At 45.4% G+C, this 57,671-nt stretch carries 52 protein-coding genes, 2 tRNA genes and 1 riboswitch (2 of these 55 running past the window's edge); of the genes, 22 read left to right on the plus strand and 32 right to left on the minus strand.

From position 1 onward, the window contains the following. Window positions 1-72, plus strand: the final stretch of a protein-coding gene (locus AC1RR2_RS06010; RefSeq protein WP_493221395.1) for a succinylglutamate desuccinylase/aspartoacylase family protein. The gene continues 1,047 nt to the left of window position 1, outside the view; only the last 72 of its 1,119 coding nucleotides appear in the window; its start codon lies off the left edge, out of view; the stop codon is at window positions 70-72. Between the two features lie 45 nt (window positions 73-117). Next, window positions 118-1,509 (plus strand): YfcC family protein, encoded by a 1,392-nt coding sequence (locus AC1RR2_RS06015; RefSeq protein ID WP_493221396.1) that lies wholly within the window; start codon window positions 118-120, stop codon window positions 1,507-1,509. A gap of 62 nt (window positions 1,510-1,571) precedes the next feature. Here AC1RR2_RS06015 and AC1RR2_RS06020 read toward each other — a convergent pair whose 3' ends face one another. From AC1RR2_RS06020 to AC1RR2_RS06050, 7 genes are all read right to left on the minus strand, one after another. Further along, window positions 1,572-2,141 carry a lipocalin family protein gene (locus AC1RR2_RS06020; RefSeq protein WP_493221397.1) on the minus strand — a complete coding sequence of 190 codons (570 nt, stop codon included), beginning with the start codon at window positions 2,139-2,141 and terminating at the stop codon, window positions 1,572-1,574. 132 nt (window positions 2,142-2,273) lie between these two features. Beyond that, complete coding sequence (locus AC1RR2_RS06025) at window positions 2,274-3,110, minus strand: peptidylprolyl isomerase (RefSeq protein WP_493221398.1); 837 nt, start codon at window positions 3,108-3,110, stop codon at window positions 2,274-2,276. Window positions 3,111-3,213: 103 nt separating this feature from the next. Beyond that, on the minus strand, window positions 3,214-4,095 hold the full coding sequence (locus tag AC1RR2_RS06030) for a substrate-binding periplasmic protein (RefSeq protein ID WP_493221399.1): 882 nt from the start codon (window positions 4,093-4,095) through the stop codon (window positions 3,214-3,216). 134 nt (window positions 4,096-4,229) lie between these two features. Continuing rightward, the gene (gene moeA / locus AC1RR2_RS06035) at window positions 4,230-5,543 is read right to left on the minus strand and encodes a molybdopterin molybdotransferase MoeA (protein WP_493221400.1); all 1,314 of its coding nucleotides are present in this window, start codon (window positions 5,541-5,543) and stop codon (window positions 4,230-4,232) included. A gap of 10 nt (window positions 5,544-5,553) precedes the next feature. Beyond that, a complete protein-coding gene (gene mobA / locus AC1RR2_RS06040) occupies window positions 5,554-6,171 on the minus strand; it encodes a molybdenum cofactor guanylyltransferase MobA (RefSeq protein ID WP_493221401.1) in 618 nt (205 codons plus the stop codon). A 27-nt stretch (window positions 6,172-6,198) separates the two neighbouring features. Continuing rightward, window positions 6,199-7,320, minus strand: a complete 1,122-nt coding sequence (gene moaA, locus AC1RR2_RS06045) for a GTP 3',8-cyclase MoaA (protein ID WP_493221402.1) — start codon at window positions 7,318-7,320, stop codon at window positions 6,199-6,201. Window positions 7,321-7,549: 229 nt separating this feature from the next. Beyond that, a complete protein-coding gene (locus AC1RR2_RS06050) occupies window positions 7,550-10,663 on the minus strand; it encodes an Rne/Rng family ribonuclease (RefSeq protein WP_493221403.1) in 3,114 nt (1,037 codons plus the stop codon). A gap of 695 nt (window positions 10,664-11,358) precedes the next feature. Between AC1RR2_RS06050 and AC1RR2_RS06055 the strand changes: the two genes are divergently transcribed. The 6 genes from AC1RR2_RS06055 (at window position 11,359) to ccoS (ending at window position 16,609) form a co-directional block, all read left to right on the plus strand. Beyond that, window positions 11,359-12,366: an RluA family pseudouridine synthase gene (locus AC1RR2_RS06055; protein WP_493221404.1), complete on the plus strand. Its 1,008-nt coding sequence runs from the start codon at window positions 11,359-11,361 to the stop codon at window positions 12,364-12,366. Between the two features lie 58 nt (window positions 12,367-12,424). Continuing rightward, a complete protein-coding gene (locus AC1RR2_RS06060; protein WP_493221405.1) occupies window positions 12,425-13,084 on the plus strand; it encodes an HAD-IA family hydrolase in 660 nt (219 codons plus the stop codon). Window positions 13,085-13,088: 4 nt separating this feature from the next. Next, the gene (locus AC1RR2_RS06065; protein ID WP_493221406.1) at window positions 13,089-13,475 is read left to right on the plus strand and encodes a Rieske (2Fe-2S) protein; all 387 of its coding nucleotides are present in this window, start codon (window positions 13,089-13,091) and stop codon (window positions 13,473-13,475) included. 432 nt (window positions 13,476-13,907) lie between these two features. After that, entirely contained in the window at window positions 13,908-14,168 is a 261-nt protein-coding gene (locus AC1RR2_RS06070) for a heavy metal translocating P-type ATPase metal-binding domain-containing protein (protein ID WP_493221407.1), read from the plus strand. Beyond that, window positions 14,165-16,435, plus strand: a complete 2,271-nt coding sequence (locus AC1RR2_RS06075) for a heavy metal translocating P-type ATPase (RefSeq protein WP_493221408.1) — start codon at window positions 14,165-14,167, stop codon at window positions 16,433-16,435. Before AC1RR2_RS06070 ends, AC1RR2_RS06075 begins: the two co-directional genes overlap by 4 nt. Before the next feature lie 30 nt (window positions 16,436-16,465). Next, window positions 16,466-16,609, plus strand: a complete 144-nt coding sequence (gene ccoS / locus AC1RR2_RS06080; protein WP_493221409.1) for a cbb3-type cytochrome oxidase assembly protein CcoS — start codon at window positions 16,466-16,468, stop codon at window positions 16,607-16,609. A gap of 144 nt (window positions 16,610-16,753) precedes the next feature. Here the strand turns inward: ccoS and mnmH are convergent, their stop codons facing one another. Both mnmH and AC1RR2_RS06090 read right to left on the minus strand, forming a co-directional pair. Continuing rightward, a complete protein-coding gene (mnmH, locus tag AC1RR2_RS06085) occupies window positions 16,754-17,827 on the minus strand; it encodes a tRNA 2-selenouridine(34) synthase MnmH (protein ID WP_493221410.1) in 1,074 nt (357 codons plus the stop codon). Beyond that, window positions 17,827-18,423, minus strand: coding sequence for an arylesterase (locus AC1RR2_RS06090; protein WP_493221411.1), 597 nt, complete (start codon window positions 18,421-18,423; stop codon window positions 17,827-17,829). Before AC1RR2_RS06090 ends, mnmH begins: the two co-directional genes overlap by 1 nt. Before the next feature lie 102 nt (window positions 18,424-18,525). Here AC1RR2_RS06090 and AC1RR2_RS06095 point away from each other — a divergent pair, with 102 nt between their 5' ends. Then, window positions 18,526-19,200, plus strand: a complete 675-nt coding sequence (locus AC1RR2_RS06095) for an ABC transporter ATP-binding protein (protein WP_493221500.1) — start codon at window positions 18,526-18,528, stop codon at window positions 19,198-19,200. A 68-nt stretch (window positions 19,201-19,268) separates the two neighbouring features. Here AC1RR2_RS06095 and AC1RR2_RS06100 read toward each other — a convergent pair whose 3' ends face one another. From AC1RR2_RS06100 to AC1RR2_RS06170, 15 genes are all read right to left on the minus strand, one after another. Beyond that, the gene (locus AC1RR2_RS06100; protein ID WP_493221412.1) at window positions 19,269-20,066 is read right to left on the minus strand and encodes a MipA/OmpV family protein; all 798 of its coding nucleotides are present in this window, start codon (window positions 20,064-20,066) and stop codon (window positions 19,269-19,271) included. Between the two features lie 12 nt (window positions 20,067-20,078). Beyond that, on the minus strand, window positions 20,079-20,648 hold the full coding sequence (locus tag AC1RR2_RS06105; RefSeq protein ID WP_493221413.1) for a DUF4337 domain-containing protein: 570 nt from the start codon (window positions 20,646-20,648) through the stop codon (window positions 20,079-20,081). Window positions 20,649-20,655: 7 nt separating this feature from the next. After that, window positions 20,656-21,150, minus strand: a complete 495-nt coding sequence (locus tag AC1RR2_RS06110) for a dihydrofolate reductase (RefSeq protein WP_493221414.1) — start codon at window positions 21,148-21,150, stop codon at window positions 20,656-20,658. Between the two features lie 15 nt (window positions 21,151-21,165). Further along, the gene (locus AC1RR2_RS06115; protein ID WP_493221415.1) at window positions 21,166-21,960 is read right to left on the minus strand and encodes a thymidylate synthase; all 795 of its coding nucleotides are present in this window, start codon (window positions 21,958-21,960) and stop codon (window positions 21,166-21,168) included. A gap of 177 nt (window positions 21,961-22,137) precedes the next feature. Continuing rightward, window positions 22,138-23,745: a sensor histidine kinase gene (locus tag AC1RR2_RS06120; RefSeq protein ID WP_493221416.1), complete on the minus strand. Its 1,608-nt coding sequence runs from the start codon at window positions 23,743-23,745 to the stop codon at window positions 22,138-22,140. 295 nt (window positions 23,746-24,040) lie between these two features. Further along, window positions 24,041-24,379: an ISC system 2Fe-2S type ferredoxin gene (fdx, locus tag AC1RR2_RS06125; protein ID WP_493221417.1), complete on the minus strand. Its 339-nt coding sequence runs from the start codon at window positions 24,377-24,379 to the stop codon at window positions 24,041-24,043. 20 nt (window positions 24,380-24,399) lie between these two features. Beyond that, a complete protein-coding gene (gene hscA, locus AC1RR2_RS06130) occupies window positions 24,400-26,265 on the minus strand; it encodes a Fe-S protein assembly chaperone HscA (RefSeq protein ID WP_493221418.1) in 1,866 nt (621 codons plus the stop codon). Between the two features lie 103 nt (window positions 26,266-26,368). Continuing rightward, window positions 26,369-26,872: a Fe-S protein assembly co-chaperone HscB gene (hscB, locus tag AC1RR2_RS06135; RefSeq protein WP_493221501.1), complete on the minus strand. Its 504-nt coding sequence runs from the start codon at window positions 26,870-26,872 to the stop codon at window positions 26,369-26,371. 24 nt (window positions 26,873-26,896) lie between these two features. Beyond that, on the minus strand, window positions 26,897-27,220 hold the full coding sequence (gene iscA / locus AC1RR2_RS06140; RefSeq protein ID WP_493221419.1) for an iron-sulfur cluster assembly protein IscA: 324 nt from the start codon (window positions 27,218-27,220) through the stop codon (window positions 26,897-26,899). Between the two features lie 49 nt (window positions 27,221-27,269). Next, window positions 27,270-27,656, minus strand: a complete 387-nt coding sequence (iscU, locus tag AC1RR2_RS06145; protein WP_189346603.1) for a Fe-S cluster assembly scaffold IscU — start codon at window positions 27,654-27,656, stop codon at window positions 27,270-27,272. Window positions 27,657-27,835: 179 nt separating this feature from the next. Then, a complete protein-coding gene (locus tag AC1RR2_RS06150) occupies window positions 27,836-29,104 on the minus strand; it encodes an IscS subfamily cysteine desulfurase (protein ID WP_493221420.1) in 1,269 nt (422 codons plus the stop codon). A 15-nt stretch (window positions 29,105-29,119) separates the two neighbouring features. After that, complete coding sequence (gene iscR, locus AC1RR2_RS06155) at window positions 29,120-29,602, minus strand: Fe-S cluster assembly transcriptional regulator IscR (RefSeq protein WP_186889179.1); 483 nt, start codon at window positions 29,600-29,602, stop codon at window positions 29,120-29,122. A gap of 187 nt (window positions 29,603-29,789) precedes the next feature. Beyond that, a complete protein-coding gene (locus AC1RR2_RS06160) occupies window positions 29,790-31,916 on the minus strand; it encodes a TonB-dependent siderophore receptor (protein ID WP_493221421.1) in 2,127 nt (708 codons plus the stop codon). Between the two features lie 57 nt (window positions 31,917-31,973). After that, window positions 31,974-32,071: riboswitch (TPP riboswitch) on the minus strand. A gap of 112 nt (window positions 32,072-32,183) precedes the next feature. Continuing rightward, window positions 32,184-32,259 (minus strand) — tRNA-Asn (locus AC1RR2_RS06165). Window positions 32,260-32,323: 64 nt separating this feature from the next. Continuing rightward, window positions 32,324-32,399, minus strand: a tRNA-Asn gene (locus AC1RR2_RS06170). 216 nt (window positions 32,400-32,615) lie between these two features. Here AC1RR2_RS06170 and AC1RR2_RS06175 point away from each other — a divergent pair. The 3 genes from AC1RR2_RS06175 to uvrB all read left to right on the plus strand — a co-directional run bounded on the left by AC1RR2_RS06175 (window position 32,616) and on the right by uvrB (window position 36,306). Continuing rightward, window positions 32,616-32,774, plus strand: coding sequence for a DUF3309 domain-containing protein (locus tag AC1RR2_RS06175; RefSeq protein ID WP_493221422.1), 159 nt, complete (start codon window positions 32,616-32,618; stop codon window positions 32,772-32,774). 46 nt (window positions 32,775-32,820) lie between these two features. After that, complete coding sequence (locus tag AC1RR2_RS06180) at window positions 32,821-34,017, plus strand: AI-2E family transporter (protein ID WP_493221423.1); 1,197 nt, start codon at window positions 32,821-32,823, stop codon at window positions 34,015-34,017. A gap of 195 nt (window positions 34,018-34,212) precedes the next feature. Continuing rightward, on the plus strand, window positions 34,213-36,306 hold the full coding sequence (gene uvrB / locus AC1RR2_RS06185) for an excinuclease ABC subunit UvrB (RefSeq protein WP_493221424.1): 2,094 nt from the start codon (window positions 34,213-34,215) through the stop codon (window positions 36,304-36,306). Between the two features lie 74 nt (window positions 36,307-36,380). Here the strand turns inward: uvrB and cphA are convergent, their stop codons facing one another. Further along, window positions 36,381-38,951 (minus strand): cyanophycin synthetase, encoded by a 2,571-nt coding sequence (gene cphA, locus AC1RR2_RS06190; RefSeq protein WP_493221425.1) that lies wholly within the window; start codon window positions 38,949-38,951, stop codon window positions 36,381-36,383. 100 nt (window positions 38,952-39,051) lie between these two features. Further along, window positions 39,052-41,232 (minus strand): cyanophycin synthetase, encoded by a 2,181-nt coding sequence (locus AC1RR2_RS06195; protein WP_493221426.1) that lies wholly within the window; start codon window positions 41,230-41,232, stop codon window positions 39,052-39,054. A 409-nt stretch (window positions 41,233-41,641) separates the two neighbouring features. Between AC1RR2_RS06195 and AC1RR2_RS06200 the strand changes: the two genes are divergently transcribed. Next, window positions 41,642-43,915: a cyanophycin metabolism-associated ABC transporter gene (locus AC1RR2_RS06200; protein ID WP_493221427.1), complete on the plus strand. Its 2,274-nt coding sequence runs from the start codon at window positions 41,642-41,644 to the stop codon at window positions 43,913-43,915. A gap of 1 nt (window position 43,916) precedes the next feature. Further along, window positions 43,917-44,384, plus strand: coding sequence for a cyanophycin metabolism-associated DUF1854 family protein (locus tag AC1RR2_RS06205; protein WP_493221428.1), 468 nt, complete (start codon window positions 43,917-43,919; stop codon window positions 44,382-44,384). 12 nt (window positions 44,385-44,396) lie between these two features. Here AC1RR2_RS06205 and AC1RR2_RS06210 read toward each other — a convergent pair whose 3' ends face one another. Next, window positions 44,397-44,939, minus strand: coding sequence for a GNAT family N-acetyltransferase (locus tag AC1RR2_RS06210; RefSeq protein WP_493221429.1), 543 nt, complete (start codon window positions 44,937-44,939; stop codon window positions 44,397-44,399). Between the two features lie 11 nt (window positions 44,940-44,950). Next, window positions 44,951-46,549 carry a methyl-accepting chemotaxis protein gene (locus AC1RR2_RS06215; protein ID WP_493221430.1) on the minus strand — a complete coding sequence of 533 codons (1,599 nt, stop codon included), beginning with the start codon at window positions 46,547-46,549 and terminating at the stop codon, window positions 44,951-44,953. 258 nt (window positions 46,550-46,807) lie between these two features. On the opposite strand from AC1RR2_RS06215, the gene AC1RR2_RS06220 reads away from it, so the two are divergent. From AC1RR2_RS06220 to AC1RR2_RS06240, 5 genes are all read left to right on the plus strand, one after another. Then, complete coding sequence (locus tag AC1RR2_RS06220) at window positions 46,808-47,797, plus strand: fumarylacetoacetate hydrolase family protein (RefSeq protein WP_493221431.1); 990 nt, start codon at window positions 46,808-46,810, stop codon at window positions 47,795-47,797. Between the two features lie 196 nt (window positions 47,798-47,993). Further along, window positions 47,994-48,935 carry a CysB family HTH-type transcriptional regulator gene (locus AC1RR2_RS06225; RefSeq protein ID WP_493221432.1) on the plus strand — a complete coding sequence of 314 codons (942 nt, stop codon included), beginning with the start codon at window positions 47,994-47,996 and terminating at the stop codon, window positions 48,933-48,935. A gap of 85 nt (window positions 48,936-49,020) precedes the next feature. Next, window positions 49,021-49,674, plus strand: coding sequence for a class I SAM-dependent methyltransferase (locus AC1RR2_RS06230; RefSeq protein WP_493221433.1), 654 nt, complete (start codon window positions 49,021-49,023; stop codon window positions 49,672-49,674). 21 nt (window positions 49,675-49,695) lie between these two features. Beyond that, the gene (locus AC1RR2_RS06235; protein ID WP_493221434.1) at window positions 49,696-49,992 is read left to right on the plus strand and encodes an SCP2 sterol-binding domain-containing protein; all 297 of its coding nucleotides are present in this window, start codon (window positions 49,696-49,698) and stop codon (window positions 49,990-49,992) included. Window positions 49,993-50,027: 35 nt separating this feature from the next. Further along, on the plus strand, window positions 50,028-50,312 hold the full coding sequence (locus tag AC1RR2_RS06240) for a 2Fe-2S iron-sulfur cluster-binding protein (RefSeq protein ID WP_493221435.1): 285 nt from the start codon (window positions 50,028-50,030) through the stop codon (window positions 50,310-50,312). 117 nt (window positions 50,313-50,429) lie between these two features. Here the strand turns inward: AC1RR2_RS06240 and AC1RR2_RS06245 are convergent, their stop codons facing one another. Together AC1RR2_RS06245 and AC1RR2_RS06250 are read right to left on the minus strand one after the other, a co-directional pair. Beyond that, complete coding sequence (locus AC1RR2_RS06245) at window positions 50,430-51,428, minus strand: CapA family protein (protein ID WP_493221436.1); 999 nt, start codon at window positions 51,426-51,428, stop codon at window positions 50,430-50,432. Continuing rightward, entirely contained in the window at window positions 51,425-51,868 is a 444-nt protein-coding gene (locus AC1RR2_RS06250; RefSeq protein ID WP_493221437.1) for a hypothetical protein, read from the minus strand. Before AC1RR2_RS06250 ends, AC1RR2_RS06245 begins: the two co-directional genes overlap by 4 nt. 339 nt (window positions 51,869-52,207) lie before the next feature. Between AC1RR2_RS06250 and AC1RR2_RS06255 the strand changes: the two genes are divergently transcribed. Together AC1RR2_RS06255 and AC1RR2_RS06260 are read left to right on the plus strand one after the other, a co-directional pair. Beyond that, on the plus strand, window positions 52,208-52,411 hold the full coding sequence (locus AC1RR2_RS06255; protein WP_186889194.1) for a cold-shock protein: 204 nt from the start codon (window positions 52,208-52,210) through the stop codon (window positions 52,409-52,411). 273 nt (window positions 52,412-52,684) lie between these two features. Further along, the gene (locus tag AC1RR2_RS06260; RefSeq protein WP_493221438.1) at window positions 52,685-54,403 is read left to right on the plus strand and encodes a methyl-accepting chemotaxis protein; all 1,719 of its coding nucleotides are present in this window, start codon (window positions 52,685-52,687) and stop codon (window positions 54,401-54,403) included. 92 nt (window positions 54,404-54,495) lie between these two features. On the opposite strand, the gene AC1RR2_RS06265 is transcribed toward AC1RR2_RS06260, so the two are convergent. Beyond that, window positions 54,496-55,404, minus strand: a complete 909-nt coding sequence (locus AC1RR2_RS06265) for a LysR family transcriptional regulator (protein ID WP_493221439.1) — start codon at window positions 55,402-55,404, stop codon at window positions 54,496-54,498. Window positions 55,405-55,845: 441 nt separating this feature from the next. Here AC1RR2_RS06265 and aceB point away from each other — a divergent pair, with 441 nt between their 5' ends. Continuing rightward, window positions 55,846-57,432, plus strand: coding sequence for a malate synthase A (gene aceB, locus AC1RR2_RS06270; protein WP_493221440.1), 1,587 nt, complete (start codon window positions 55,846-55,848; stop codon window positions 57,430-57,432). Window positions 57,433-57,616: 184 nt separating this feature from the next. Here aceB and AC1RR2_RS06275 read toward each other — a convergent pair whose 3' ends face one another. Continuing rightward, window positions 57,617-57,671 carry the 3' portion of an oxidative damage protection protein gene (locus tag AC1RR2_RS06275; protein ID WP_493221441.1) on the minus strand. Its footprint extends 218 nt past the window's final position, so the window shows 55 of its 273 coding nt (coding positions 219-273); its start codon lies beyond the right edge, outside the window; its stop codon occupies window positions 57,617-57,619.

Raw genomic sequence — 57,671 nt, forward strand, 5'->3', positions numbered from 1 at the left:
CAGCACGGCATGCGCGTTGCGAAAGTGGCTGGCGCGATTGCTTACCGCAGCGGTAATTTGCTGTCCATGTAAATCGGCGAGACTGACAAAATAAGAGACCAGCTAAGAGAGACTAGTATGTTAAAAAAAATCAGAATGCCGAATACCTTTGTGCTGCTATTTGCCTTATTGGCGATATTGGCAATCTCCACTTGGTTTGTGCCTGGTGGTAAATATGATACCCATCTTGTGAATGGAAAAACTCTGATTGATCCAGCTTCGTTTCATTACGTTGCGAGTAATCCACAAGGTCCCGTTGCACTCATGATGGCACCGATTAAAGGCTTTGTTGAAGCCGCTTTGATTATTGGTTTTGTGTTGATTGTTGGCGGTGCTTTCGCCGTCTTACAAAAAACGGAAGCCATCGATTCCATGATTAAGTCAGTGGCACAGGCACATACCCGTTCTGCCTTTGTGCGGGTCATGATCATTCCCGTTTTTGTCACACTCTTTTCTTTAGGCGGCGCGAGTTTTGGCATGGCGGAGGAGGCGATTCCTTTTGTGATGATCTTTATCCCGTTAGCGCTGGCCTTGGGTTATGACTCGATAGTGGGTGTCGCGATTCCTTTCGTCGGCTCACAAGTCGGATTTGCCGCGGCTTTTTTGAATCCCTTCAATGTCGGTATAGCGCAGGGGATTGCAGGTGTGCCGGTGTTTTCTGGTATAGGTTTTCGCTTAGTAGTTTGGGTGATTGCGACAGCCTGTACCATTGCATTTTTGATGTGGTACGCGGGGCGTATTAAGAAGAATCCGCTGTTAAGCCCGACTTATGCAATTGATCAGGCAAGACGGCAAGAACAAACTGGCGATCATTTATCTGAGTTTGTGGGCATGACAAAGACCCATAAATTAGTGCTGTGGATGTTTGTCGCGACCTTGGGCGTGATGGTGTTTGGTGTGGTGAAATATGAGTGGTTCATCAATGAAATTGCCGCTTTGTTTTTGGTGATGGCCATTGCGGTTGGTGTGGTCGGCAGACTTAGCACCGATGAATTCGTCGATGCTTTTATCCAAGGAGCAAAAGATCTGATTACGACCGCATTGGTCATAGCCTTAGCGCGTGGCACGATGATACTGGCGCGTGATGCCAATATCATCGACACGATGTTGTTTCACTTGATGCCCTTGGTGCAATCCGCTAATCCGGTATTCGCGGCACATAAAATGTTCGTGATTCAATCGGTGATTAATTTCTTCATTCACTCAGGTAGCGGGCAGGCGGCTTTAACTATGCCTATCATGGCGCCCCTATCAGATCTGGTCGGCGTATCACGTCAAACCGCAGTGTTGGCGTTTCAATTTGGCGAATTCACTACACCCATGATTCCGACTTCAGGCATCACCGTGGGTGTATTGGCCTTAGCGCGTATCCCTTGGGTGACGTGGGCGAAATGGATGATTCCACTGCAATTGATTTATTTTGTCTTAGCTTTGTTGATGCTGGCCATCGCTTGTCAGTTTAGTTGGTGAGATGAAAAAACGCCCTGATGTAAAAATTTACTCAGGGCGTTTTAGTTTGCAATGAACACAAATTAGTTGAGTGGATTAATTTGTGGACTAACTTGAAATTGGCTACGTTGATAGCCCAGTGTTTCTGCTTTATCTAAAATTGATTTTTGAATCGCTGGATCAAGCTGTGGTGTACGTGCGAGTATCCAGCCATATTTTCGACCAGGCTCGCCAACCAAAACCCATTGATAATTGGGATCCAAATCGAGCACCCAATAATTGCCATAAAATGGTCGAAAAAAGCTGACCCGGAGTTTGGCGTTATTGCTGTTGTCGACCAGTTTTGCAATGCCATTTGCCTGTTCTATGCTGCCATCCTTGGTACGGCAGCGATTGATAACACGAACATCTTTATCGTCTAGTTGGTATTCAGCCTGAGTGTCCGCGACACACATGGATTGAAAACTATTCGGAATAAACGCGACTTGGTACCATTTTCCCAGATATCGATTCAAGTCGACTTGTTTGACCGTTTCCATGGCTGCGTAATTTTCATTGCAGGCTGTCAGAAAACAGGCAATGACAGCTACGCTCGCAAGTAGGAGGTTTGATCCTGATTGGAAGAATCGTGATGCATTTTTTAGTTTGACCATGTGTATTTTTCTTTCAATGGGTGGCATTCGATTTGCACGGCATACAATTTATCATAGGCTAGCCGTGAAATAAAAAAAGGCTGGCTAAAAAGCCAGCCCGAAGAGGGAGGAGGGAGTGCTAAAAGCAGAAAACTACTTCGTTTGTAGCATGCTATTGATGACGACAGCCGTATCAGGTACGTCTGCCATTCCGCCACGAGTACTGGTTGGAACTACTTTGATTTTATCAACTACGTCTAAGCCACTGAGAACCTTGCCAAAAACGGCGTATCCGCCGGCACTGGCATCCAGGGTAATATTATCGACAACATTGATAAAAAATTGTGATGTTGCTGAGTCTAATACACTGGTACGCGCCATTGCGATGCTGCCGCGTATATTACTTAGACCATTGCCCGCTTCCAATTTGATTGGTGCCTGTGTTGTTGCTTGCACCAAATCAGCAGTAAAGCCACCACCTTGGATCATGAAATCCTTAATGACCCGATGAAATATTTTATTTACATAGAAACCGGATTCCACATAATTGAGGAAATTATCGACTGTAACCGGTGCTTTCGCAGGGTTTAATTCCAATACTACGGTGCCTTGATTTGTCACCATAGTAACTTGCGGCTGAACCGCCAGCGGAATAATAACGTTATTGGCATAGAGTGAGTTACCCGAGCCATCTGTGATTACAACAGGCACTGTACCTGCACCTACTATTTTGCAGCTGAAGACTTTTTGTGTCGCTGTACTGCCTGTCAATTCGGTAATTTTTAAGCAGCCTTGATGGGAGAAATTGATACCCACATCTAAGTTCTGCCCTTTCACCGTAATGGTGCTGATTTTGCGATAGACTAATTGATCCGTAGTTACCTCAGATACACTAGCTTTTTTGACTGGTGTCGTCGTGTCAGAACCTGACCCGCCGCCGCAAGCAGAAAGTAGAATGATGGAACCAGCTAGAATGAGTGGTAGTTTCAAATGGTACTCCAAGCTTAATATCGAAAAGCAGAGTATAGAGATCAAGGGCAGGAAAGATAAGGTTTTCCTGTCCTAATTTTGTAGCAAGTTGTATGTATTTGTATCAGGACTTCGGAGGAGCTAAGTTCTTTTTGCGGGAGTTGGCGTTTTCCATAGCGTGAAATCTTTGCAGAGACTTGTTGATGTTCTTGATGAGAGTGTCGTTTTTGCCTTTTAAGATAGCAAAGCAAATACCGTCTTTTAAGACTGGAATAGGTAAGACACTAAATTGAACGTCGGATGTGGTTTGTAGTTCAGCATCTTTATAAAGTTTTATGCTGTTTACAATTCTTTCTACTTCTTTAGCGTCGGTTAAACCGCTGGCGAAAATCATTGCATCAATACGCTGACTCAAGACTTTTTTCAGACGTGGCGCGTAAGCGTCAATATCATCATCAGTCTTAAATAATTTGTTTTTTTGTGCGTCGAATTCACCGCCATATTTTGAACCACGGACGACGCCTATGGTTTTACCCTTCAAGTCGTCTAATTTATTGAAGGAGAATTGTCTATCGCTACGAGTAACCAACCACAAATACTGGTACATCGCGGGTTCAGAGAAAGTAAAAATTTCTTCCCTTTCCGGCGTGCGACTTAAACCAAAAATGAGTGCATGACCGCTACCTGCTAATTTGACTGCGCGGTTCCACGGATACATTTGCAGATCAAACTTGATTCCCACATCTTTTTCAATCGCCGAAAAAACTTTTGTAAATCGATCGCCTAAAGGAATCAATTCGCCTTTTTCGTTTTTATTTTCACCAAATAAGAGCGGTACCTTGGTTTGAGCGAGTAAGGGCGCGCTGTGCGTCAGCAGCAGGCAGAAACTGAGGCAGAAAAATAAGCAATTCAAGTTAAGCTGTCGTATCACCTGAAGTAAATTGCTCACGCGTAAAGTAGGGTAAGCGCTTGATGGGTGCTTGTTTAGTTGTTCTGGTTGTCCCATTAGACTTGGCTATTCAATTTTGTTTCCGTAGCTCAATTATAGTGGCATCGCTTCCTTAAATGAAAAGCTTATTGCATAAGGATGGCAGCTTACTAAGATTTACTTTAATTTTGTTACAAAAGCTGTGGTTGTTTTCATATTAAACCATCAAAAAGTAATACTTCTACAAAATCACCTGCTGCGATGTCCTTGCAGGCATCGTGCAAGATGATCATACAATTAGCCTCTGACATCGAACGCAAAATACCAGAACCTTGTGAGCCGGTCACTTCAACTTCTAATTGTCCTTGCGCATTCTTTGTCGCCAAGCCACGTTGATATTCCGTTCGACCTTGGCGCTTGCGTATCGCCTTGCTAGAAATGGCGGCTACTGTCATTAAAGGGGATGCAGTCGCTCCCATTAATGTGTGTAAAGCTTGTCGTGCGAAGAAATAGAAAGTCACCATTACGGCAACCGGATTGCCAGGTAAACCGAATAAATAGGCGCTATGCCGATTTGATTGAATCTTGCCGAAAGCCATAGGTCGGCCGGGGCGCATACCTATAGTCCAGAATTCGACTTCGCCCAATTTTGCCATGATTTGTTTAGTGTAGTCCGCTGCGCCAACCGAAACGCCGCCCGAGGTAATAATCGCGTCGGCATGTTCACATGCATATCGCAAAGCCTGTTCCAATTGCTCGGGATTGTCTGCAACTACACCCATATCTAACATCTCGCATCCGAGTCGCTGCAGCATGCCATAAATAGTGTAACGATTACTATCATAAACGCTGCCTGCATCGAGTGATTCGCCTAGCGAACGTATCTCGTCACCAGTTGAAAAATAAGCGACTTTGATTTTTCGTTTGACTTCAACTTGAGCCAAACCCAGCGATGCTAATAAACCGAGGTCGGCGGGCGTGATGCGCTTGCCCTTGCTTAAAGCGACTTTGCCTTTACTTAAGTCTTCACCGCGAAACCGACGGTTGTCCCCCAATTGCACTTTGCTCTTTGGGAAGCGGATTTGATCCTGACCTACACTCTCAGTGAATTCTTGTGGCACGACGGTATTGCAGTTCGTCGGCATGACAGCGCCTGTCATAATGCGTATGCATTCACCTGCGAGTACTTGTCCTCGAAATGGGTGACCAGCAAGCGCATGTCCCACTATTTTCAATTCGAGATCGCCACCCGCTTGCAAAGCTGTACCATCAAAGGCAAATCCATCCATGGCCGAATTATCATGCGCCGGAACGTCAATAGGAGAAGCGATATCGTGTGCTAAGACTCGTTCAAACGCTGAGAATAAATTGACTGCTTCCGTTTCTTGAACTTCATGGACAAATGCTTGAATAATCTGTTGAGCAGCCGTGACGCTTAGTGCATGCGCTTGGTAATCTTGGTGCTGTTGCAGAATTTCCTGGAGCGAAGTTGGCTCTTGATTTGTGGCCTGGTGTGGTGTCAGCATGATGAAGTTTTTAATCGACGAAGGTTTGATTGTAGTGCTGCAATTCAGCCAGCGTATTGATATTCCTAAAGCTTGCTGCGTCCTCAAACGGCACTTCGATAACACGCAAGCTGGCATACCAGGAAGTGATTTTTCGGCCGCCATTTTCTAAGAAGGACTGCAGATGTGATGCCAGCCCACGTTCCATCAAAGAGAACACGGGTTGCGCGCGCATTTGTGCAGGTTCTGATTCGCTATCGAGCGCGGTCACCACGGCAAGTTGAGCCTGATTTTTGATCAGCGCCTGCGCTAAATTTTCTACTAAGTTGTCCGGCAAGAATGGAGAGTCACATGGTGCGCTGACCAGATAAGTGGTCTTGCATTGCAATAAGCCTGCATGCAGACCCGCTAAGGGCCCTGCGTAATCGCTAATTTTATCGTCGACGACGGGATATCCGTACTCGCTATATCGATCGAGGTCTTGATTGGCGTTGATGAGGATATCGCCCACTTGTGGTTGCAGACGACGCAGTACGTGACTGAGCATGGTTTCACCTTTCAGCATTTGCAGGCCTTTTTGGACTTGCCCCATACGTGTAGCGCGCCCGCCAGCGAGAATTAAACCTGTGATTTGTTGTGCGGGGATCATATTTGAACCTGCGAATGTTGAAAGCGATTAACCGCCAATATAAGACATCTCAATCTTTTTTCTTTGCGTAAGATCAGTTTGTTGATGGCGTAATTCTGAATAATGGTCGCTCCTTGATTGCCAGACTTGGGCAATTGCATGACTTAATTTCTGATCGACCTGATCTTCTTGCGGGTCGCGAAGTAGCGCACGTAAATCATGTCCTTCGCTCGCAAACAAGCAAGTGTAAAGTTTGCCTTGTGTCGATAGGCGTGCGCGGCTGCAGCTATGGCAGAATGCCTGACTGACACTAGAGATAAAGCCTATTTCACCTTGCCCATCGCTATGTTGCCAGCGTGCTGCGGTTTCGCTAGCGCTGTGCGATTCGAGCGGAAGTAATGACATACCAGCTCGCTTTAGTTGCTCGATGATCTCGGCGCTCGGTACCACTTCATCAAGCTTCCAGCCATTCGATGCACCGACATCCATATATTCGATAAAACGCAAAATGTGTCCGCTAGATTTGAAATAGCGAGCCATGGGAATGATTTCCTGATTGTTGGTGCCACCCTTTACTACCATATTGATTTTAATGTTTTTAAATCCTGCTATGCTCGCCGCCTGTATGCCTTCTAACACATCGCTGACCGGAAAGTCGACATCGTTCATGCGTTTGAACATCGCATCATCTAAGGCATCAAGCGATACTGTGATGCGGCTTAAACCAGCCTCTTTTAAGGCTTGCGCCTTGCGCGCTAATAAGGCGCCGTTGGTCGTCAGGGTCAGATCGATTGCTTCGCCGTCCACCGTGCGCAGCGCACTGAGCATCGCTACTAAGTCTTCGATATTTTTTCTAAGTAGTGGTTCGCCCCCAGTTAAACGTATTTTACGCACACCATGTGCGACAAATAGCTGTGCAATGCGCAGAATTTCTTCAAAGCTTAACAAGTCGCTGTGCGGCAGATACGGATAATCCTTATTGAAAATTTCCTTAGGCATGCAATAGGTACAGCGGAAATTGCATCTGTCTGTAACTGAAATGCGTAAGTCTTGCAAAGGGCGTTGGCGAGTATCCAGTAAGTTGCCCGTCGCCGCTTGTATCGGTGTCTCGGCAAACCAGTTATGCGAATGTTTTGCTGTTTGAATAATTGGAATAATTTTTTTCGACATCATTCTTTGTTTATTCTGGGTTGAGGCATGTGCGTGGGATGGAGAGCAGATTTGATCCTACTACAAATCGCCACTTCCCGCCCAATACCGCAGATGAATTCGGACTGAATCATAGCCAGTATCAAAAATCATTAGCTGCAAAAAAAAAGCCCAGTGAATTGAATCAATGGGCTCTTCTTTTGATTAGACGCTAAAAATATACTACCGATAGCGTCTTTTTATTTGCCGATTAGTGCTTGGTTTCCACCATGACCAAAGGCTCTTCTACGACAGGCGCAGAAGGCTTACGTTCGCGACCTACCCGTGCGACAGGTGCCACATTGGCAGCCGCTTCTTGAGCCGCTTTCAATTTGGCTGGGTCAGTGCCAGCTAATACTAAACCTGCACTGGCCAAGACTGTCGTTAAGTCTTCAACAGGCAATGTAGGCTTGGTGGTGACTTGGACAGGTGCTGAGGCTGGTACTTCGATAGCTTGTGAAGCAACTTCAACCGCCGGTGTTGCGGCTGGCGCTGGACTCGAGGAGTCCGTGGTTTCAGCTGCTAGTTCCGTCTTCGTAGCCGTGGCCTCTATTTCAGTGCTAACTGGTGCAGTCACTTCCGCAACTGTTGGCGCGACAGTCGTAGCATGTACTTCAGCTACTGACGTGTCTGGTGCAATAACTGGTGCTGTGCTTACTTCAGCTTGCACCGTTTCGGCTACAGCGTCGATTGCCTCTACTTGACTAGCAGACGCAGCAATAACTGTGCTGCCCGTTGTTACTGCATCCGTTGTTGCTGCATCTATAGCTGCGGCTTCAGTTGCAAGCACCGCAGTTATTGGTGCTTCAGGTACGGCTGGTGCTAAGTCAAAGCTGGCTTGTACTGGCGTTATTTCTACCGTTGCGACTGTCGTTGCAGGTTCAGTTGCGGCATTAGTTTCCAACTTAGTTTCAAGCTGAGTTTCAAGCTTAGTTTCAAAATTGGAGGAGGTGACTGTCTCGGCCGTAGCACTATTCAGTAAATCCACTACCGGGATAAACGCGGGAGCCGCTTCCACCTTTGTTTCACCATTGTTTTCGCCGCTGCCAGACGCCGCATCATTATTGTCCGTGCCTGTACGATCGCGACGATTACGATTGCGACCACCACGACGACGACGACGGCTTTCTTCTCCTTGCGCGCCCTGATCATTTTGCTCAGCGCTAAGACCTGCGCTAGCTAAGTTTGCAGTTTCATTCGTCTCTGCAATTTTTGCCTTATTTAATGCTGGCGCCACCGTCGTTGGCATTGGATCGACCGCATTGCTCAATTCCTCTGCTTTTGATTCCTGGTTCGCATTTTCTTTACGATTGTCGCGCTGACGTTGCTGACGTTCACGACGTGGCTCTTGTGCCTCTTTTTCTTCGCGTGGCGGGCGAGCTTGTTTTGCCTGACGTGATTGGGCGCTAGGTTCGTTTGCTACTGGTTTGTTGGTATCTTTCGCAACATTGTTTGCATTTGCTGGACGGTCTTCTGTTTCACCTCCATTTGTGTTGCGACCATTTCGTCCATTTCCATTGCGACCACGATTGCGTTGGCGGTTACGATCGCCTTGTTTGTCACGGCTGTGTTTTGGTTTTTCTTCTGCGACCGGCGTCTTTGTTTCTGCACTGCCAAAAATAGAACTGAAAAACTTCGCAATGCCAGCAAACAAACCACCGCTACTAGTTTCTTTTGCAGCGACGGCAACTGGTGCAGGCTTGCGCTCAACGATAGGTGCGGTTTCTGGTGTGATGCTCTTTACTACAGCTTCTTGACGTGGTTTGACATCATCTTTTTGACGTTTGCTGTAACCAATGTCGGTATCTGCTTGTTCAGCCATGGCATAGCTGACATGCGCTTCTTCCAGACGTGGATCGTCATGCTTTAAGCGATCGAGTTTGTAATGCGGTGTTTCCAAGTGCTTGTTTGGAATCAAAATCGCTGTGACACGATGACGGTTCTCAATTTTCAGGATTTCGCCACGCTTCTCATTCAATAAGAAGGCTGCGACATCGACCGGAACTTGGACGTGGATCGCTGCTGAATTTTCCTTCATTGCTTCTTCTTGGATAATACGCAAGACTTGCAGAGCAGAAGATTCAGTATCGCGGATGTGGCCGGTGCCATTACAACGTGGGCAAGTTACATGACTACCTTCGGACAGAGAAGGGCGCAGACGCTGACGGGATAATTCCATCAAGCCAAAACGGGAGATCTTGCCCATTTGGACGCGAGCGCGATCATAGCGCAATGCGTCTTTCAAGCGAGTTTCCACTTCGCGTTGGTTCTTGGCGTTTTCCATGTCGATAAAATCGATCACGATCAGGCCACCCAAGTCACGCAAACGCAATTGACGCGCAACTTCTTCAGCTGCTTCACAGTTGGTATTGAATGCCGTGGTTTCGATGTCACCACCGCGAGTCGAGCGGGCAGAGTTAACGTCAACAGAAACCAGTGCTTCGGTATGGTCAATCACAATCGCGCCGCCAGATGGCAAAGGCACGGTGCGTGAGTAGGCAGTTTCGATCTGGTGTTCGATTTGGAAGCGTGAGAACAAAGGCACGTCGTCGCTATAGCGTTTTACACGGTGCACCATATCGGGCATCACGTGGCTCATAAACTGTTGTGCCTGTTCGTAGATATCGTCAGTGTCGATCAGAATTTCGCCGATATCTGGTTGGAAATAATCACGGATCGCACGGATCACTAAAGAAGATTCTTGATAAATCAGGAAAGCGCCTTGGGCTGACTTGCCAGCGCCATCAATTGCGCGCCAGAGTTGCATCAGATAGTTCAGATCCCATTGCAATTCGTCAACATTGCGACCTATACCAGCGGTACGAGCAATCACGGACATGCCTTGTGGCAAGTCTAACTTGTCCATGGTTTCGCGCAATTCTTGACGGTCTTCGCCCTCAACACGGCGGGAAACACCACCACCACGCGGGTTGTTTGGCATCAAGACTAAGTAACGGCCAGCCAAAGAAATGAAGGAAGTCAAAGCCGCGCCTTTGTTGCCGCGTTCTTCTTTTTCTACTTGAACGATGATTTCTTGACCTTCGCGCAGAGCATCTTTGATCGATGAATTGCGAACGTCGATACCTTCTTTGAAATAGCTACGAGCGACTTCTTTAAATGGTAAAAAGCCATGACGTTCTTCGCCGTAATTGACGAAACAGGCTTCTAAGGAAGGTTCGATACGGGTGATAACCCCTTTGTAGATATTCGATTTGCGGAGTTCGCGTCCGGTGGTTTCGATATCGATGTCAATCAGTTTTTGCCCATTGACAATCGCTACGCGCAACTCTTCTTGCTGCGTAGCATTAAACAGCATACGTTTCATATTTTTCTCCATGGCATCAAGGCCATATATCACTAGCGCCAGCAATGCTGGGCGATAGTGGCGTGCTTACATTGGATGTATGCGAGAGCGGAGAGTTTGAGGGGGCGGGAAATGCCACTGACACAAAGAAATCTAAAAAATAGTCCCGCGAGCGATCAGCATAGTGCTGGAATCATTCAAAGGTGTTCATTAAATCTCTTGTGCGCTTGGCGCGGATGGTTTTTACCTGGGGCGAGTGCACATGTCTCCAAGAATTCTGGCTTGCATTCCACCGTCCTTTGAGCCTTGGAGGCGAAACAGAGTTACATCAAGCTAATAATTACTCAGGCGATGCGCAACTTACTAAAATAAATAGTGTCAAAGCGTTGGCAGTTCAAATTAACTACTCTACGTATGACGAAATCGACCGGTATTTCTAAAACCATCAACCGGCAAGCCAGCGAATTTATGTCAATTCGCATCTCTTGCCAGACTTATCCTTATATTTCAAACTTTCTGATCCAAATCGCTTTGCATGAGCCCGATTGCCACAATTGGTTGCAACCTTGACCTGCGAAAAACGATGTGCATACACATCTTTTCTATCGAATTTGCAAAATGGCGAGGCCGATAGACACGCCCCTGTGTAGAATAGTCGTCTTTCTTACACATGCTGAAGCTTTGTTAGCTCTAGCCTCAGGGATTATATATTCAAAATGAAGGACTTAGCGATAAATATGGGTGGAATATCTCAAAAACCATCCAAAATAGCTGAAGGGCAGACTGCCTCGCAAACTTTTGCACAGGTGCAACTCATTACTATCACTGAAGAGGATGCAGGTCAGCGAATTGATAACTTTTTGTTGCGTATTTGCAAAGGTGTGCCGAAAAGTCATGTTTATCGGATTTTGCGGTCGGGCGAAGTACGCGTGAATAAAGGGCGCATTGATCAGTTGTATCGCTTAAAAGAGGGTGATGTTGTACGGGTTCCACCGACACGAATTGCTGAAAAAGAGACGACCCATGTCCCGGGAGCGGAATTTGCGATTGTGTTTGAAGATAGTCATTTGTTAATTATTGATAAGCCTGCCGGCGTTGCTGTGCACGGTGGGTCCGGTGTCAGCTTTGGTGTTATCGAGCAATTGCGTGCCTCTCGACCTGAAGCCAAATTTTTAGAATTGGTACATAGATTAGACCGAGAAACTTCAGGAATACTGTTGTTAGCAAAAAAACGTTCGGCTTTAGTCAATTTACATGAACAAATGCGTGATGGCGAAACCGATAAGCGTTATCTGACTTTGGTTGCAGGTGATTGGAAGAATCAACGTCAGCACATCAAACTACCATTACACAAATATACGACGGCAGATGGTGAACGCCGCGTGCGTGTGCAAGCCGATGGGATGGAGTCTCACACGGTTTTTACCTTGAAGAAAAAATATGCCGATTTCGCTTTATTAGAAGCGGAACTAAAAACCGGTCGCACCCATCAGATCCGCGTACATTTATCATCCAGTGGCTTTGCGATTGCAGGGGATGATAAATATGGTGACTTTGCCTTAAATCGTGCTTTGTTAAAAGCGACGGATCGCCGTGGAGCCTTAAAACGCATGTTTTTGCATGCGCATCAAATCACGTTTACCCATCCAGAAAGCGGTAAGCAAATGACTTTGAATGCACCTTTGCCAAAAGAATGTGAGAAATTTTTGCAAACTCTGAGCTGATTTGAGCCAAAAGTTCGACTAAACCTCTTGAGTTTGTTTTAGAAAAAATTAGGGAAATATGGCAAAAAAATTATTTGATTTCATTGTGTTTGATTGGGATGGCACTCTAATGGATAGCACGACCACGATTGTGAAGTGTATCCAGGCTGCAGCAAAAGATCTTTCCTTGCCCATCCCGGATGCAGGTGCAGCAGCCCATGTAATCGGTTTGTCCTTAGGCGATGCTATGCAAGCCGTTATGCCGGATGTTGATCCTAAGTATTATCCTAAGATGGCAGAGCGTTATCGCTATCATTATTTATTGCGTGATCATGAATTGCCTTTGTTTCCAGGGGTGCGTGACATGCTCACCGATCTGGCGCAGCAAGGATATTTCTTGGCGGTGGCGACTGGCAAGGGGCGGGTAGGACTGAATCGGGCAATGAATAGTGCAAATGTTCTCGCCATGTTTGATGCGACTCGCTGTGCTGATGAAACTTTTTCTAAGCCCCATCCTGCCATGTTGCAAGAATTGACCCGAGAATTAGGGCAGGACATGCAGCGTACCTTGATGATAGGCGATACTACTCATGACTTGCTAATGGCAGCCAATGCCGGGGCTGCGTCAGTAGCAGTTGAGTACGGTGCACATGATGCTCGTTCTTTAGCAAGTCTGGCACCTTTGTATTCTGCAAAAAATGTCTTCGAGCTGCATCAGTGGCTCACCGAAAATGCTTGAGGAAATGATGGCTGAAATTTTCATATGTAACTCTGAAGAATTGGAAGAAGGCGGAAAGGGGATTCGCTTTCCCTTGAAAGCCGGTGGCGACGAGGCTACTGGATTTGTTGTTCGTTACGATGGTACTGCTCATGGTTATCTGAACCGTTGCGCTCATGTGCCAGTTGAGTTGGATTGGACCCCAGGTGAGTTCTTCGAAGGCAGCGGTCTGTACATTATGTGCGCGACGCATGGAGCGATTTATGTGCCAGAAACCGGACATTGTACTGGTGGCCCTTGCCGTGGTGGGCGACTACGTAAAATGATAGTGACTGAAGTCGATGGCAAAATTTATTGGCAGCCAGATGATTACTTAGCCGCTCCAGTTGCGAGTGCAGCACTTCCTAGTTGATCTGATAATTTTAATTTTTTTAATCTTCAAAATCGTTTAGATAGTTAAAATTTTCTTTGTAATCGTGAGTGACTAGCCTATATTAGAGTCGTAACTGGTTCAAAAGAGGAGGTCAATATACATAAATATTTTTGTATTTCAGACGAATGGAATTTGAGCTCCGGTGTTTATTCTTTACCGGTTATGTGTGAAGTAGAAAGTCCTTCTAATACGATCAAGCGCGGGGTGAACATACCTCGGTTTAGAGGCTTCTAATAAGCCCCCAAGTGATAAAAACGATGGTTTCGGCCATCGTTTTTCATTTCTGCCTTCGCCTTTATCTTGGTAATGGTGTTTTCTTAAATTTTCTTGCGTGAAATCAAGAAAATTATCCGGATGTCCGCTATCATGTTTTTTTACTTTTCTGATGCTTGCCCTGCGTACGGATTATCCATGCAATTAGCTTTGGCCCATTTTTGTGATGTACATTTTTCCCGCTTGTCTCGTTTCTTTAAACGAGAAAAATGTCTTTGCTTTCACTGTGGGGAAAGTATGCACAAAGAACATGCCCTGATGGCGACATTTCAGCAACAGCAATATCCGGTTTGCTGTCATGGTTGTCTTGCCGTATTACATGCAATCGAGAAGAATAATTTAGTCGAAGATTATTTACGTTCAAAGCGTGATAGTAAAGACGGTAAAGACTTCGCATGAGTCAAAATAGTATTGATTTACAATCACCCGTATTACCTGCGGATATCGATCAGCTGGAAACTGAATTGTTAAGCGTCGCCGGGATCCGTTGTGCTGCTTGCATACAGTTGATTGAATTTCGTGTTTCTCAGCTCAATGGTGTCGAATCCTTTCGTATTAATCCCATTTCTCAAAAAGCGCAATTGCGCTGGTACCCAACACAAATTGAATTGAAAAAAATCTTGCAGGCGATTGTTGATGTGGGCTATGCCGCGTTTCCTGCAAATCAATCATTAAGCGAATTTCAATCGAAAGAAAAAAAACTCGCCTTATGGCGCTTGTTTGTCGCTGGTTTCGCGATGATGCAAGTCATGATGTATGCCTTTCCTGCTTATTTGGTTCCCGTTCCTTCGCTCGACGGCGACTTAACACCCGACTTAGATCGTTTATTAAAGATCGCCAGTTTGATCATTGCATTGCCAGTGGTAGGATTTTCTGCCTTGCCCTTTTTTAAAGGCGCATGGCGTGATTTAGCATATCGCCATATAGGCATGGATGTGCCAGTGGCCTTGGGTATTTTATTGACCTTTGTTGCTAGCTGCTGGGCCACTTTTTGGGGTGGCGCTGTGTATTTCGATTCTGCGATTATGTTCGTTTTCTTGCTACTTGGCGCGCGCTTTATCGAGGAAAACGTTAAGCGAAAAACCTCGGCTGCATTATCTGTATTGATCCAAATCCATCCGACTTTAGGCCGAAAAATTTTGGACTATCCCTCTCGTGAACGCACGCAAGAATGTCGTGCTGATGAAATTGGAATCGGTGATTATTTATTGGTGCCTCCTGGCGAGCAAATTCCTTGCGACGGCATTGTGCTAGAAGGTCTTAGTGCATGTGATGAAGCTTTGATGACCGGTGAAGCTCATCCCGTCAATAAGTCAGCGGGCAGCAAAGTTATAGCGGGCTCGGTGAATTTGCATAGTGCTTTAGTTGTGCAGGCAGAAGGTGTTGGTAGCCAAACCCTATTGGCCAGTTTGATTGCGATGATGGAGTCGGCATCAGTGGAAAAACCACGTCTGGTTCAGTTGGCGGATAAGCATGCTAGTCGATTCTTGTTGGTGATCTTAATTGTTGCATTGGTTTCTGGAATCGTGTGGGCCTACATTGATCCTGATCGTGCATTGTGGATTGCCGTGAGCGTGATCGTTGTGACTTGCCCTTGTGCTTTGTCTTTAGCGACACCGGGCGTGATGTCGGCAGCAATTGGACAGTTAGCAAAATTTGGATTGTTGGTGACGCGCGGTAGTGCCATCGAAAACTTGGCGAATGTGACGCACATCATTTTCGATAAAACAGGAACGCTGACTTTTGGTAAATTGAAAGTGTTGCAAGCAGATTTCCTCGTTGAGCTTAATAGCGAAAAACTCGCAGAATATAAAAAGATAATCAGCGTGATGGCTGCAATGTCACTGCATCCAGTGTCTAAGGCCATTGCAGAGCACTTAGCCGGCGTACAGACGCGGCAGAATGAGTTGCGGATAGATAAACATATTGAGCTCGCTGGTTCAGGTGTCGAGGTGCAATTGGATGGACGAACTTATCGCTTAGGTCAGCTCAAATATGTGCGGGAGTTGAGTGATAGCGATTGGACTATTCCTGTTGCTTATCAAAGTAAAACAGTGACGGTTTTTGGTGACACTGAAAAGCTAATAGCGTGTTTTGTTTTAGAAGATAAATTGCGTGATGAGGCTGTCAATGCGATTGCAGATTTACAAAATCTTGGTAAAGAAATTATTTTACTTTCCGGTGATAGGCAACAGGTGGTCGTTGATATTGCCGAGCAATGTCATATCGCTGAATATCGTGCTGGCTTGAATCCAGCTCAAAAACATGCGTATATCCTCGACTTGCAAAAGCAGGGCGCTGTGGTGGCGATGGTGGGGGATGGAATGAATGATGGACCCGCCTTGTCATTAGCGAACGTATCCGTTGCGATGGGGCAGGGGGCGCCGATATCGCAAACACGTAGTGATTGTTTGCTGATGTCGAACCGTTTGAGTGACTTGTGTTTTGGTATTAAACTGGCGAATCAATCATATCGCTTGATTCGGCAAAATCTGGCCTGGGCATTACTTTATAACCTTGTCGCCGTGCCGGCCGCAGTCTTTGGTTACCTAGAACCATGGCATGCTGCACTCGGTATGTCGTTGAGTTCTTTGTTGGTGGTTTTAAATGGTTTACGATTGTTGACTATGAAGCCGCCAGATTATGATTTGCATCTGCTGGCTTGATTGAAATGGCTGGAATGAAAGTAAAATATTATGGAGATTTTGTATTTATTGGTACCGTTAAGCGTAATTCTGGTTTTTGCTATTGGCGCGATATTTTGGTGGGCTTTGCATCACCGGCAATTTGAAGATCTCGATGAACTTGGTCGTAGCATCATAGATGATAAAGAAGGCTGAACTTAGTTAGGACTTAAGCAAAACAGACGCTTGCCTCGTGCTGTTCGTCTCGCTTTGCAATCGCACGGTTCTCGGCTCCACGCCCCCCGATTCAATCATTCGAGGGCGGGTTCAAGTCAGCGCAATTTTGCGTAAGTCCTATCACTAATTTTTCTCATTTTCATCTAATTGTATGCAACGCGCAAGCTCGCGATAAGTCTCATCACTGCCATTTAAAAGCTGAATTTTTTTAGCGTTTTCGGCCTGACCAAAATTTCGTGTTATGGCGCGGTGGTATGCTGGATCGTAATGTCTCAAAAGTAGTTCTTCTATGAGTTCCGGTATTTTATTTTGTTGACTTAGTTCAGACCAATGTCGGATCTGATCCTTGCCGTGGATACTGATCAGGCAGGCTAGCTGTTCGTTGAGTAATTGGGTATCGTGAACGAAGTGTTGATAGTCTTCAGTTAGTAGTTCTATCCTGTCAGTAAGCGATAGTTCCAATTTAATGCAAGCTGCCTGACGAATACTGTCCATCATGGCATCAGGTACTCTTAAGTTACCTACTTTTTTGCTTTCAGCTTCGACATAAACAGGTTTTCGAAAGTCAAAGTTAGAAAGAGCACGCCAAATCTGCGTTTCAAAAAATTTTTGCGAAGGCTGTCCGTTCGATGGCAACTTACCTAATACGGATCCTCTGTGCTGTGCTAGTTGTTCAAGGTCGATCACTTGCGCACCCTGTGCTTGTAAAGCTTGAATCAGGCGACTTTTTCCAGTGCCTGTCTCACCACAAAGAACGCGCCAATTTGCTCGCGCTGCCAATTCAGGCAAACTTTGATTGACAAAGCGTCGGAAATTTTTATAACCACCATCTAGTTGCTGTGCGTGCCAACCTATTTTCGCTAGTACATGTGTCATAGAACCACTGCGATTGCCACCGCGCCAACAATAAATTAGAGGTTGCCATTCTTTTGGCTTATCTAAAAATAGTTTTTCAATATGAAGTCCGATATTTTTGGCTACTAGCGCAGCGCCGATTTTTTTTGCTTCAAAAGGACCGACTTGTTTGTACAAGGTGCCGACCCGAATTCTTTCCTCATCGTTGAGCACAGGGCAATTAATGGCGCCAGGGATATGATCTTCAGCAAATTCGCCGGGACTACGGACATCGATAATGCAGTCAAAATCGGATAAACGAGAATGGGCTTGTTCAAAGCTGATTAATAGCGAAGGCTTCATTACTTAATTAGTTTCTGTAGTGGTTGCCAGACGTTTTCCATCATGGTCGGATGCGCTTGCGCTGTGAGATGTATGCGATCTGCTTGAAATAGTTCGGTTTTGTCGGCCACACCTTTTAGGAAAAAAGGTACCAGCGCAGAATTGGTTTCTTTAGCTAATTTGGCATACATAGAAAAAAACTTCTCGGTATAGGCTTTTCCATAGTTGGGTGGGATTTGCATCGCCACCAGTAGTGGCTTCGCTTTGCTGTTTTTGACCATCAGCAGCATGTCACGGAAATTTTGTTCTGATGCATTTAAGTCTAAACCACGCAGCGCATCGTTGCCGCCGAGCTCGATAATTACTATGGACGGCTGATGAATTTTGAGTAAGGCGCCTAATCGGGTCTTGCCGCCACTGCTGGTTTCTCCACTAGTACTGGCATTCACCACTTGTAGGGGAATTTTCTTTTCTTGCAGTCGTTTTTCTAACAGCGCAACCCAGCCCGTATTGCGAGCCAGCCCATATTCGGCAGATAAACTATCACCGAGCACGAGTAATGTTTTTGGTGCAGAATGCGCATGGGCAGAAAATAAATTCAGTAAAAATAGAGACATTATTAAACTGAAGACTTTCAGTTTTTTTATAAAATTTAAGCGCATAAATTCAACATGAACCTTTCTAGCAATGACAATATTTCAGCGACAGTTTCCGCAACTATGCCGGTAAGCAAGTTCGCCATACAGGTAAAAAATTTGAGTAAGCGGGTGGCCGATGCAACTGGCGAGCTCACTATTCTACATAATATCGAGTTTACTGCGGAAGCGGGGGAGACCTTAGCAATAGTCGGCGCTTCCGGCTCAGGAAAGTCGACACTGCTGGGTATTCTGGCTGGTCTTGATACCCCGACAGAGGGTACAGTCTTTCTAGGAGGCACTGACATTTTTTCTTTAGATGAAGATGGTCGTGCATTGCTGCGTAAAAATCAGCTGGGATTTGTTTTTCAATCCTTCCAATTATTGATGCATTTAAATGCACTCGAAAATGTGATGTTGCCATTGGAGTTGCGCGGTGACAAAGATGCTAAAACAAAAGCTGAAGAAATGTTAAAAAAAGTCGGCCTTGGTAGCCGACTGAAACATTATCCTAAGTTTCTTTCTGGCGGTGAACAACAAAGGGTGGCGTTAGCCAGGGCGTTTGTGACTGAACCACCTTTGTTATTCGCCGATGAACCGACCGGAAGTCTCGATGCCGCCACTGGCGAGTCTGTAATTCAGTTAATGTTTGAACTGAACCGCGAGCGCGGTTCTACCCTGGTACTGGTGACGCATGATTTATCGATTGCCGCACGTTGCGGACGAACTTTATCTATCGCAGCTGGACGATTGATGTAGCGATTTTTCCTGTTGAACAGGCGTCAATAGATGATAGAAAAATGGCCCAACTTGCTTGGGCCATTTTTTTAGAAGCGATAGGTGATAACCGAGAAGATCGTCACTGGCGTTCTTTGTTGCAGGAAAGGATTCTTGCTGCTATCTCCCAACATATGACGCGCGGATACGCCAGTGGACAAAGACCAACTAGGGTCAATATTCCAATTCCAACTGGTACCCAAACGTAGCTCAGCACGAGGCGAGTAATTTATGAGATTCAAACTATTTGTATTCTGTATGTATTTGCTATCGATCTGATTCCATAAATTACCACCGACATAATTTTGACTGCCCCAGTTAATACTGAAGGCCGTAGTTAAACGGTGTTTTTTATTGAAGATACTGGTCGCTTTTGCGCCTACACTCAATTGTGCTCCACGCTCGTTCCCATTGCTAAAGCTTAGTGATGAAGTCAGGGCGTAGTTGGGAGTAATGCGATAGTTTAAATGAGCACCTGAAGTCAGTGTTGAGCTGGCCAGTTTAGGACTGCTGAAGCTGTCGCGATTGAAATCTTTACGATTCAATTCAAGATAATCTTGCGGATTTTCTATATTGAAATGGACGCCATATTCGAGCTTGTCTGAATTAGAAAAGTTCAGGCTCGTTAAGCTGTTATTGCTAAGTTGCAATCCTCGTTTGTTCTTGCTGGCACCATCAAATAAATTGCTCATGCCGACCGATTTGAGTGTAGTGATACCCACTAATTGTTGAGTGCCATCAACGTTCTTGATCGATGAAAATTGATCGACACCAAAATTTTGCGCAGACACACTCAATGAAGCGCTGAGCGACCCACACAAAATTGTGAAACAAATCATTTTTTTCATAACTGTGACTCTCTAAATATGCATCCAAGCTAAGGCAGCAATACCGAGACCAGCTGTCGCTACTGCATAAGAAGCGTATTGCAGCCATTTTTTCTTGGTCAGTAGTGCTATTGCGGCTAATGATATTGCAATTTGAACTGCAGTCATAGACTGTGCCCAACGATGATGTTGGTGCAAGGCAGCTTCAGACGATGCTTCTAATTCTACTACCTGTTTCTCAAATGCTTCTGCTTCTTTTTTGATTTGTTCTTTTTCTTTTTTGTAACGTTCTATGTCTAATTTGTATTTTTCACCATCAACACCGGGAATAGACAAGGCGAGTTCTGCTAAGTTCTGTTTATTTGATTTTGATTGATAATGACTCCAGCTATTAGCAGCATCGGTTTTTGTGATCGCTGCACTGTTCTTTAACATGGCGGCTTCATTTTGCGTGGCACCGCCTTTGTAGCCGATTAAGGCACCAACCGTGGCCATAATGGCGGTCATAACGGCGATTTTGCTGGAAAAATCATCGTTGCTGTGAGCTGCATGTTCGAGTTCATGATCATGTGGTCCATGAACGTGGAATCCGTGTCCTGACATTTTTATCCTATTTTCTTATGTAAGTAACAATTGCATAGTGTAACTGATTCGATTCGGCGATGAAATACTCGCGCCGCTCTTCTTGCCAGACCGCAGGATCAATTTTTGGAAAGAAGGCATCACATTGATAGGTCTGTTGGATTTCAGTCACAATCAATTGTTGTGCAAAAGCTAAAGCTTGTTGGTAAATTTCTGCACCACCAATCACAAAGGCGGTTTGACCTCTGACCAAGGACAAGGCATCTTGTATAGACGTGACCGTGTCAACGCCGTCATGTACCCAATTCGTATTTCGGGTAATGACGATATTTTGACGTTTTGGAAGTGGCCTGCCGATAGAGTCAAAGGTTTTGCGCCCCATCAAAATAGGATGGCCTGAGGTGGTGCGTTTGAAGTGTGCTAAATCTTCGGGTAAATGCCATGGCAGTTGGTTATTGATTCCTATGCCATGGTTTTTATCAGTCGCAACGATAATGCTTACGTTTGGTACGGAGTCAGACATGGTTAACAATCTTTTTTATACGGCCACTGGTGCTTTGATATGTGGATGAAATTGATAATTTTCAATTTCAAAGTCTTCAAATTTGTAATCAAAAATGGAATCGGGTTTGCGCAAGATTTTCAGACTTGGCAAAGTGAAAGTCTGGCGTGAAAGTTGTTCTTTGACTTGGTCTAAATGATTGCTATATAAGTGACAATCGCCACCCGTCCAGATGAAATCGCCAACTTCTAATCCAGTTTGTTGGGCCACCATGTGGGTCAATAACGCATACGAAGCAATATTGAATGGCACACCTAAGAAAATATCGGCACTACGTTGATATAGCTGACAGGAAAGACGACCATTTGCAACATAAAATTGAAAGAAAGCATGGCAGGGCGGTAATTTCATCTGTGGAATATCGGCTACATTCCAAGCCGACACGATCAATCGGCGAGAATCTGGATTGCTTTTGATTTGCTCCATCAATTGTGCGATTTGGTCGACATGGCCACCGTCGGGCAAAGGCCAACTGCGCCACTGCGAGCCATACACTGGGCCTAGATTGCCGTTTTCATCGGCCCACTCATCCCAGATCGAGACGCCGTTGTCCTTTAAATATTTGGTATTAGTCGAGCCTGCCAAAAACCAGATTAATTCGTGAATAATCGATCTTAAGTGCAGTTTTTTCGTGGTTACTAAGGGAAAGCCCTGACTTAAATCAAAACGCATTTGATAACCAAAGACTGAAAGCGTGCCGGTGCCAGTACGGTCAGTTTTGACATTCCCATGCTGCTGTACGTGACGCATAAAATCGAGATACTGTTGCATTTGTTTAGCTTTAAAATATCGTTGAAATAGTTAAAATAGTTGAAATGCCGCCTAAGAAATTGCTACTTTCTGCATCTTTAAACATGCATTGCAAGAACAAAAAAGCCTTGTCACTCGAAATGGCAAGGCTGGATAATTTCAGAGTTGATGCTTAGTATAACAGCTCAGTGCAGTAGCTTATGCACGCATACTATCGTCGTGACCATCTTGATTGCCTGGAGCGACCAAAGGAATTGTCATTTCAAAGCGTGCGCCTTGATTTGGTTCGCTGGTCACACGGATGTCGCCACCTAATACATTGGTAATGATATTAAAGGTGATGCTAAGACCAAGCCCACTACCACCTTTACCGAACTTCGTCGTGAAAAATGGTTCGAAGATTCGTTTGATGATGCTAGGCGGAATACCTTTACCAGAGTCTTCAAAAACAATTAATACCTGATCACCCTGACGTCGTGCCATACAGCGCATGTAACCTTGGTTCATGCCATCCAAACCATGTACTACGGCATTGTTGACGAGGTTACTAAACACTTGACCTAGTGGCCCGGGATAGCTATCAAGCTCGATATCGTCGGGAATATCCAGTTCAAGATTAAACGGTGTTTTGCGCAGGCTGGAATGAAGCAGAGCTGCCAGTTCCTGGAATACGACGACCAAGGTAAATTTACGACGTTGCGCACTCGATTGATCAACTGCGACTTGCTTGAAATCGCCGACCAACTGAGCTGCTTGTTGTAAACCGCGCATCAATAATTTACTCGACTCTGTGGCTGCATCAACATAATGCGATAAATCGGAACGACGCATGGTGCCATCTGTCATCGCTTTACCGATCTGGCGGGTTTCGTCGCTTAAAGTGCTGGCAACCAATAAGCAATTGCCTAGCGGGGTATTGAGTTCGTGGGCGACACCAGCAACCATAGAGCCTAACGCGGCCATGCGTTCAATTCTGGCCAATTCGTTTTGAGCGCTATTGACACTGGCCAGAGCGGCTTCTAAGTGATGATTGGCATTTTCTAATTCCTGTGTTCGTTGTCGAACTTTTGATTCCAATGTGCCAGAGTACTCGAGTAATTGTTGGTTTTTGATTTCGAGCTCTCTAAACGAGCGCTGTAAAGCCTGGCGGGTAGCCTCTAAGCTGACTGCGAGATGGCCGATTTCGTCCTTACGATCAAATGCAATAACTTCATTGAGTTCGCCATTGGCGAGCATGTCCGATTTTTCAATCAGCTGCTTAATTGGTAGCACTAAGCGCCACTGCAATACAACAAAAATGCAGAGCACGGACAGGAGGAAGGAAGTAGCGGTCACAAAAATAGCGCGGTAAACATTCGCTGTGATCTCTGCAAGCATAATATCTTCGGCGAAAGTTAATTGAACTTCGCCAATGACTTGTTCGCCATGCATAATCGGTTCGGATTTGGTGCGAAAGGGTCCTTTTTGACTGGCTTTACGTGAGGTAGTAATAAAGGTTTTTTTGTCCGGCAACGTGATGACGTTGATCTCTGAAACGTTGGGGTTAGAGAAGACGACTTCACTGGATAAATTGGCAATTTCTGGCGTGATTTGCCAAACAGGCTCGCTTAAAATAACAGCGAGAATGGCGGCTGATCGTTTGTGATCATCTTCCAATTTTCTTAGGCTATCTGCTCTGATCGTACTTAATTGAGTAGGAATCAAAACGGCAGATGTAACCAATAAGCCAAAGAATACGGCCAGAACCACAGCCAAACGTAAAGTAATACGACTGATAATTGAGGAAATGAATGTGGGCGTTTTCATTGATTCACCACGTTCTTTTTTTCGTAAAAGGCCAGCAGCATACGTCGTCTTTCGATTTTACAGACTTTGTGCTTTACTCTTGCGGCACGAGTCGGTAGTGGTTACTGGAAGGCGGTGCAACTTCTTGCTCGTATTTTTTAGAAGAAGTTGTTGCTGATGGTAAAAGGTTTTAGTACTTTACACAAGCGAAGCTACCGAAGTTAGGCCCATTCAATTCCTACTTATCGCAAAAACTACAAAGTATTAATAATTTGTGTCTGCGATATTTAATTAAATGAAAACAATATGTCGATTTCTAGTGATTTTCACGTGCGTGATTAATTGTGTATTTAGGAATTTCTATAGTGATATCTTGTTCGCCTAATTTGACTTGGCAGGACAGACGCGAAGTCGCTTCTAAACCCCATGCAGCATCGAGTAAATCTTCTTCATCATCACTTGATTCATTTAAAGAATTAAATCCTTGACGAACCACAACGTGGCAAGTCGTGCACGCGCACGACATTTCGCAGGCATGCTCGATTTCTACTGCATTCTCTACCAGGGCTTCGCACAAAGATTTGCCTTCTTCAACTTCGATTGTTTTGCCATTAGGGCAGAGTTGAGCGTGCGGCAATATAGTGATGATAGGCATGATGTTCTTTATTGGGAAAATTATTCAAACTCGTTCAGGTTCTTACCTGCGAGAGCACTGCGTACACTTTGATCCATGCGGCGCGCTGCAAATTCTTCTGTGCCATCTGCCAGTGCTGTAATACTGGCTTTAATGGTGTCATGATCGCTAACTTGCTTGGTTTGGCGCAAATTTTCAATCAGTGTTTCGATTTTTTGTAATTCTTCTGCGCTTAGTAATTGTTTATCGCTGGCTAGGGCTGATTCAATGGCTAACAGTAAGCGATCAGCTTCTACCTGTTCTTCACGCAAAGCACGAGCTTGCATATCGCTATCAGAAGAACTAAATGAGTCCTGCAACATGCGTGCTATTTCATCGTCGGCCAGACCATACGACGGTTTGACCACGATAGAAGATTCAACCCCTGAACGCATTTCGCGCGCTGATACTGATAGCAGACCATCCGCATCGACTTGGTAGGTGATGCGTATGCGGGCTGCACCAGCCGCCATAGGTGGAATGCCGCGCAATTCAAATCTAGCCAGAGAACGGCAGTCACTGACGAGTTCGCGTTCACCTTGGACTACATGAATCGCTAGTGCAGTTTGACCATCTTTAAACGTTGTAAATTCTTGTGCACGGGCGCAAGGAATGGTGGAGTTACGCGGAATGACTTTTTCAGATAATCCACCCATAGTCTCGATACCCAAAGACAAAGGAATGACATCTAAGAGTAACCAATCGTCACCCGCAGCGCGATTTCCGGCCAAAAGATTCGCTTGAATTGCGGCACCGAGTGCAACGACTTTATCGGGGTCGATATTTGCTAATGGCGTAGTTTGGAAAAATTCACCGACGGCTTTGCGTACATGTGGCATGCGTGTCGCACCACCAACCAAGACAACACCATCAATATCATCGACAGTTAGTTTTGCATCTCGTAAAACCTTGCGACAAGGTGTGATCGTTTTGATGACCAGGTTTTCTGTAATTTCGGTAAAAATGCTCTTGGTAATTTGCAAATGTACGACTTCGCCATTGGAGAGTTTGGCATCGATGTAAGTGGAAGTTTGGGTCGATAAAATTTCTTTGGCTTCACGCGCTTTTACCATCAACACACTGGTATCAGCATCATTTAGTAAAGATAGACCGGCTTCCTGCAAAATCCAACAGAACAGACGATGGTCAAAGTCATCGCCACCAAGTGCTGAGTCACCACCAGTCGACAAAACTTCGAATACACCTTTGCTCATGCGTAATATCGAAATATCGAAAGTGCCACCGCCCAAATCGTAGACTGCGTACACACCCTCAGAACCATTATCCAGACCATAGGCAATCGCCGCTGCGGTGGGTTCGTTTAGCAAACGCAATACATTTAAACCAGCCAGTTTCGCTGCATCCTTGGTTGCTTGACGTTGTGCGTCATCAAAGTACGCGGGAACGGTAATAACCGCACCGACCAAATCGTCACCCAAAGCATCTTCAGCTTGTTGGCGTAAGCTTGCGAGAATTTGTGCGGACACTTCTACTGGACTTTTGATGCCAGCAACGGTCTTTAATTGCACCATGCCAGGTTCATCGTGAAAATCGTAAGGCAAGTTTTCAGCATGCGCGATATCTTTTAATCCGCGTCCCATAAAACGCTTAACAGAAACGATGGTGTTTTTCGGATCTGTTGTTTGCTCTGCTTGTGCTTTGAAACCGATATGCGCATGACCATTCGGTAAATATCTTACTACCGACGGTAGTAATGAGCGGCCTTCCTCATCATTGAGAATTTCAGGAATACTATTGCGCACGGTGGCAACTAAGGAATTGGTCGTTCCTAAATCAATGCCGACCGCCAAACGATGTTGGTGCGGGGCAGTGGACATGCCGGGTTCTGAAATTTGCAGTAATGCCATAATTTTGTCGTGAGGGTGACGCTGTAGGTCGTCGGTTATTATTAGTTGGTTGCTATTGGGCTGAAGCTTACGAAAGAATTACAAAGAATCAGCGATGAATTATTTAATCATCAAAGGCAGCAATATCAGCCAGAAATTTTTCTAAAAATAAACAAGCGCGAATATCTTGCGCAGCTGCTTGAAAATTACCGCTAGCAATCGCAACACCGGCATTTGCCGTTTGTGCTTTTAAACCCGCTTGTACTTCTTTTTCTAGCTGGAGCATCACTGTCATATTGTTGCTGTGCCGAGCATCGTCAAAAGCTTCGCGCCATTCCATTTGCTGCATTAAGAAACTCGCAGGCATGCTGGTGTTTGATTCAGTCTGCAAATCAACGCCGTTCAAATGACACAGATAGGTCGCACGTTTGAGTGGATCTTTTAAGGTCTGATACGCTTCATTGGCCTGCGTCGCCCATTGCATCGCCACCCGCTTTTCTGCATCGCCCGCTTGTACGAATTTATCCGGATGAACGGTAGACTGCACTTCGCGATACGCGGTATCGAGTTGCGCACGGTCTAGTTCGAAGCTGGTTGGTAAATTGAACAGAGCGAAATGATTCTGCATAGTCATGAATGTGAAGATAGTGCCTTAAATACGGAAGCTCTCGCCACAGCCGCACTCGTCTTTGACGTTTGGGTTGTAGAATTTAAAGCCTTCGTTCAAGCCTTCACGTGCGAAGTCCAGCTCTGTGCCATCAATGTAAGGCAGGCTCTTAGGATCGACGAACACTTTTACGCCGTGGGTTTCGAAGATTTGATCTTCGGCGCCGACTTCGTCCACATATTCCAATTTATACGCCATGCCAGAGCAACCCGTTGTACGGACGCCGAAGCGCAAGCCTATGCCTTTGCCGCGACGTTCCATATAACGGATCACGTGTTTTGCTGCTTTTTCTGTCAGAGTAATCGCCATGATCTATCCAAATTGCGCTAAAACTGCGCGAAAAATAAGTTGAATAAAATTATTCAGCGCTATGCTTGTTTTTGTAATCAAGTACAGCCGCTTTGATCGCATCTTCTGCCAAAATTGAGCAGTGGATTTTGACCGGTGGCAGCGCCAATTCTTCCGCAATTTCTGTGTTCTTGATGCTCAAAGCTTGATCTAAAGTTTTACCTTTAACCCACTCAGTGACCAAAGAAGATGACGCAATCGCAGAGCCGCAGCCATAAGTTTTAAACTTGGCATCTTGAATTACGCCATCAGCACCAACTTTGATTTGCAATTTCATGACGTCGCCGCAAGCAGGTGCGCCGACCATGCCAGTACCGACAGAGTCATCACCTTTTTCAAACGCGCCAACGTTACGTGGATTCTCGTAGTGATCCAATACTTTTTCTGAATATGCCATGATAAAAATTCCTTTTGTAAGCGAAGCTAATTCTTTACTTCATTTTGAGTTCAAGATGAATCCGCTAAAAATTCAATTGTTGGGATGCAGATCAAGGCGCAAACCGCAGCAATAAGTCGGTATTGCGAGGATTTGCAACGCAGATATGCGCCCAAAAATTGGATTTGTAGTGGCGTTCATTAATGTGCTGCCCATTGTATGGTTGAGATGTCGATACCGTCTTTGTACATGTCCCAAAGCGGAGACAATTCGCGCAATTTGCCGACTTTGGATTTCAAGAGTTCTATGGTGAAATCAATATCTTCTTCGGTAGTAAAGCGACCGATGGTGAAACGAATCGAGCTATGCGCTAATTCATCACTGCGACCCAAAGCACGTAAAACGTAAGACGGTTCCAAACTTGCAGACGTACAAGCTGAGCCCGAAGATACTGCAATATCTTTAATCGCCATGATTAAAGATTCGCCTTCGACATAGTTAAAACTCACATTCAAATTATGTGGAACGCGGTGATCCATATCGCCATTGATGTACGTTTCTTCGATCTCGTTTAAACCTTTTGCAAGACGATCACGCATAGTACGAATGTGTGCCAATTCGTTAGCCATTTCTTCTTTCGCGATACGGAAGGCTTCTCCCATGCCAGCGATTTGATGTGTTGCCAAAGTACCTGAGCGCAAGCCGCGCTCATGACCACCACCGTGCATTTGCGCTTCTAAACGCACGCGTGGTTTGCGACGTACATACAAGGCGCCCACGCCTTTTGGACCATAGGATTTATGCGCGGAGAAAGAGACTAAATCAACTTTGACTTTTTCCAGATCGATCTCCACTTTGCCTGTTGCTTGTGCCGCATCTGAATGGAAAATGATGCCTTTTTCACGGCACAATTCACCGATTTCGGCGATAGGTTGAATCACGCCGATTTCATTATTCACCCACATGACGGAGACTAATATCGTATCAGGGCGGATCGCTTCTTTTAATTGATCGAGCGTGATCAAACCATTGTCTTGCGGTTGCAAGTAAGTTGCTTCAAAACCTTGACGCTCCAATTCACGTACAGTGTCTAACACTGCCTTGTGTTCAGTCTTGACCGTAATGATGTGTTTGCCTTTGCCTTTGTAAAACTGGGCAGCACCTTTTAAGGCGAGGTTGTTACTTTCTGTCGCGCCGGAAGTCCAGATGATTTCACGGGAATCTGCATTGACTAAGGCTGCAACATGACCACGTGCTGCTTCGACCGCTGCTTCGGCATCCCAGCCATACGCATGACTACGTGAAGCTGGATTGCCAAACTGCGAGCGCAAATAAGGAATCATCACGTCGGCAACGCGCGGATCAACTGGAGTCGTCGCTGAATAATCCATGTAAATCGGAAAATGCGGTGCTTTCAGCGTGTCGATCAAAGTTTTTGTCAATGGTACAGTTGTAGTTGCGGCAGTCATTCAAAACTCCAAATTTTAGGAAATAGTGCGTTCGGCGTGTCCGTGACGAACGATAACAATAGGTTTATCTTGGGCTTTTTGTTTTTGTTGATTGACCAAGTCTTGCAGAGAAACAGAGTCTAAATAATCGACCATTTTGGCGTTCAGCGTGGCCCACAAATCATGTGTCATACAGTGAATGCCATTGTCATGGTCACTGCCATGGCAATTGCCTTTGCTGCCGCATTGAGTCGCATCGAGTGGTTCGTCGACTGCGATGATAATGTCAGCCACCGTTACATTTTGCGCTTTGCGGGCTAGATTATAACCACCGCCGGGCCCGCGTACGGATTCGACGATTTCATGGCGACGCAGCTTGCCGAATAACTGTTCAAGATACGATAAGGAAATATCCTGGCGTTGGCTAATGCCCGCCAGCGTGACCGGTCCATTGTCTTGACGTAAGGCAAGATCGATCATGGCTGTAACAGCAAATCGGCCTTTAGTGGTTAGACGCATGAGTCAATACTCCAAACTTGTTTAGTGATGCGGGGCAAAAGTCATGAATAAACTTTAATCCTGAGCATTTGACTCAAGTATAGCAAACTTGAGTAATCTTGTCAGGTACTGCCTGTTTTTGCAAAAGTGAAGGGCTGTGCGGGAGGGGGAGGCGAACTTGTTGGCTCGCCTCTATGAGAAATATCGCTTAGAAGTCGAATTGTGCCGAGATTTTATAAGTACGCGGTGCGCCTGGGAACAAATAGCCACCCAAACTTTGCGTTACATCACGCCAATAGAATTTATTGAAAGCATTGTTGATATCGAATCGGAAGGTGCTGACGACGCCATTCAGTTGTGTCGTATAACGTGTACCAAGATTTATCACGTTATAACTTGGTACGGTGATTTTATTGTCTGGGCTAAACGATTTGCTGCCTGAGTATTGCCAGGAACCAGTGATATGAAATCCATGCTGAATTGCATGCAGCAATATTGGGGTGTAGTCAAAGTAGATCGTGGATTTAAAATTCGGCACATTCGTCACACGTTTGCCTTCAATTGTCGTATCACCTGTATTATTTTGAACCGCATTAATTGCTGTAGCGCTGGCGCCAAGTGTCCAGTCTTTGCTTAAATTGCCTTGCGCTGATAACTCCAGTCCGCGATGTTCTGCTTCACCCGCACTGACGAACATGTTTGCTGCATTGGTGTACTCGAGCGGTTTGGTGATGCGGAATAGTGCGCCAGAAACATTGAAGTCACGGTCTAGTGCAGCTTTGAAGCCAACTTCCACTTGCTTGGATTTCCCTGCGTCGAGCATGCGGTTTTCATTCTTGGTGCCAAATGGTGCTACGCCGCCGTGTTCCAAGCCTTCGCTGGCGCTGACATAGGTGCTGATGGCATTGTCAAGCTTAAATACCAATGCCAGGTTCGGCAGATTGTAGCTTTGTTCAAATTCGGGGCTGCCTGCTTGCATGCGGTCTACCTTCAGATGGCGTAAGCCTGCGTGCAGGTCGAGTTGACTATTTAAGCTAATAATGTCTTGTGCGAAGAGTGAAGTTTCTTTATCGGTGCGGCGTAAAGAAACCGATCCTGTCTTCTTGCTTGATGGAGATACTGCGACTGGGCGAAACAAGTTACTGCTGCCCGCGTAATCGTACACATAGTCACCAAAGTAGTCGCGGCGTTGAGAGTTGCTCAAGCCTATAGCTAGTTTATGTTGCACATCGCCAGTGCTGAATTTGCCATTGAGTAGGGCTTGTGCGCCACGTAATGATTTGGACTCGTTCAGGCTGCGATAGTCGTACACATCGTAATCGCCATTGACGCAATAGCCTGGATATAGATCTTGCGCGCCACAACCATAGGGAAACGCGGTGTAATCATCGCGCTTGAATTCATGATGGTTACTGGAGATGCTTGCCGTCCAATTGCTGTCTAGTTGATATTCAAAGCGCAGGCCGATGTTGCGGTTGGTTGTGTCAACGGGCTTTGCCCATTTTTGGTCGTTCAGCATCAAGTCGGCAGCGATGTCGCGTGGCAGATCGGTGCCATTAAATAATTGAAATCCCGGCACGGATAATTGCGATTTGTGTTGATGGTCGAGATCAATCTGGAATAGAGCTTGTGGACTGATTTGCCAGTCAAATGCAGCGGATACGAATTGACGCTCACCGTCTGCGCCTTTGACGTAAGAGCGTAATTTTTCACCAGCCGCGTTGATGCGATAACCAAATTGTTTGTCATCGGATTTGCCGCCGAGATCGATTGCGCCATATAAAGTGCCGCGTTCGCTCGCTTCTAAAGTGATAGTGCGTAATACAGTATTGCTAGGGCGTTTCGTTACATAATTTAAGATGCCACCAGGTGTGGTGAAGCCTGCTTGCAAGCCGCTGATGCCTTTTAAGATTTCCAGGCGTTCTTTGTTTTCCAGGGGAATGGAGGCATCACCCGGAATTGCAAAGCCATCTTTGCGATAGCTGGATGAATTGTCGAGCGCAAAGCCGCGAATTGAAAATTGTTCCGCATAACCGATGGCGTTGTAAGCCTCATTCACGCTGGCATCAAATTTCATTGCATCGGTGGTTTGGCGGATTCGCAAATCTTGCAATTGACTTGCGGAGAAAGTGGTGATTGAGAGTGGAGTATCTTGCAAAGCAGTTTCAATAAAGCCGCCGACTTTACTTGTTTCGGTTTTTCCGCTGCGACTGCCGCTGACTACTACTTCTTGTAAAGCTTGCTGTTTGCTTTGGGCGTAGGCCACTGAGGAAATAGTAAATGCCTGTGCAATTGCGATGACAATTAGGCTTAAGCGAAAACGTGAATTTGACATGATGTGCTCTTCTACTTGGTTGTGTCTGGGCGAGCCAAGCAAAAGAGGGCGGATGAGTGGAGTCATCTTGCGCTTCCCTTCGCTGGCATTATCCAGATCAGGTTCAAGGGACTATCTCACCCGCGATTAAATGCGCAGGACCCCTAGCGAAGGCGAGACTTTAACATAAAACCGCTTTGAGGGCTTTGTGAAAGAGCGTGTGCGGTGATTGTGTAATGATTCTGCGGAAACGAAAAAAGCCTTGTATTTCTACAAGGCTTTTTAAATTGGCTCCTCGACCTGGACTCGAACCAGGGACCTGCGGATTAACAGTCCGTCGCTCTACCAACTGAGCTATCAAGGAATAGAAGGTTCGCTTCTAAACTTTTATTGCACTACATCTCTATTTCTAGAGCTACAAAATTCTGTGGCTCCTCGACCTGGACTCGAACCAGGGACCTGCGGATTAACAGTCCGTCGCTCTACCAACTGAGCTATCAAGGAACAGAGACAAACATTATAGGGAGCTTTCCTAAACTTGTCAAAAGTTTTTGCGGAAAATGGCCATTTTCTCTTGAATCTTGAGTCAGTGAATCGGTGCAGCTTGGCTGCTAAATATCAAATACGCTTGAATGCAAGCCTTGTGTGCGGTAAGGCACTGACCACAATCTCTATTCCAGTTTTAATGTGGCTGTATTTACTTTTGTGAAGGAAATTACCGTGAGTATTGTCACTATTTTATTAATTGTTTTGATCCTAATGTTGGTCGGTGCATTTCCAAGATGGCCGCATAGTCGTAGCTGGGGCTATGGTCCTAGTGGTGGATTGGGTTTGGTTTTTATCATTTTGTTGATTTTGTTGTTGATGGGGCGTATCTAGGTGCGAAGCCAATCACAACGTGTAAACAGAAATAGATGAAAAGCTTATGTTACCCATATTAGCGGTAGAGGCCGTAATCAGTGAAAATGGTAATTCGGTTTCAGATGCTGAGAAAGCTAGCACGGCTTTGACTTCGGAAAAAACACCTGCGACTTTACCAATTCATGTGAATGCGCGTGGATTGGCATTGGGTCTAATCGCGAGTATTACGTTCGTATTTGCTCTGCAATGGGCGCAGAAATTTTTGGTTCCGCTCATTTTGGCAATTTTTATAGCCTATACGATTAACCCATTAGTGAGGGCCTTGCAAGCACTGAAAATGCCGCGCATGTTGAGTACGGTATTGGTGACTCTAGCATTGTTATCGAGTGGAATCGGTATCGCTATTGCTTTGCAAGGTCAGTTTGTATCGATTATTGAAGCCTTACCTGAAGCTAGTCACAAGTTATCTCGCCTGATCGAAACGACGCCCAATGGGCAACCCGGTGCAATAGAGCAAATGCAAAGTGCCGCCACCGAAATCGTTCGTGCCGCAAATTCTGGTTCAAGCTCTGTTCGTCCCGCAAAGAAAGTGGTTGCCGCTGAGATTGCTGGTTTTAAGGTAATTGATTGGGTGTGGGCAGGATCGCTTGGTATGTTGGGGTTTGTCGGACAAGCGACAATGGTGATCTTCTTGGTGTTTTTTCTCTTGTTATCCGGTGATACATTCAAACGTAAGTTAGTGAAGCTGACCGGTCCTTCTTTGCATCAAAAAAAGATTACCGTACATATTTTGGATGAGATTAATACCTCGATTCAAAATTATATGTTCATGCTTTTGGTAACCAATGTCATGTTGGCTCTTTGTATGTGGCTGATGTTGCACTTAATCGGCGTGGAAAATGCCGGTGCTTGGGCGGTTGCTGCAGGTTTGCTTCATATCATGCCTTACTTCGGCTCTCTAATCGCAACGGCAGTAATAGGTCTAGCCGCATTTTTGCAGTTTGAGTCTTTGCAAATGCTCTTGTTAGTCGCAGGTTTGACCATAGGAATTGCCAGCTTGATAGGCACTGTGGTTACGACATGGATGACAGGTCGTATTGCCAAAATGAATTCTGTCGCGGTATTTGTTAGTCTCTTATTTGGGGCATGGTTATGGGGTGTCTGGGGGATGTTGCTTGGTGTGCCTATGATTGTGATTTTGAAGGTGATAGCAGAGCGTCTGGAGGGTTTGGAGTTTGTGGCGGAATTGTTAGCAGAATAGTGCAGTCAATTAATTAGACTAATTTAATAACTGATTGAATGTACAGTATAATGGTGCTGACGCGGGCTTGTTATCGCTTTTGTTCAAGCTTCCAGCTCGCCACTAATTCCGCCCGAAAGCTCTTAATTCGGGCTCGTGTTAAGATAATTGGCTATAGGCATATCGGCCCTATTGCCTTTTTCTAAGGTTTTTTCCATGAGTGATTTACTCTCTGTAGTTCAGGAAGATGGTGAGGCGAAATTCGTCACTTTTCCTGATTCGCCATTCCAACTCTGTCAAATATTTGAACCTGCGGGTGATCAGCCAACTGCCATTGCGCAATTGGTGGAGGGGATCAATGACGGTCTATTTTTTCAAACTTTGCTGGGAGTAACAGGTTCAGGTAAGACCTACACGATGGCGAATGTGATCGCCCGTACTGGTAGGCCTGCGATTATATTTGCACCGAATAAAACTTTGGCCGCACAGCTTTATAGTGAGTTTAAAGAATTCTTCCCACGCAATGCCGTCGAGTACTTCGTCAGTTACTACGATTATTACCAGCCAGAAGCCTACGTGCCTCAGCGCGACTTGTTTATTGAGAAGGATTCTGCAATCAATGAACATATAGAGCAAATGCGATTGTCGTGTACCAAATCCTTGATGGAGCGCCGTGATGTCATTATTGTGGCGACGGTGTCGGCAATCTACGGCATTGGTAATCCTAACGAATATCATAAAATGATTCTGACCTTGCGTGCCAAGGACAAATTGAGTCAGCGTGATGTGATCGCGCGTTTGATACAGATGCAGTACACGCGTAATGAAGTCGATTTCGGACGTGGTACCTTCCGCGTGCGCGGCGATACGATTGATATTTTTCCTGCAGAACACGCTGAACTCGCGGTGCGTTTGGAAATGTTCGATGATGAAGTTGAAAGTATTGCTTTGTTCGATCCATTGACTGGACGAGTTAAGCAAAAGATCCCACGCTTTACTGTCTATCCGGGATCGCATTATGTGACGCCGCGTGAAACGGTTTTGCGGGCGATAGAAACGATTAAAGAAGAATTGCGCGAGCGTTTAGAATTTTATCGTCGCGAAAATAAATTGATAGAAGAGCAGCGCATAGAGCAACGTACGCGCTTTGATCTGGAAATGATGGCGGAGATCGGTTTTACTAAAGGCATTGAAAACTATTCGCGCCATTTGAGCGGTGCAAAACCGGGTGAGCCGCCACCGACTTTGGTCGATTATTTGCCGGCAGATGCTCTCATGTTCCTCGATGAATCACATGTGCTGACGGGGCAACTCAATGCGATGTACAACGGCGACCGTTCACGTAAAACCAATTTGGTGGATTATGGATTTCGTCTGCCGTCTGCACTCGATAATCGGCCGCTGAAATTTGAAGAGTTTGAGAGCAAAATGCGGCAGACGGTATTTGTCTCGGCTACGCCTGCTGACTATGAAAAGCAACACGCTGATCAGGTGGTTGAGCAAGTGGTGCGTCCGACCGGATTGGTTGATCCACGTATAGAAGTGCGTCCAGCGTTAACGCAAGTCGATGATTTGATGAATGAAATTACCTTGCGCGTGAAACTCAATGAACGGGTTTTGGTGACGACTTTGACCAAGCGCATGTCAGAGCAACTGACCGAATTTTTAGGTGATAACGGTGTCAAGGTTCGCTATCTGCATAGTGATATCGATACTGTTGAACGTGTCGAAATTTTGCGTGATTTACGTCTTGGCGCTTTTGATGTCCTGGTCGGGATTAACCTACTGCGCGAAGGTTTGGATTTGCCTGAGGTGTCATTGGTGGCGATTTTGGATGCGGATAAAGAAGGCTTTTTGCGTTCAGAGCGTAGTCTGATTCAAACCATAGGTCGTGCAGCACGTAATTTGAACGGCACGGCGATTTTGTATGCAGACCGAGTGACGGATTCTATGCGTCGTGCAATCGATGAGACCGAACGCCGTCGCGCTAAACAGATAGCATTTAACACTGCCAACAATATTACACCTATCGGTATTAATAAGAAGATTAAGGACATCATCGACGGCGTGTACAACCCTCAAGTAGCGCGCGATGATTTAATGGTCGCGCAGGAGCAAGCGAAGTACGAAGCGATGAGTGAGAAACAGATCAGTAAAGAAATTAAGCGCTTAGAGAAATTAATGCTCGATCATGCCAAAAATCTCGAGTTTGAGCAGGCTGCCAAAGTGCGCGATCAGTTGGCGGTGTTGAAGGAACAATTATTCGGTGCAGGTGGACATGACAACGTAGCGTCTATTCTGGGACGTTAAAATTCAACGACAATAAAAAAGCCGGATCGCTCCGGCTTTTTTTTATCATTTCCGAAAATTAAGTCTGAAAAGTCTTAAGCTTCAGCAATCCGTTTTGCAATGTGTGCCAACGCCTCTTCTACCTGATCAATCAAAATCAGACACAAATCACCTTCGCCTAATGTTGATAGTGCAGTATCAATCGCGATGAATTCACCATTGATTTCTTGGATGTCGGTGGTACGTTTCGCATTTGCCAAGCCAGAGCGCAAAAGGGCAACGACTTCACCATCGGCACGACCACGCTGGCATTGATCCTGGTACAAAATCACTTGATCAAAAGCATTGCCTAGAATTTCAGTTTGTTGACGAATATCTTGATCACGACGATCACCCGCACCACTAATAACTACCGAGCGGCGTTTGCCAGGCATACTTTCTACGGCTTGTACCAAAGCAGTAATCGCATCGGGATTGTGACCGTAGTCGGCGATCAAAGTCGCACCGCGATAATTGAATACATTGAAGCGTCCTGGCGCATTGTCGCTATCATTCATAAAGGTTTTTAAGCCTTTGCGAATCGAGTCCCAACTAATATTGGTTGCCCACGCTGCTGCCACCGATGCCATAACGTTTTCGACTTGGAAACCTATTGTGCCGTTACGGGTAATCGGGATTTCTGACAGTGGAATTCTTTGCACGAGTTTACCTTCTACTGCAACCAGATCACCGTTTTCTATAAATACGACGCGATGTCCTTGAACTCTATGTGCGGCCATGATCGCCAATTGGCTATCAGTAGCGAAGAAGGTGACGGCACCGGTACAATTGCTGGCCATGCCCGCGACGATAGGATCCGCTGCATTTAGAACGGCAACGCCGTTATCCGCCACGTTTTGTACGATCACGCGCTTTAGTACCGCCAAATCCTCAACAGTTGTGATGTAATTTAAACCTAAATGATCACCTGAGCCGATATTAGTGACGACTGCGACTTTACAACGATCATAGGCAAGACCTTCGCGCAAGACACCGCCACGTGCTGTTTCAAATACGGCTGCGTCTACATCGGGGTGGGACAACACATTGCGCGCACTTCGTGGGCCGCTGCAATCGCCGCTATCGATTTGGCGACCTTCTACATACACGCCATCCGTATTCGTCATTCCAGTACGTAAGCCGCTGGTCGTCAATAAGTGGGCGATTAAGCGTACCGTGGTGGTTTTGCCGTTAGTACCTGTAACCGCAATAATTGGAATTCGACCATCATCGCCATCTGCAAACATGGCGGAAACGATAGCTTCGCCGACTGCGCGACCTTTACCGAAGGAGGGTGATAGGTGCATGCGCAAACCAGGTGCCGCGTTGACTTCGACTACGCCACCATTCTGATCTTCTATCGGCTTTAGAACGCTATCGCAGACCACGTCTACGCCACAGATATCCAAGCCCACCATTTGTGCTGCGGCGACGGCACGTGCCGCAACTTCTGGGTGCACGTCGTCAGTGACGTCGGTGGCGGAACCGCCAGTTGAAAGATTGGCGTTATTGCGTAAAACAACGCGCGTGCCTTTGGAAGGCACCGTGTCTGCCGTATAACCTTGTTTTGCCAAGCTTGCCAGCGCGATGTCGTCGAAACGGATTTTAGTCAGTGATGTCGCATGACCACTACCGCGACGTGGATCTTTATTCACTTGTTCAACTAATTCACGAACAGAATGTGTGCCATCGCCAACCACTTGTGGCGGATCACGACGAGCGGCGGCAACTAATTTATTACCGATGACGAGTAAGCGGAAATCATTGCCAGGCAAATAGCGTTCTACCAAAATATCATCACGGAATTCACTTGCCGCGATATAACCAGCTTCTAATTGTTCGCGTGTGGTGACATTGACGGTAACGCCTTTACCTTGATTGCCGTCTTTAGGCTTAACGACAACCGGTAAACCAATTTCTTGCGCGATGTTCCACGCATCTTCCATATCTATCGCGGTTCGCCCTAAAGGCACCGGTACACCAGCCGCATCAAGTAATTTTTTTGTCAGTTCTTTGTCTTGCGCGATGGCCTCGGCAATGGCGCTGGTGCCATCCATTTCGGCGGCTTGAATTTTGCGTTGCTTACTGCCCCAACCAAAAGTCACCAAACTACCGCTGGTAAGGCGACGATAAGGGATATTGCGAGCGACTGCTGCATAAACGATAGAGCCAGTCGATGGCCCTAAGCGTAAGTCTTCATCCAGATCGCGTAATTGGTTTAAGGCGGACGTTAAGTCAAAACTTGTATTTTCAAGGGCAGCTTTGCACAATTGCTCAGCCAGTTCGAATGCCAGGCGACCTACGTCTTCTTCTGAATATTCTACTACCACTTGAAAAATACCGTCTTCCAAAGTTTGTGTGCAACGACTAAACGTCACCGGACAACCTGCTTGTGCTTGTAATGCCAAGGCCGCTAATTCAAAGACGCGCGCCAAAGGAATCGCGTCATCATGACCCGTCGCTTGCAGTGGGCCAATTTCTGGGAATAGGGCACGCAGGCGTGTTTCAAATTCGGGTAGTTCATTGATCGATAATTCCTCCGGCGTGCAGCGTACGATCGCTTCAACCGCGGTGTGGTGACTCCAGAGGTTAGGGCCACGTAAAGCCCTGATTCGTGAAACTTCCATAAACCTTTATCCTATCTACGGCGCAAACGCCAAAATGTCTACTATATTAGTTTGGTAACGCCGTCGCATTAACGCCGACGACGTCTACGCCATCATGGTCTTAATATTGTTTTTTCGGCGGATTCGAATCGAAATTACGTAAAGCGGCAACGATCAAATCGGGTGCAATATCTAAAGCCCAAGCAGCTGCAATGGCAGCCATGATGGCTTCCGGTTGTTCCGCCTTGCTGGTTTTGAGTGAAGAAAGTGCGAGTAAACTAAGTTCTTCTTTACCAGTCGCCAACACGATGCACTCGTCACGTAAGAATACTGCGCGTTTTCCGTTTGTTAAATGAGTGCTTATAGCTGCATTTTGACTAGAGTTGGCATAGTAAATGACATCGCCATCCGACAATTTCGCCAGCGCTTCAGCTTGGCTGATGTCGGCGTTAATCACAGCGCAACCATGCGGCAGTATCACGTCAATTTGGGCGCGCATGACCTTAAACATCTGTTCTGCTTCGGTTAGGTAGAAATCTGATAAATTCTCTATACCGTCCAAATCAGTCACAACGCCCACTGTGCATTTATCATAAGCTAAACCATCAACTAAAATACGTTTAGCATTGGTTTCGAACACCGCCGTTTGTACATTGCGATTGAGTAATAGGCGCTGACCCGCATCCCAAGAAGTACAGTCGGTTTTAACAACTTGACGTTGATCTAAGTAGAGACCATCTGCGCAGGCAACACCTGAGTATTTACCACTCATACTCAACATACTCGATACCAAGCGCGAAATTAAACTAGTTCCTTTGCTGCCAGCCACGCCGACAATAGGAATGCGACCATTATCAACCGGACCAAATAAGTGTTTGATGATGGCAGAGCCTATATCGCGTGGTTTGCCTACGGCTGGTTTTAAGTGTGATAACAAGCCTGGGCTCGCATTGACTTCAATAATCGCACCGCCTTGTTGTTCTAACGGTTGAGAAATATCTTCACAGACTAAATCGATGCCAGCAATGTCGAGTCCTATGATACGGGTCGCTAAAGCAGCAATGCGGGCGATTTCTGGATGAACTTCATCCGTTACGTCAATCGCGACATTGCCATTGTGCTGTATCAAAACTTTTTGCTTATCAGCAGGCACTGATTGGGCATCCATGCCTTGGCGCTTAAGTTCCAAAATGATTTCTGCACTGACATCAGGTTTGATCAAGCCTAAGGGAAATTCTTCAGTTTCGCCACGACGTGGATCGATATTGATTTGTTGTGCAACCAATTCATTGATGTTGGACCGACCATCGCCGATAATCCAAAGCGATTCACCTTTAGCCGCAGCAACTAGCTGATTACCAACCACCAATAAGCGATGTTCGTTGCCTGTGATGTAACGTTCAACTATGACGCTCTTGCTATCACCTTTGCGAGCGGCTAACTCATAAGCTGCGATGACTTCAGGTTCTGTCATTAAATTTAAAGTCACGCCACGACCATGATTGCCATCATAAGGTTTGATTACGACTGGTAAGCCAATATCCTGAGCTTCTTCCCAAGCTTCTTGCGCACTACGTACCAAGCTGCCATCTGGTACCGGGACGCCGCAAGCTTTTAAAAGCGACTTCGTCATGTCCTTGTCACTGGCGATGCTTTCTGCAATCGCGCTGGTACGGTCAGTTTCTGCTGTCCAGATGCGGCGCTGTGCAGCACCGTGACCCAGTTGCACCAGATTACCTTCAGTTAAACGGATAGAGGGGATATTGCGCTCGGTAGCGGCATCGACGATATGTGCGGTACTGGGGCCTAAACATAAATCATCGACCATGTCGCGTAATTTGAGTAGTTCGGCATCAAAATCGTAGTTTTGATTTTCGATTAAAGCCATTAAGAGATTGCGCCCCATACTAAGCGCTGCCCGACCTACTTGTTCTTGCCGTGTGCGGAAGGCCATTTTGTACACGCCTTCGACATGGGTTGAGCGGGTTTGACCAAATCCAGTGCGCATACCCGCCATGTTTTGTAGTTCCAACACGACATGCTCGAGAATATGACCAACCCAAGTACCTTCTTTGAGGCGCTCCAGAAAACCACCGACCTCACCGACGCCACAGCGATGTTGTCGCAGGCCTGGCAGTCGCTCGGTCAGACGTTCGTATAAGCCGGGGAGTTTATTGGAAGGGAGTTCTTCGAATTCCCCAATATCTAACCAAACTTCGATGACGGGACGATAAGTCCAAATATTCGGTCCGCGCAAATGAGAAGTACGCAGCGGAGTAATGTCTTTCTTTTTTGTAGTCATGAATGTCAATTTATTATTGAATAGAGAAGTCGCTATTCGCTTTAATTTTTCTTGGAAGTCAATCGTTTCAAGATCAGGTAATAACGCTAATTAAGTCATTTCAGCCGACAGGCGGTGTTAAATTAAGCAAATTTGAAATTATCTCTCTAAAGCTTGCTGGTATACTTCTTACCAAACACGAAAGTAGGTATTGTGCATGGGTTGTGCATGATCTTGTTTCCCTTTCGACAGAATACCGTAATTTGTCGTTTCAGTCATACTGCATGATGCATTCTCCTAAAGTTTTATTGGATTTTGCCTATGATTTGCCTGCCAATTTATGTGTGAATAACAAAAAAATACGGTTTTTTTAATTTTTCTCGCGTTTTCCATTTGTGCCAGAAAACGTCTCCCGGGAGTTTGTTTGACGATGACAACATCAGCAACAGCAACATTGACTATTGCGAATTCAGTGACCAATTTACCGCAGGCTTGGGTACAAGAATTGAGTTTGCAATTAAGGCAAGATGAAATAATATTGAATGCAGTTGAAACCGATCTTGACGCCAAGCTCAGGTTTGAACAAGGTTTGATCGTGGTTACCAATCAACGCCTGTTGTCAAAAACGCCCAAAGCTCAAAACTGGGCGTCGTGGTCGTATGCCCAAGGTTTGCAAATGCATCATCATGATCACGCGGGCGTAGGACATTTGGAATTATCAGATGAGGCACAATTGTTGGCGCATTGGCGTTTTACTTTGGGCCAAAATCTATTAGTCATCCGTCTGATGGATAGCTTCCGTGAGCAATTAGAAGTACATATCACGGGCAAAATTCCAGAGCATGTTGAACAAAATATCTGTCCAAGTTGCAAAGCAATCCTGGAACCAGAGCAAGAGGAATGTCCGGTTTGTACTAAAGTCATTCATACGCCGCCTTCGACTTGGACTTTGTTCCGATTGTGGCGTTTTGCTCGTCCCTACAAAGTGTCACTGGCAATAGGTTTTACCTTGATGCTGTTGGGTACTGCAGCGCATATGATCCCGCGTTATTTAACCAAACCGCTCACGGACGAAGTCTTAATCCCTTACCAAAATGGTCAACACGTGGATCCGGCTTTAGTCGCGACGTATATCGGTGGATTATTTGGTGCAGCAGTGTTGGCATGGTTATTGAGCTGGGGTAAAACTTATATTTTGGCCTTGGTGTCCGAGCGCATTGGCGCGGATTTGCGTACTGCCACCTATGAGCATTTGCTAAAACTCTCTTTGGAGTATTTTGGCAGCAAGCGCACCGGCGATTTGATGTCGCGTATTGGTAGTGAAAGCGATAGGATTTGTGTTTATTTATCCTTGCACTTATTAGATTTTGCTACTGATGTTTTGATGTTTATTATGACCGCTGCATTTTTATTGCAGATTAATACGAAGTTGGCCTTGGTGACTCTCTTGCCCTTGCCTTTGATTGCCTGGGCGATTCATTTGGTACGTGATCGTCTGCGCACAGGTTTTGAAAAAATTGATAGAGTCTGGGGCGAAGTCACCAATGTACTCGCTGACACAATACCTGGTATTCGTGTGGTTAAAGCTTTTGCGCAAGAACAGCGCGAAGCAACGCGTTTCCGTGATGCGAATAAACATAACTTGGCCGTCAACGATAAGTTAAATAAAGTCTGGTCTCTATTTTCACCTATCGTTTCTTTTTTGACCGATATTGGTATTTTAGTCGTTTGGGGTTTTGGTATCTGGCAAGTGTCACATAATGAAATTACCGTAGGTGCTTTGGTGTCCGCCGTCGCTTTTATTAGTAATTTTTATGGTCGTATCGATTCCATGAGTCGCATCGTCTCCGTGACTCAGAAATCGGCTTCGGCGGCAAAACGTATTTTCGATATTCTTGACCATGTTTCCAGTGTGCCGGAACCACAAAACCCGGTCAAAATCAAAGAAGTCAAAGGCCAGATTGAGTTGCGCGAAGTCGGTTTCCGTTATGGTAATCGTGCCGTTAATCGTGGTGTGAGTTTGAATATTCAGCCAGGTGAAATGATAGGTTTGGTTGGACACAGTGGCTCAGGTAAGAGTACTTTGGTGAACTTGATTTGCCGTTTTTACGATGTGGCAGAGGGCGCGATTTTGCTTGATGGTGTCGATATTCGTTCTTTTGCGGTCGCTGACTATCGCAGCAATATTGGTCTGGTATTGCAAGAACCCTTCTTATTTTTTGGAACGATTGCAGACAATATTGCTTATGGCAAGCCGAACGCTACGCGTGAAGAAATTATCGCTTCAGCGCGCGCAGCACACGCGCATGAATTTATTTTGCGTTTGCCGCAGGGGTACGACTCTATGGTCGGTGAACGTGGTCAAGGTTTGTCCGGTGGTGAACGGCAAAGAATTTCAATTGCGCGTGCCTTATTGATTGATCCACGAATTTTAATCATGGATGAAGCAACTTCATCAGTGGACTCGGAAACTGAAAAAGAAATCCAAAAAGCGCTGGATAATCTGGTCAAAGGTCGTACCACGATAGCGATCGCGCATCGCCTTTCCACCTTGCATAAAGCGGATCGTCTGGTTGTCTTAGATCGGGGCGAAGTGGTAGAGGTTGGTAGTCACGACGACTTGATGGCCAAACGGGGCGCGTATTTTAAATTGTATGAAGCGCAGGCTCGTAATGCTGCAGCGCTTGCTGTGGGAGGTGAATAAAATGACGACGACGTTTCAGTTACGACGCAATAATTTTCGTCAATTGGTATTGACCGATGTCGATGGTGCAGATCATGTGGATGTGCGTCCGGTACGTGCTTTTCCGATTCAATCGCCGGATGCGGGAATTTCTTTAGTTAAAGAAAATGGTGCTGAAGTGGCGTGGATAGATCACTTGGCTGACTTGCCAACTGCCGTTCGTGAGTTGATTGCCGAGGAGTTAGAAGGGCGTGAGTTTATGCCCGAAATCTCGAAAATTGTTAGTGTCACGAGCTTTGCAACGCCTTGCACTTGGTATGTGAAGACCGATAGGGGCGATACCAATTTTGTTTTGAAAGGCGATGAAGATATTCGCCGTATCGGTAAAGAATCTTTGTTAATTGCAGACAATCACGGCATACATTTCTTGATCCGGGATATGTTTGAGATTGATAAACATAGCCGCAAAATTCTGGATCGGTTTTTATGATAGAGGCTGCCCCTAAATTTTAAAATCAGGCAATGGCTCTAAAAGTGAGCGTTTGAATAATTTGACTTCGCCACCTTCTTTCCAGGGCATCGTTTCTTGTAATTGAAAACCTAGTTTTTCAAGAAGATTAGACGATGCCAGGTTATGCGGAGAGACGATCGCTAACAGCTGTTCCAATTTCAGAGTGTTTTTCGCGTAATTCAATAAGCCTATATTGGCTTCTAGCGCATATGCCTGGCGAGCGTATTGTGGCAAGTAGGCATAGCCGATATCAATTCCCGGCAAATCTTCCCGTTGTACTAAACCGCATAAGCCGATAGCGGCTTTATCTGTTTTGCGTTCCACGAGATATAAGCTAAAGCCTAATCTTTCTTGTACTTCACGATGTGCTGTGTGTATTGCCTGTTCAGCTTCCTCGATACTACGTATACCTTTGTCACGAATGTTTTTGATAAAGCCAGGATCGTTGACCAGTTCCAGATAGAATTCGGCATCGCCTGAATCCAAAGTTCTGAGATTTAGGCGTGCGGTGTTGAATATAATTTCAGTAGACAATTGAGCGGCTCCTAGGCCTGATGTGACAACAGACTTCGAGCTGATTTTGCAGTTTTAGATTGTGCTGGATGTAACTGAAAAAAGGCAACGGCTTGCGATAAAGAATGGGCTTGTTCTTGCATGCTTTCGGCGGCGGCTGCTGCTTGTTCTACCAATGCCGCATTTTGCTGTGTCATCTCATCAATGTGGGTGATTGCCAGATTGACTTCTTCAATACCGGCACTTTGCTCTTGGCTGGCGGCCGTAATTTCCGCCATGATGTCGGCAACGTATTTCACCGAGGCGACTATTTCGCCCATGGTTTTTCCCGCATCGTCAACTAATTGAGCGCCCACATCGACTTTGGATACAGAGTCATTGATGAGTTCCTTAATTTCCTTGGCAGCACCGGCAGAACGCTGCGCCAGACTACGAACTTCAGAGGCGACTACGGCAAAGCCTCGACCTTGTTCACCGGCTCGTGCCGCTTCCACTGCAGCATTGAGTGCCAATATATTGGTTTGAAATGCGATACCATCAATGACACCAATGATATCGACGATTTTCTTCGAACTATCTTTAATGGAATTCATGGTGTGCACAACGTTACCGACGACCTCGCCACCTCTGCTTGCTACATCGGATGCCTTCAAGGCAAGTGAATTGGCTTGACGTGCGTTATCTGCATTTTGTTTAACGGTCGAGGTTAATTCTTCCATCGAAGAGGCGGTCTCTTCGAGTGAGCTTGCCTGTGATTCGGTGCGCGATGATAAGTCGGCATTGCCAGCGGCAATTTGACCAGAGGCGGTCGCAATGGTTTCTGCGCTAAAGTTGACCTGCTGTATCGTCTGCACTAAATTTTGATTCATGTGAGCCAGGGCATCCAATAATATGCCAGTTTCGTCTTGCGCTTTGTGTTCTATGTTTGCAGTTAAATCGCCATTGGCGACTTTGGTCGCCACTTGAATTGCTTCGTTCAGAGGTGTCGTAATTGAGTGTGTGATCCAATAGGCCAATAAGGCGCAGATCGCGGTCGCGATCAGACCAGATACAATCATAAGTTTAATGGAGAAACTGACATCACTTTTGATCGCAGTTCTTTCTTGATTCATTTGATTTCTCTCGAAATCAACCAATGCTTTCATGTCAGCTGTCGCTTTAGTTAGTGCAGGGAAAACGACGGTGTTCATTTGATTTTCGGCGGCTTCAATGTCATCTAACTCCAAGGAGTCTGCTGCCTTCATAAATGACGCAACAAAAGCGCCTCTTGATTTGGTCGCGGTTTCTATGAGCTTTTTCTTTTCTGGCGTGCTGTCTTGTTTAGCGAGTTTTTCGAGAAGCTGGCCTATGTTCTTTTTATTGACATCAATTGCCTGGTAGTGCTCCTTGCGCAAATTTTGGTCGCGTGTGAGAAACAAGGCCGAAACGCGTCGTCCATTCTCCTGCATAAGACGTGCGACTTCCAAGACGCTTTCGAGGCTGCTGACATTTTGATCTAGCATTTGTTCGTTTTGATTGGCAATCGCATTTAGCCGGGTCGCATTAAACATCGCCATTAACAGCATAATCACCAATAAGCTGCCGAAGCCTAGCCACAGTCGAGTCCGAATCATGATGGAATTTAAATGCATTTCCTTACTCCTTATACTGAGCAAAATTTAAAAACGTCACACTCTATGCAGGCGAGCGCCCATACTGATCTACTGTTTACGACGATCGCAAAATCGCACATCTGCTCAATAATACACAGACTTATTTATCTCTAGAAATAAATTATTGCAGCGCACATGAAAATCCAACAGTAGCTGCGCGGTACAATGTGACCTTAGCGTTTTGTATCGCCGATTCGGTGGGTAATTTATTAACGTTTGACTCAATAGCAAAAAAATATGAAATTAGCGACAATTAAAGATGGCACGCGTGATGGACAGTTGATTGTGGTTTCCCGTGATTTGAAAACAGCCCAGATTGCCGACGGAATCGCGGCTACTATGCAGCATGCTCTGGATGACTGGAATTTCATTGCACCGCAACTCAATGAAGTATATGAACGCCTGAACGCTGGAAGAGGCATTAATAGTTTCGATTTCGATGCGCAAAAATGCATGGCGCCATTACCAAGAGCTTACCAATGGGCGGATGGTTCTTCCTACGTCAATCATGTGGAGTTAGTGAGAAAAGCACGTAATGCCGACATGCCAGAAAGTTTTTGGCATGATCCTTTAATGTATCAAGGCGGGAGCGATGATTTTATCGGACCTATGGACGATATCGCTTTAATGTCGGAAGAGTGGGGCATCGATTTTGAAAGTGAAATTGCCGTGGTGACGGGGGAGGTGCCTATGGGTGTTAAGGTGCAGCATGCGCAAGAACATATCCGCTTATTGATGTTGGTGAATGATGTCTCTTTACGCAACTTAATTCCTGCCGAACTGGCAAAAGGATTCGGCTTTTTTCAATCCAAACCTGCGTCGAGTTTCTCGCCAGTGGCGATTACGCCAGATGAATTAGGTGAAGCTTGGAAAGATGGCAAAGTGCATTTAGCGCTGCGTTCAACCTGGAATGACACGCTGGTAGGGCAACCGAACGCGGGCGTGGATATGGTATTTTCTTTCCCACAATTGATTACCCATTTGTGTAAAACGAGGAATGCTCGAGCTGGAACTATTATTGGATCAGGTACGGTTTCAAATAAAGATCCCAAAAAAGGTTATAGCTGCATCGCAGAAAAACGTGCCTTGGAAATGATAGCCAATGGCGAAGCCAGCACTGAATATATGAAATTTGGCGATAAGATTCGGATTGAGATGCTGGATAAAAACGGTAAATCAATATTTGGAGCAATTGAACAAAGCGTGGTCGAATACCTTAAAAACTAAAGATTCGCGGGTTTTGGCGATGAATTTTGATTTTTTCTAGAAATTCATAGCCTGAGTCTATATACTGCTGCAGTTATATAAACTGGGTAAAGTTAATTTTTATCGTATAAAGAAATGCTGCTTTATACCGATAAATAAGTAGCTCGATGAACAATCGCATCGATAAGCCAACTTTACCCTGACTCTAGGATCCTGCATGAATCTTCATCAATTGCGTTTCGTTCGCGAAGCGGTCAGACAAAATTTCAATCTTACAGAGGCGGCGAAGGCGCTATTCACTTCGCAACCTGGTGTTTCTAAAGCGATCATCGAACTTGAGGAAGAATTGGGGGTCGATATTTTCGCCCGTCACGGCAAGCGTATTCGTGGTTTGACCGAACCTGGACGTGCAGTGTTGAAATCGGTTGAAATGATCATGCAAGAGATTGATGGCTTAAAGCGCATCGGTAAAGAATTTGCAGCGCAAGATAGCGGCAGTTTTACGATTGCAACCACACACACGCAAGCACGTTACGCCTTGCCTAAGATCGTGCAGGCTTTCATGCAGAAATATCCTAAAGTGCGTTTATCGCTATTGCAAGGTAGCCCGAAACAAATTGCAGAAATGGTCATGCGTGATCAGGCAGATCTTGCGATTGCGACGGAGGCGATTACCAGCGTTGATGGTTTGGTGTCTATGCCTTGTTATCAGTGGGAGCATGTGGTGGTGGTCGCACCTGATCATCCTCTCCTGAAATTGAAAGGCATCACCTTAGAAGACATTGCCCGTTATCCTTTGATTACCTACGACGCTGCATTTGCAGGTCGCAGCAAAATTGACCATGCTTTTGAGGTACGCCAATTAAAGCCAGATGTCTTATTGGAAGCGATAGACGCTGACGTAATTAAGACTTATGTCGAACTAGGCATGGGCGTCGGCATTATTGCTGGTATGGCGTTTGATGCTGAGCGTGATGTGAATTTGCGCGCGATCCCTGTTGGACAGTTGTTTGGCATGAATGTGTCGCGGGTCGCGGTCAGACAGGGTGCTTACTTACGTACTTACATGTACACCTTTATCGAGATGCTGTCACCGACGATGAATCGTAAGTTGATCGATCAAGTGATGCAGGGCGGAAAAGATAATTACGATTTGTGATTCGATGTCGAGTTGAATCACGGCAGACGAAAAATTTAGAAATGAAGATTTCAGTAAAACTGAAATCATTAAGAGAAAGAATGAAATGAAGCGTGAAGCCCTAGCCAATTATTATGCGCAATGCGCTGAGAGCTTTGATGAAAAATATCAGGAGCCAGATCTAGAAGAAGATGCATATGCGGCAGCAGAACATATCAGTGAAGCTTTGGCCAATCATGATGTGTTGGAGCTAGCTTGTGGCTCAGGTTATTGGACTCAACATTTTGCTGACGCCGCGAAATCGGTATTGGCGACAGATATCAATGAAATTATGTTGGATTTGGCGCAGGATCATGATTATCCTGAGGGCAAAGTTGAGTTTGCGATCGCTGATTGGCATGACCTTACATTGCCAGAAGGTAGAAAATTCAGCGCCTGCTTTGCTGGTGGTATGTGGTCGCATATACGTCGCGACGAATATAATTCCGCGATGGCGAATATTCGTAAAGCTTTAGGATCGGGTGGTTTGTTGGTTTTGATCGATGACAATGTGGTTGAAGATTTCACGCGGCCGACAGCACGAACAGATAGTGATGGTAACACTTATCAAATTCGAGAACTGCCTGATGGTAGCCGCGTCGAAGTCATTAAAAATTTTCCTACTGATAGTTATTTGAAAAAGAAGTTTGCGACAATTGCACGTGATATTCGGGTGAGTCGCAATGAGTTCTTTTGGATGTTGACTTGCGTATTAAAATAAATTTTTGATGAATGAATGACGATGGATTTACAGACTTGTACAGAAAAAATTCGCAATAAATTGGGTCAAAATAGCAGTTTAAATGCGTGCTTGAAATTTGATTGCGGAACTGAGGGCGTTATTTTTGTGGACGCTTTGATCAATCCACATGTGGTCGACAATCAAGACAGAGAAGCGGACTGTACAGTGAGTTTGTCACTGGAAGACTTAACTGCTTTGCTGGCCGGGCAGCTCAAGCCTGTGAATGGATTTATGAGTGGCAAATTGAAACTCGCGGGCGATATGAGCATTGCTATGCGTTTGCAAAAAGTCGTGTAATCTCCATGGGAAGTTTCAGCGGTTTGTAGAGCACAATGTTTAAGATTTATTTACCTAAATACGATAGAGAATTTCTTTGTGATGCTAGCGAAACAGTGTTTGCAGCAGCATTGAAACAAGGCTTGGTGCTGGTTAATTCTTGTCGAAATGGCAGTTGCCGGACATGTTTATGTCAAATGCAAAGTGGTGAAGTTGAATATATCGTGGAATGGCCAAGTTTGAGTTTTGATGAAAAGTCAGAAGGAAGTATTTTGCCATGCGTCGCCAAACCATTAAGCAATTTGATTTTAACGAATTTAGTGCTAAGTAGTGCGCTATAGCTTGATCTGACTTGCCTGCTGCTGGTGAAATCCAGCCTGCAGACAAGCAGAAACTAATTCACTTCAATTTTAAAAGATCATGTCCAGCGCATGATCTTTTTTTGCTTTGAAGTCAGTCTATTTCAGGTCAGCATTCTTGCACGACTTTAATTGATCATTTTTTTTATTCCAGCAAGGGCTACTGGCTTCTGGCATGGGGCTGGGAATACCATCACTATTAATCTTCGCCATCCTTGTATCCCAGGCTTGTACACCGTTTTGGTCTAAGTGTAATCGAACCGCCCAGCCTAGAGTTTGTGCCTCATTGTCTAGCGCATCCATCATGAAATTACCTATGCTGTAAATAATTGGCTTCCCTTTATAGCTTTCGGTATCTTGAATGACATGCGGATGACCGCCGATCACCGCATCTGCACCTGCATCGATCATGATTCTGGCGAGCTCGCGCTGCCGCTTATTCGCCTTCATTTCATTTTCCCAACCCCAGTGCATAAATGGAATGACGATGTCTGCGCGATAGTGTTGACGTGCATATTTAATGTCGGCGACCACCTGTTCATCTTCGCTCCAGGCAACACCGGCTTTGTTGATATTCGCTTCAAAGCTGCGCGGCATGAATTCGTCATAGCCAAGTAGGGCAATTCGTAGACCATTTTTTTCTATGATATGGGGACGATGTGCTTCGCTTAGATTGTTGCCACCACCAAAATGTGGCATTTGCTGTTCTTTCAGTAAGCTAAGCATTTCGGTGAATGCTTGCGGGCCGTAGTCACCCGAATGATTGTTTGCTAGTGAGATGGCATCGAAATGTTTTTTCAATAAAGGAATTACCCGTGGATGAGCTCGGAAGGTAAAGTTCTTTTCGGCGGCTTTTCCGGTAGTAGCAATCACACATTCTAAGTTGGCTATGCGTAAATCTGCGCTATTAAGAATGTTAGAAAAAGCAATAAACGGATCTTGCCCTTGCTCTATAGCTTTGCCAGGCAAATCGTCTAACACCATATCGCCGACAAAGACGATGCTGACTTGCTTAGTCGGTTTTTGAGCCAGTGAAAAATCAGGTAACAGTGTGTTTAAACTAAATGCAACAAGCATCAGCGGTATTATTTTTTTCATTTATTGACCCATCCCAAACTGCATTGATATTGCATTTCTCTTTCGACTTCGCCCGCATATAAGTGATTATAGGGGGTCAATACTCGCATCTTCTTTGCGGGGAAGAATGGCGGATGATAAGTGGCCTGATGAATGATTGTGTCGATATCGCGTCCTTGCAGATAGGCATAGAGTTTGATGTATTCGATGTTATTTCGTTCGCCTATCATGACTGCCTTAAAACTAAAGCGTCCTCCGATGTCGTGCATCGTTGCTTGATAGGGATCTTTGCTAAGTTTCGATTCAATGGTATGCGTGCTTCCCGCATAGGTGACAGCGCAACGTAATATTGGTGAATTCGTTGCGTTTGCTTCTTGCACGAGTCCGGCTGCGCAAAGCAATACCACTAGTGCGCTTGGAAACAGCTGGGTGTAGCTGCTGGGGATAAAATTGTCATTCATTTTTTTGACGAGAAGAAAGTGAGCCGCTAGTGTAGTGTTGATGAGTTAAAAATCCTAGCAAGCAGTTTGTGTTTGTGCGAATATCCTCGAAAAAAATGAGGTAGGTAGATAGAGCGGCCAAGAATTGTTTAATTGCTAGGCATAAAAATGGTAAAAAATGCCAAAATGCAACGATTTTTTGAACTTTCAGTTTAAAATTTACTTTATTAAGAAATTGTGCGTATAATCGAGCCCATCGTTGAGATTCTAGGTAGCAGTGCAGTATCAGTCTGTCATTTCTTGCTTGGTTGAAACGATCTATCGGGCACATGCCCACATTAACTGAAATAGGAAATTGTAATGGCAACAGGTATTGTAAAATGGTTCAATGATTCTAAAGGTTTTGGTTTCATTACACCTGACGAAGGCGGCGAAGATTTGTTCGCACATTTCTCAGCAATCGTATCAGCAGGTTTCAAGTCTTTGAAAGAAAACCAACGTGTTTCTTTCGACGTGACTACAGGCCCTAAAGGCAAACAAGCATCTAACATCCAAGCTATCTAATTTGATAGTTTTGATGGCTTGTAAAAGTCGCTGAAAAAAAACCCAACCTTCGGTTGGGTTTTTTTTCGCCCATTATTTTGTCAACTAAGAGTTATTGTTGCTCAAAGGATATTTCTTTTGGTAAGTGATGAATTTACCTTCACTAGCTCGTGAAAGATAACTATACTTGTTTTGTGTTAAATCAATATTGATTTGAGGCAACTGACTTATTTTTACGCGTTGGCCAAGTAACTCAAACTCATTTAATCAAAAAATCCAGTCGGAGACCAATTTATGTTTAATGTCACAATCAAGTTTAGGTTGATTGCAACCATGATGTTCATGGGCCTCATGCTCGCCATCGGTGGTGCCATGGGTATCATTGGTGTTAGAAATAGTAATTCGACAATTAATGAGTTATTCACCAACCAAATGCCGTCGCTTGATGCTTTGAGCGATTCACGTGTTTCATTATTGCGTGCGCGGACTGCAATTGACCGCTCAATTGCCCACCCTGATGCTAGTGACAATGCAGAGAATACCAAGAGGGTTGAAGGATTTCTTAAAGAATCAGAAGATCGTTGGAAAGCCTATATGGCTTTGCCCGCACAAGACGAAGAAAAAAAATTGAGTGATGAGGTGCAGGTAGCCCGCGATAAGTTTCTGAAAGAAGCGTTTACGCCCATGTTTGAAGCTTTGAAAGCGGGAAATAAGGATGAAGCAGATCGAATAAATATGGAAAAACTGCCACCATTATTTCGTATCTATTCGGACAAAATGACTGTGCTTAACGATTACCAGTTCAAGCTCGCCGAGCGAATGCTAAAAGATAATCAGGCTGCGTTTAAGATCTTTATGTGGGTCGATATTCTCGGCGTTTTAGCAGGATTGCTGGCGGTTGCGGTGTCGGCTTACTTTTTGCTGGCCGCAATTTCTCATCCTTTGCAATTCGTGTTGCAACAGTTCGAGGCGATTGGTAATGGCGACTTATCAATGCAAATTAAAGCCAAATCAAATGATGAAATGGGACAGTTACTGACTGGATTGGAAAATATGCGACAAAATCTGGTGCAAACCGTCACGATTGTGCGCCAAGGTAGTTCCTCTATTGCAGTGTCTTCAGAAGAAATCGCTAGCGGCAATATGGATCTTTCTTCGCGTACCGAAAATCAAGCGGCTAGCTTAGAAGAAACAGCGTCATCGATGGAGGAATTAACTTCCACGGTACAGCAAAATGCAGACAATGCTCGACAGGCAAATACCTTGGCATTGAAGGCATCGACGGTAGCAACTAAAGGTGGTCAAGTAGTCGGTGATGTGGTGCACACCATGAATTCGATTAAAGATAGCTCGAAGAAAATCGTTGACATCATCGGTGTGATTGATGGCATCGCTTTTCAAACCAATATTTTGGCATTGAACGCGGCCGTCGAAGCGGCACGTGCAGGTGAGCAAGGTCGCGGTTTTGCGGTGGTAGCTTCTGAGGTTAGAAGTTTGGCACAACGTTCCGCCAGCGCAGCCAAAGAAATTAAAGAGCTGATTAATGATTCCGTGAGCAAAGTTGATACGGGATCACGTTTAGTTGATGATGCCGGACAAACCATGGATGAAATTGTGGTGTCGATCAAGGGCGTGGCCGATATCATGGCTGAAATTACCGCGGCCAGTGTTGAACAAAGTGATGGTATTGCTCAGGTCAATATCGCCATTTCGAAAATGGATGAAGCGGTTCAACAAAATGCTGCCTTGGTAGAGGAAGCGGCGGCGGCGGCAGGCAGTATGCAAGATCAGGCAAATAATTTGAATCAAGCAGTGAGTATTTTCAAATTGAACGCGAATGATGGCGCTCAACAACGGGTTTCAGCACCCGTTGCAGTAAGCGTTGCGAAACCAGCAGCTGCGCGTAAATCTGCAGCAAAGAAAGCACCCCTAAGATCTATAGCAGATGAGACTACGGGCTCTTCTAAGGCGAGTAAGCAAACCGCACCCGATCAAGATTGGGAAGAATTCTGATTTCGACATAAGTTGTTCATAAGCTTAGGATGTAAAAAAGCAGGCAAAAAAATGCCTGCTTTTTTATTGCGACAAAGTTCGCTGTGTTTGACTCAAACCTTCGGTTGCCAGTAATTCGGTTTGCTATACGATGCACGTAAAAAGTCGACAAAAGCGCGAATCCGTAAAGGCAAATGACGACGTTGTGCAAAAATCGCATAGATGTCATTGCCTGGCGCGTTGAATTCGTCGAGCACCGTAACAAGTTTACCTGCTTCAATCTCCGTCCCCACCTCCCACATAGAGCGCCACGCCAGTCCTTTGCCGGACAAGGCCCAATCATGCAAAACGGCACCATCGTTGCATACCATATTGCCTTCGACTTTGCGCAAAACATTCTTACCATTGTCACGGAAAGTCCAGCCACGCTGACTACCGTCACTACTGAAAGTGAGGCAATTGTGATGATGCAAATCATCCAAGGTGACGGGGCGGCCGTGGCGTTTAATGTAGTCAGGTGAGGCCACCACCACCCGCTTATTGTCCGCCAATTTGACGCCGATTAAATTGGAATCAGTCAAAGCGGCAATCCGTATCGCCACGTCTACGCCTTCACCAATTAAATCGACCACACGGTCATTTAAATTTAAGGTCAACTTGACTTCTTTATGCTCGGCCAGAAAGTTGGGAATGAGAGGTGCCACATGTTGCCGGCCAAAACCGGCAGGTGCTGAGATCGTTAGTTGACCGCTGGCTTTGGCGCTGCGTTCTGAGACCGAGGTTTCCGCCTCTTCCAATTCTGCCAAAATTCTTTGGCAGTCTTCCAAAAAAGCAGCGCCTTCTATAGTCAGGGCAATTTTACGGGTCGTACGTTGTAAAAGTTTAACGTCGAGCCTTTCCTCTAAAGCATCGAGTCGTCGGCCTATCATGGCAGGCGCAACGCCTTCAGCACGGGCGGCAGCAGATAAGCTACCGCGCGTGGCGACTTCTGCAAAAGTCGAAATTTGTTTAAATTGGTCCATGCTTTATCTCCGCCAGAGTGATTTTTCGCGCTTTTTTTGCGTTATTTTTGATCAATTTCGCTAATTCATATTGGTTTGAACGAAGCCTATGTTTCGCTTCAGCTCACCGCACTTACTTCAAATGAGTTTGAAGTGCTGGTCATCTTTTGATAAATAGTAACTATATATTTACATAAAATCGTTCACTTGAAACTAAAATGCAAGAATACTGTGATAAAACGAGGCATTATGTATACAAGAATGTTGAATATACTTTGATTCAAGTATTCAATTTATTCTTTATTAGCTCTGTTTTTTTTATTTTTCTAAATATTGTTTTAGAAAATGAATAAATTAGTCATTACTACTGCTAAAAATCAACAAGTAAGAATAAATTGTGCAGTGCAATGATTGAACCTGTTTTTTACTTATTTTTTGATAATTTTTATGAGTGAGGCTGCAATGACACAAATCACATTACCTGAAGGCATGCAAATCACCGGTGCAATGAAACCGGGTTTCGAACAAATTTTGACGACAGATGCTTTGAATTTAGTCGCGAAATTAAGTCGTCATTTTGAAAACCGTCGTCAAGAATTGCTTGAAGTTAGGCTCGCTCGGGCCGCACGCATGGATGCCGGAGAGCGTCCTGATTTTTTGGCTGAGACTGCGCATATCCGCGACGGCGACTGGAGCATTGCACCTATCCCCAAAGCACTCGAATGTCGTCGGGTAGAAATCACAGGGCCGGTAGAGCGCAAGATGATTATTAATGCCTTAAATTCTGGCGCTGATAGTTATATGACGGATTTTGAAGATTCCAATACGCCAAACTGGGATAATCAAATCACTGGCCAGATCAACCTGCGCGATGCTGTACGGCGTACGATTAGCCTTGAACAAAATGGCAAACACTATCAGCTCAATGACAAGGTCGCGACTTTGGTAGTGCGTCCGCGCGGCTGGCATTTGGATGAAAAACACGTGTTGGTCGATGGCAAACGTATTTCTGGCGGGATATTTGATTTCGCCTTATTCATGTTTCACAACGCGAAAGAACAATTAGCCCGTGGTGCTGGACCTTTCTTCTATTTGCCAAAGATGGAATCGCATCTGGAAGCACGTTTGTGGAATGAGATATTCGTCATGACTCAAAACGAATTGGGCTTACCGCAAGGCACCATCAAAGCGACCGTATTGATAGAAACCATACTTGCCGCATTCGAGATGGATGAGATTTTGTATGAATTGCGTGAACATAGTTCTGGACTCAATGCGGGGCGTTGGGATTACATATTTTCATGTATCAAAAAGTTCAAAAATGATGAGGACTTCTGTTTAGCAGACCGCGCTAAGGTCACAATGACTGCGCCATTTATGCGCTCGTATGCACTCTTGTTACTGAAGACGTGTCACCACAGAAATGCACCTGCTATTGGTGGTATGGCCGCTTTAATTCCGATCAAAAACGATACAGAAAAAAATGAAATCGCGATGGGCGGCGTGCGTAATGACAAAGCCCGTGACGCGACTGATGGCTATGACGGGGGGTGGGTCGCGCATCCGGGATTAGTTGATCTGGCGATGACAGAATTTACAAAAGTGTTAGGAGAGGCGCCCAATCAAATCAGCAAGAAACGTCCCGACATAGAAGTCACGGCCAGGGACTTGCTTAACTTCCAACCAGAGACACCGATCACCGAAGCGGGATTGCGTTACAACATTAACGTTGGTATTCACTATTTAGGCGCTTGGTTGGCTGGAAATGGCTGCGTACCAATCCATAATTTGATGGAAGACGCGGCCACGGCTGAAATCAGTCGTTCACAAGTCTGGCAATGGATACGCTCGGCAAAAGGCAAGTTGGAAGATGGTCGCAAAATTACCGCAGAAATGGTGCGTGCGATGACGAAGGAAGAGTTAGTCAAGGTCAAACAATCCGTCGGTGACGGCGCAACGTACGACAGGGCAGCGCAGATTTTTGAGCAGATGTCGACGTCCGCTGATTTTGCTGAGTTTTTGACTTTAGCTTTGTACGAAGAGATTTAAGTGGTGACATGAGGAGACCGCATCTGCGAGATCTTTTTGAGTAAGATTCCGAGTAAGATTCTGATAATGAATTTTCTCTATTCGCGGGTGCAATTAAATGACAAAACAAATCAAGCATTTGTTATTGTAGAAAAAAAGCGAGCTCAAAAGGCTCGCTTTTTTGTTCGTGCTGACATCTAAATCCTTATTCAGCAGGCGGTACATAACCTTGTGCAGCATCGGCACCATCACCGAAGAAA

The organism is Undibacterium sp. GW821-FHT11H02 (assembly GCF_058808015.1).

Bases quoted from the DNA above. Each gene is read 5' to 3' on its own strand.
- AC1RR2_RS06245 (WP_493221436.1), bottom strand. From the start codon at position 51,428: ATGAAAAAAATAATACCGCTGATGCTTGTTGCATTTAGTTTAAACACA.
- AC1RR2_RS06215 (WP_493221430.1), bottom strand. From the start codon at position 46,549: ATGCATTTAAATTCCATCATGATTCGGACTCGACTGTGGCTAGGCTTC.
- AC1RR2_RS06055 (WP_493221404.1), top strand. From the start codon at position 11,359: ATGAAGGACTTAGCGATAAATATGGGTGGAATATCTCAAAAACCATCC.
- AC1RR2_RS06095 (WP_493221500.1), top strand. From the start codon at position 18,526: ATGCCGGTAAGCAAGTTCGCCATACAGGTAAAAAATTTGAGTAAGCGG.
- AC1RR2_RS06015 (WP_493221396.1), top strand. From the start codon at position 118: ATGTTAAAAAAAATCAGAATGCCGAATACCTTTGTGCTGCTATTTGCC.
- moaA (WP_493221402.1), bottom strand. From the start codon at position 7,320: ATGTCGAAAAAAATTATTCCAATTATTCAAACAGCAAAACATTCGCAT.
- AC1RR2_RS06020 (WP_493221397.1), bottom strand. From the start codon at position 2,141: ATGGTCAAACTAAAAAATGCATCACGATTCTTCCAATCAGGATCAAAC.
- AC1RR2_RS06260 (WP_493221438.1), top strand. From the start codon at position 52,685: ATGTTTAATGTCACAATCAAGTTTAGGTTGATTGCAACCATGATGTTC.
- iscU (WP_189346603.1), bottom strand. From the start codon at position 27,656: ATGGCATATTCAGAAAAAGTATTGGATCACTACGAGAATCCACGTAAC.
- mobA (WP_493221401.1), bottom strand. From the start codon at position 6,171: ATGATCCCCGCACAACAAATCACAGGTTTAATTCTCGCTGGCGGGCGC.
- cphA (WP_493221425.1), bottom strand. From the start codon at position 38,951: ATGGAAGTTTCACGAATCAGGGCTTTACGTGGCCCTAACCTCTGGAGT.
- uvrB (WP_493221424.1), top strand. From the start codon at position 34,213: ATGAGTGATTTACTCTCTGTAGTTCAGGAAGATGGTGAGGCGAAATTC.
- AC1RR2_RS06075 (WP_493221408.1), top strand. From the start codon at position 14,165: ATGAGTCAAAATAGTATTGATTTACAATCACCCGTATTACCTGCGGAT.
- AC1RR2_RS06065 (WP_493221406.1), top strand. From the start codon at position 13,089: ATGATGGCTGAAATTTTCATATGTAACTCTGAAGAATTGGAAGAAGGC.
- AC1RR2_RS06225 (WP_493221432.1), top strand. From the start codon at position 47,994: ATGAATCTTCATCAATTGCGTTTCGTTCGCGAAGCGGTCAGACAAAAT.
- AC1RR2_RS06265 (WP_493221439.1), bottom strand. From the start codon at position 55,404: ATGGACCAATTTAAACAAATTTCGACTTTTGCAGAAGTCGCCACGCGC.
- iscR (WP_186889179.1), bottom strand. From the start codon at position 29,602: ATGCGTCTAACCACTAAAGGCCGATTTGCTGTTACAGCCATGATCGAT.
- iscA (WP_493221419.1), bottom strand. From the start codon at position 27,220: ATGGCGATTACTCTGACAGAAAAAGCAGCAAAACACGTGATCCGTTAT.
- AC1RR2_RS06060 (WP_493221405.1), top strand. From the start codon at position 12,425: ATGGCAAAAAAATTATTTGATTTCATTGTGTTTGATTGGGATGGCACT.
- AC1RR2_RS06100 (WP_493221412.1), bottom strand. From the start codon at position 20,066: ATGAAAAAAATGATTTGTTTCACAATTTTGTGTGGGTCGCTCAGCGCT.
- AC1RR2_RS06150 (WP_493221420.1), bottom strand. From the start codon at position 29,104: ATGACTGCCGCAACTACAACTGTACCATTGACAAAAACTTTGATCGAC.
- AC1RR2_RS06230 (WP_493221433.1), top strand. From the start codon at position 49,021: ATGAAGCGTGAAGCCCTAGCCAATTATTATGCGCAATGCGCTGAGAGC.
- AC1RR2_RS06115 (WP_493221415.1), bottom strand. From the start codon at position 21,960: ATGCAACAGTATCTCGATTTTATGCGTCACGTACAGCAGCATGGGAAT.
- AC1RR2_RS06160 (WP_493221421.1), bottom strand. From the start codon at position 31,916: ATGTCAAATTCACGTTTTCGCTTAAGCCTAATTGTCATCGCAATTGCA.
- hscB (WP_493221501.1), bottom strand. From the start codon at position 26,872: ATGCAGAATCATTTCGCTCTGTTCAATTTACCAACCAGCTTCGAACTA.
- AC1RR2_RS06220 (WP_493221431.1), top strand. From the start codon at position 46,808: ATGAAATTAGCGACAATTAAAGATGGCACGCGTGATGGACAGTTGATT.
- AC1RR2_RS06195 (WP_493221426.1), bottom strand. From the start codon at position 41,232: ATGACTACAAAAAAGAAAGACATTACTCCGCTGCGTACTTCTCATTTG.
- AC1RR2_RS06200 (WP_493221427.1), top strand. From the start codon at position 41,642: ATGACAACATCAGCAACAGCAACATTGACTATTGCGAATTCAGTGACC.
- AC1RR2_RS06255 (WP_186889194.1), top strand. From the start codon at position 52,208: ATGGCAACAGGTATTGTAAAATGGTTCAATGATTCTAAAGGTTTTGGT.
- AC1RR2_RS06180 (WP_493221423.1), top strand. From the start codon at position 32,821: ATGTTACCCATATTAGCGGTAGAGGCCGTAATCAGTGAAAATGGTAAT.
- moeA (WP_493221400.1), bottom strand. From the start codon at position 5,543: ATGCTGACACCACACCAGGCCACAAATCAAGAGCCAACTTCGCTCCAG.
- aceB (WP_493221440.1), top strand. From the start codon at position 55,846: ATGACACAAATCACATTACCTGAAGGCATGCAAATCACCGGTGCAATG.
- mnmH (WP_493221410.1), bottom strand. From the start codon at position 17,827: ATGAAGCCTTCGCTATTAATCAGCTTTGAACAAGCCCATTCTCGTTTA.
- AC1RR2_RS06030 (WP_493221399.1), bottom strand. From the start codon at position 4,095: ATGGGACAACCAGAACAACTAAACAAGCACCCATCAAGCGCTTACCCT.
- fdx (WP_493221417.1), bottom strand. From the start codon at position 24,379: ATGCCTATCATCACTATATTGCCGCACGCTCAACTCTGCCCTAATGGC.
- AC1RR2_RS06070 (WP_493221407.1), top strand. From the start codon at position 13,908: ATGCAATTAGCTTTGGCCCATTTTTGTGATGTACATTTTTCCCGCTTG.
- AC1RR2_RS06110 (WP_493221414.1), bottom strand. From the start codon at position 21,150: ATGTCTGACTCCGTACCAAACGTAAGCATTATCGTTGCGACTGATAAA.
- AC1RR2_RS06105 (WP_493221413.1), bottom strand. From the start codon at position 20,648: ATGTCAGGACACGGATTCCACGTTCATGGACCACATGATCATGAACTC.
- ccoS (WP_493221409.1), top strand. From the start codon at position 16,466: ATGGAGATTTTGTATTTATTGGTACCGTTAAGCGTAATTCTGGTTTTT.
- AC1RR2_RS06240 (WP_493221435.1), top strand. From the start codon at position 50,028: ATGTTTAAGATTTATTTACCTAAATACGATAGAGAATTTCTTTGTGAT.
- hscA (WP_493221418.1), bottom strand. From the start codon at position 26,265: ATGGCATTACTGCAAATTTCAGAACCCGGCATGTCCACTGCCCCGCAC.
- AC1RR2_RS06050 (WP_493221403.1), bottom strand. From the start codon at position 10,663: ATGAAACGTATGCTGTTTAATGCTACGCAGCAAGAAGAGTTGCGCGTA.
- AC1RR2_RS06090 (WP_493221411.1), bottom strand. From the start codon at position 18,423: ATGTCTCTATTTTTACTGAATTTATTTTCTGCCCATGCGCATTCTGCA.
- AC1RR2_RS06205 (WP_493221428.1), top strand. From the start codon at position 43,917: ATGACGACGACGTTTCAGTTACGACGCAATAATTTTCGTCAATTGGTA.
- AC1RR2_RS06250 (WP_493221437.1), bottom strand. From the start codon at position 51,868: ATGAATGACAATTTTATCCCCAGCAGCTACACCCAGCTGTTTCCAAGC.
- AC1RR2_RS06235 (WP_493221434.1), top strand. From the start codon at position 49,696: ATGGATTTACAGACTTGTACAGAAAAAATTCGCAATAAATTGGGTCAA.
- AC1RR2_RS06120 (WP_493221416.1), bottom strand. From the start codon at position 23,745: ATGAAAACGCCCACATTCATTTCCTCAATTATCAGTCGTATTACTTTA.